Below are 56041 nucleotides of genomic sequence, written 5' to 3'. Positions count from 1 at the left end.
CATCCCAACCAATTGCGTATTGCAGGTCTATTCGAACCTGATTTACGTTTGCGTCAACGTTAATGCCGTTAGTTGTGGGAGGACATCTATGAGCGTTGGTGGCGTGAAGTTAGGGGGAGCAGCGGCTATACTCTTGGGCAGTATGGTTGCAGCGAATGCGGGCGGTTTTGAGCGCAGTTCGCAGGATTTCGATATCCTTTTTGAACAAGGGAATGCGGTTGAGGCAACGGGCACATTTGTGGCACCGCAGCGCAAGCTGAAGAATATTCGCGGATCTGCCATTGGTGCCGCAACGGGTGGTCGCAATCCCTTCAAGGGTGGACAGCCCTTTGGCACCGAAGTCGATGAAGCCGAAAGCTATTGGGTGCCGAAAGTCTCGGCAAAATTTGATCTGACGGAAGATCTGGCCTGTGCGGCACAGTATCGTCAGCCATGGGGTATCCATACCAATGTCGGGTTGGATACGGTGCGCAGTTTTGTTGCGTCCGAGCAGAAGATTTCGTCCAACGACTATGGCGTGAACTGCTCCTACCGTTTTGCAGCCGGTGAAAAAAGCTATTTCCGCATTCTCGGCGGTCTGAGCTATCAGGAATTGCGCGGCGAGCAGTCGAAAGCCATTCCGCCAACCGGTCATCCTTTCGGCGGTACCTGGCGTGTTGCTTCGCTGGATGTGGAAGATGAATCGTTCGGCTGGCGGCTGGGTGCGGCTTACGAAATTCCAGAATATGCCATCCGCGCGAGTGTTGTTTACCAGTCCAAGGTCAAATATGATCTCGAAGGCACCATTGATAATCTGGCCCTGAACCCCGCTACGGGACTTGGCATGCCGATCAACGTTAAGAGCGGTATTGAAACCCCACAATCGGTCGAATTCAAATTCCAGACCGGCATTGCACCCGATTGGCTTGCCTTTGGTTCCATCAAATGGACGGACTGGTCGACATTTACATCTGTGGATTTCAGTTCCTCCGACAGCCGGATCGTGCCGACTGGCACCAAGATCACCAGCCTCAATCTTTATTATCAGGATGGCTGGACGGTAAGCGGCGGTGTAGGCCACAAGTTCAACGAGCAATGGTCGGTTGCCGGGACATTGACCTGGGATCGCGGCACCACGACAGGCATGACGTCACAAACTGATATCTGGCTGTTTGGTCTTGGCACCAATTACAAGCCCAATGATCAGTTTGAAATTCGTCTGGCTGGTGCGGCAGGTTGGCTGACCTCAGGTGAACTCGACGATACGATTGTTGACGGTCGTCCCAATCTCACCGGCTCGAAGGGTGAATTCGGAAACGATTTTGTCGGCGGTCTTTCGCTGATGGCCAAGGTCAAGTTCTGATCAAAGCGGATTATGAATATCAATAGGCTGGCGCAACGATTTTGCGCCAGTTTGTTTTGAATTAATTGCTGGAAACAACGCCAAAAATAGCGATAAGTGATCTCATAACATAAAAATAAAGAGATCCTTCATGTCCTATTTTCCTCAATGGAAACTTTCGGAAAAAAACGCAGTCGTTCTACCGGACGAACGATTGCCAACCTCCATGGCAATCCCGATGGGCGTGCAGCATTTGCTGGCCATGTCCGGTTCCACGATTGTCGCGCCCCTGCTGATGGGCTTTGATCCCAATCTTGCGATCTTTTTCTCCGGTATCGGTACGCTTTTGTTTTTCCTGATAACCGGCGGTCGTGTGCCGAGTTATCTTGGTTCTTCCTTTGCCTTCATTGCTGTGGTCATTGCGGTTACCGGCTATGGCGGTAGCGGACCCAACCCAAATATTGGTCTGGCGCTTGGCGGCATTATCGCCTGTGGTGCGCTTTATGCTGTGATCGGCCTTATCGTGATGGGCGTCGGTTCAGGCTGGGTGGAAAGGCTGATGCCTCCGGTCGTCACGGGTGCTATTGGTGTTTCCATCGGCCTTAACCTGGCACCCGTCGCCGTTGGGCAGCTGAAAGGCAGCGGCGCACATATCACGGTTGCCCTGCTGACGGTTTTAAGCATGGCGCTGGTGTCTGCTTATGGTCCCAAAGGCACGAAGCGCTTTTCGGTTCTCATTGCGCTCGCCATTGGCTATTGCCTCGTGCTTTTGTTTGGCAATGTGTTTTCGCTTTTGCCGGGTATCGATTTTACCACTGTGAAAAATGCTGCATGGTTCGGCCTGCCGCATTTTGTGGCACCGGAATTCAACTGGTCAGCCATCACGCTGATTGCACCAGTGGCGATTGTTCTGGTTGCGGAAAACCTTGGACATATCAAGGCGCTCGGCTCCATAACCGGGCAGAATATGGACCGCTACATCGGACGCGGCTTTTTCGCGGATGGTGTTGCGACCATGATTTCGGGTTCCGGCGGCGGCACGGGCGTTACGACTTACGCTGAAAATATCGGCGTCATGGCCATGACCAAAGTCTATTCAACGCTGATTTTCGTCATTGCAGCCGTTATCGCCATCGCTCTCAGCCTGTCACCAAAATTCGGTGCGATTTTGCAGACGATTCCCGCACCCGTGCTGGCTGGTCTTGCCGTATCGGTGTTTGGCCTGATTGCTTCGGCCATGGCGCGTATCTGGGTGATCAACAATGTCGATTTTTCTGACCCGCGCAATCTGTTCACGGTCGGTGTCGCGTTGATCTTTGGTGCCGGTGATTTTACCCTCACAATCGGCAGTTTCAGCATCGGCGGTATTGGAACATCGACATTTGCCGCATTGCTGCTTTATCAGTTGCTGGGTATCGGGAGCCGCGATCCGGTAAAATAACCAATATAAAAAACCCCCCGGAGAACGGTTGGTCTTCCGGGGTTTTGTTTTGTGATATCAATCGACGTTTATGACTATTTTTCCAGTCGCGACAAAAGCGAGGACGTATCCCAGCGGCCGCCGCCGTTAAGCTGCACTTCCTTGTAAAACTGGTCGACAAGTGCTGTTACCGGCAGAACCGCGCCGTTGCGATTGGCTTCATCAAGACAAATGCCAAGATCCTTGCGCATCCAGTCGACCGCAAAGCCGAAATCATATTTGCCTTCATTCATCGTAGGCGAGCGGTTTTCCATCTGCCACGATCCGGCAGCGCCCTTGGAAATGACCGAAATCAGTTTCTCGATGTCGAGACCCGCTCGCTTGCCGAAGTGGATGCCTTCGGCCAATCCCTGCACAAGACCGGCAATGCAGATCTGGTTGACCATCTTGGCCAATTGCCCCGATCCGACCGGTCCCATCAGTCCTATGGAGCGGGCATAGGCGTCGATCACCGGTTTGGCGCGCTCAAAGACGGGCTCCGATGCACCGACCATAACACTCAAAACACCATTTTCAGCGCCAGTCTGCCCACCGGAAACAGGCGCGTCGATGAAATGAAAGCCGCGCTTTTCGGCTTCAGCGGCGAGTTCGCGCGCCACTTCTGCGGAAGCGGTCGTGTTGTCGATAAAGATTGCGTCTTTCTTCATCGTGGAAAATGCCCCGTCAGCACCAAGCGTGATGGATCGAAGATCGTCATCATTACCGACACAGGCAAAGATGAAATCGGCATCACGTGCGGTTTCCGCTGGCGTTGGCGCAAAACTGCCGCCAAATTCCGCCGCCCATTTTTCAGCCTTCTTGAGCGTGCGATTATAGACCGTGACCTCGTGCCCCCCCTTGGTTCTGAGGTGGCCTGCCATCGGGTAGCCCATCACACCAAGACCGAGAAAGGCTACTTTTGCAGTGGTCGTCATAGGTTTAATCCTCCAGTCATAAATCACGAAAGTGTGGCTCCGAACCAGGCAGTGCCATTAAGGCTTGCTCATGTGATCGGGATCATAATTGTCGAACGATAGGTAGGGCGCGCCTGAAGGCGATGATACCAGTCTTCCAGTCGGGGCAGGGAGGGCCGCTCGATGGATAGGCCAAACCAGCCATAGGCGATGACGCCGAGCGGAATATCGCCAATGCCCAAAGACTGGCCTGAGAACCATGGTGCTTCGGAAAGCGCGTTTTCCGCAATCGTCATGGAACGCGCCAATCCTTCGGCGGCACGGCGTGCGATTGCCGGATCACGCTTTTCATCTGGCAATCGCACCAGATGTTGAATGACATCGCGGAAATCATTGACCAACGTTGTCGATGCCCAATCCATCCATTTTTCAGCCTGGGCACGTTGTGCCGGGTCGTCAATCCATAGGCTACCCTTGCCATAAACGGCAGCGAGATAGCGGACGATAGTATTGGATTCCCACAGAACCGTCTCACCGTCTTCGAGTAGAGGCACGAGGCCGTTTGGATTGCATTTCAGAAAATCGGGATTATCGAGACCGCCGAAATGCCCGCCGAGATCGAAGCGCTGGTAATCGAGGTTCAGTTCCTGTGCTGCCCACAGCACTTTTTTGACATTGGACGAATTCTGACGGCCCCAGATTTTCAGCATGACCCAGCCTTTATGATGAAATAAATGCTTCGTGCATTAAACAGATCGTTCCGGGAAGTCGCAAGACCAACCGGAACGATATAGGGTTAACTCATCTGGCGAGATGGCGCGTCAGACGGCGCTCCAGATAATCCCAGATATGACGCAGCATTTCCACGATCAGCAGATAGATGACAGCGGCCCACAGGTATGTCTGGAAATCAAAGGTGCGTGAATAGGCGCGTCTTGTTTCTCCCATAAGGTCGAGCACGGTGATGATGGCGACAATGGCCGATCCCTTGATCATCAGGATGATTTCGTTGCCATAGGGGCGCAGCGCCACGATCAAGGCCTGTGGAAGAATGATCTTCCAGAAAGTGACGCGTTTGGAAAGGCCAAGCGCTGCAGCACCTTCCCATTGACCGGCAGTCACGCTCTGGATAGCACCACGCAGAATTTCCGCTTGGTAGGCGGACGTATTGAGCGAGAAGGCAATCAGTGCGCAGCTCCACGCATCGCGGAAGAACACCCAAAGACCAATGCTGTCCAGAAATGGCCGAAATGTGCCAAATCCGTAATAGATCAGGAAGGTCTGGGCCAGAAGCGGTGTACCACGAAAGAAATAGACGTAACCGAAGGCTATGGCTCGCAATAAACGGTTTTTTGACATGCGCATGGCCGTGACCGGCAATGACAGGATCGCCCCGACGAGGATTGAAATTATCACCAGTTGCAGGGTGATCAGCAAGCCGGACCAGTAACGCGGTGCATAGGTCTCGAAAAGATCAACACGCCAGACGTTATAAAGATAAAGCGCAAGCCCCGCAAAAAGCAGTAGCCAGACCGCAACGATAAGATGGCCCGCAATCCTCGCGCCGGTCCAGCGCCTGATTTCTGGTGGGGGAAGCATAGTTGTATCGGGGCTTGTGACAGCTTTGCGCATCGTCATGCACCCCGGGCATTTTGATTGCCCGCATCAGCCCATCGGGCAATGCGGTTGATGAAATAGGACGAAATGATCGCCAGCGCCAGATAGAGCAAGCAGGCAAAGCCGAAGAAAAGAAACGGCTCCTTGGTCACGCGGGCCGCAATCTGTGTTTGACGCATGATGTCGGACAGCGTGATGACCGAGACAAGCGAGGTGTCTTTCAAAAGCACCAGCCAGAGATTGGCCAGACCGGGCAGGGCAATGCGGATCAGTTGCGGAAAAATGACCTTGCGCATGGTGAGCGTGCGCGTGAGCCCAACCGCATAACCGCCTTCATACTGACCGTTGGGAATAGCGCGAAAAGCCGACAGAAACACTTCACTCGAATAAGACGAGAACACGAAACCCAGCGCCACCATACCCGCTGCAAACGCGTTGATCTCAATATTGGCATTGATATCGAACAGCGCCAGCAATTTCTGTAATCCCAGCGATGCACCGAAATAGACCAGAAACAGTGTGAGAAGTTCAGGCAGGCCACGGAAAATGGTGGTGTAGATGTTTGCGGCCAGTCGTAAGGACGGCTCTTGCGATCGCTTACCAAGGGCTACAAGAAAACCAAGCGCAAGGCCGACCGGCAGGGTCGCCAGTGCAAGACTGATGGTGACCAAAAGTCCCCAGGCGATACTGAAGCCCCAGCCCCCGGGGCCGAAACTCAACAAAGTGGCGTAATTTTCCATCGCCTTTTTCTTTATCTGGGCAAGATGGGCCAGGACAATCTTTGATAAAAATAGCCAGGCTGCTGCCGTAAACAATATGCGCCGGTCAGCAAATTGCAGACCGGCGCAGACATTTCATGAAAAATCAGTCTTCGGCACCATAAGCGTCGAAATCGAAATATTTATCGTTGATTACCTTATATTTTCCATTCGCACGGATCGCCTTGATCGCAGTATTGAACTTCTCGATCAGATCGCTACTGCCCTTCTTGAAAGCGACGCCGACGCCCGGACCGTGAATCTCTGTGACCGGAGAGAACGTGCCGACCAATTTGCAACATGCGCCATCGGGTGAATCCAGCCATTCGTTCAGTGTGACCACATCGTCATTGACTGCATCAAGACGTCCGTTTGCCAGATCAAGGCGATATTCTTCCGCCGTTGGGTAGGTTTTGATCGTGCTGTCGGTAAAAGTCTTTTCCGAATAATTGGCGTGGGTTGTCGAACCCTGAACGCCGATTGTTTTACCCGCCAGGTCTTCCTTGGTCACGCCCTTGATGTCGGTATCCTTCGGTGCTGCGATACCGGGAGGCGTATTGTAATATTTGTTCGAGAAATCAACCTGCTTCTTGCGCTCTTCCGTGATCGACATGGACGCCATGAAGGCGTCGAATTTGCCGGCCTGAAGCGCGGGGATAGTCCCGTCCCATTCCTGTGTGACGAAAGTGCATTGTGCCTTCATCTCATCACAAAGCGCATTGGCAATATCGATCTCGAACCCTGCCAGTGTTCCGTCCGGCTTGATGAAGTTGAAGGGCGGATAGGCACCTTCCGTACCAATGGTGATTTTCAGAGGCTCCTGAGCCTTAGCTGCGGTAATGGTCATGTTGCCCGCCATGACGGCGATGGTTGCCACCGAGGCTGCCGTAACGATACGCTTTAAAACGCGCATTTCAAATCCTCTCGTTTTAAATCCGGCTGGTTCCCTGATTGTTGTTCTGGTTCAGCCACCTGTGGGGTATTCCTTTCGCCGCAGATCAGCGTCTGGTAGCAGGCCCCCTTAAGCTACCAATAGATGGTTCTGGCGAACATGCGCAATATTTTTTCGCATGCTTGCCTCTTTCATCCAGTCGAGTACTGATATTCCTACAAGTTTTCACTCGAATACAAGAGGGGCGCGCAATTAATTTACGCAATCCTCAAAGTGCCATCTGCTCTTCGATAAAGTCTGCGATTTCCTCGATAGCATCGATGCTGAATGTCGGAAGTGTGCACTCGGCTTGTGGATAATCACTTGGATAATCACTGGCAATCGCCACTATTGCCGGATCATCGGCTGCCAGTGGCGGACCGTCATGACCTCCGGTTCGGCGCAGTTCTAGTTTTTTGTGTGATTCCCGCTTGTAGCCTTCAACCAGAACAAGATCGCAGGGTGAGAGCCGGGCCACGATTTCTTGCAAGGTTGGCTCAGGCTGATCCAGATTTTCGTGCATGATGGCGAAACGCCGTTGCGAGACGATGGCGACCTCGGCGGCTCCTGCCTTGCGATGCCGCCAGGAATCCGTGTTCTCATGATCGATATCGAAATCATGATGGGCATGTTTGATGGTGGCGATGCGGTAGCCGCGCTCGGTGAGGCATCGCAGCAATTTTTCGGTCATTGTGGTCTTGCCGGAATTTTTCCAGCCGGTAATGCCGAAGAGTTTTTGCGTCATGCAATCACCCCATTAAGCCGCCGCGCCGTGACGAGGTCCTCGGGACGGTTGATATTGAAAAACGGATCATAGTGTTCCGATCCATCTTGGGTTGTCTGAAACGGAAAGTCTACGGCCTCAAAACCGTTGAAACATGCAAAAGCAAGCACACTTGCCTTATCGCATGTTGAGAGCCAGTCTTTCAGCCGAGGGACCAGGCTGGTCCGCCACAGACCGAAAAGCGGATGAACGCGGTCCGCAGAACTTGCCAATACGATGTCAAAGCCTGTTTTTAGTTGATGCTGGATGAGTCTTGTCACCAGATCATGCGGCAGAAAGGGTGTGTCGGCAGCGGCTGTCACCAGCCACGGAAAACCTCTCGCCTCATTCAAGGCTGTCAATATGCCGGGCAAGGGGCCGCCATGCCTATTGTAATTATCGGCAACGATTGAAAGGTCGAGTGCTGCCAGGCGTGCGGGATTGCCATTTGCATTGATGAAAAGCCGGTTAACCTGTGGTTTCAGCCGCTTGGCGACATGTGCAATGACAGGACTGGAACCAAGCGGCTGGAGAAATTTGTCTCCCGCTATGCCGTTATTCTGCATTCGGCTTGATCGACCACCTGCGATGATCGCCCCTGCAAAATCTTTGTTTAGCAATATCATTTCGGGCCTATGCCGGTCGGAATGGAGGCGAGAGTGCTTTTGTTTCTTTCTCGTTTGTTCAGGCTGTTTTCCCGATAAACCATATAGATACCGCTACCGACAACCAGCAGCGAACCGATGACCGTATAGATATCCGGCGCCTCACCAAAGACTGCCATGCTTAGTCCTATGGCCCAAAGAAGGCTGGAATAGCGAAATGGCGACACGAAGGATATTTCTCCCTGCCGCATGGCAAGAATGATGAAATGATAGCCGATCAGCAGCAATATGGCGGCTCCAGCGATGATGAGAACCGAAACAATTCCGACAGGTTGCCATCCGCCCATGGGAATAATGAGCCCGCCGCCGACAATGGTTATGCTGGCTGCGGTCAGTGTTGACAGGTAAAGTGTAGGAACCCCCGGAGGAACACGACGTGTGGCGATGTCGCGTAGGGATGCGAAACCGACACTTGCCAGCAAAATGGCGACGGCTACGATTCCCGCTGCGCCGTCTGTACCGGGGCGAATGATAATCAATACGCCTATAAAGCCGAACAAAATACACGACCACCGGCGCCAGCCGACTTTTTCCTTCAGGAAAAGCGCCGCAGCAAGGGTAACGGCAAGAGGCGTGGCCTGAAAAACCGCTGAACAAAAAGCCTGTGACAGATTTCCAAGCGAATAAACATAGCTAAGCGTTGCGAGAACTTCACCAGCTATACGCAGAACCGTCATCCGTTCTAAAGGGATCTTGCGAAATACCCCCTGACGCCAAGCCAGCAAACTGATCAGCACCGTCGCAAATAATCCACGGATCAGAATGTACTGTCCGCTGTTCATTTCAGCGAGAAGATATTTGGTTATGCTGTCGCCGAGGGTGAAAGTTCCCATGGCCAGAAGCATATAAAGACTTGCACGAAAATTATCTGATTGCGGCACAGCACAAAATCCAGTTTTCAACTGCATATCGTGCCGAAGTTAATTTCGCGACAATTATTTACGGACCCGAAAAAATATTGCTTCAGCCGCCCGTCAGGCTCATATGGCGAGCGACCGCCGGACGGTTGCGTTCGATGACGAAGTCATGCCCTTCCGGCTTGCGACCAATTGCTTCATCGATGGCCCGGCCCAGATGATCGTCACTGTCACTTTCACGTAGCGCTTTACGCAAATCTGCATCGTCATTCTGCCCCAGACACATATAAAGCATGCCCGTGCAGGTGAGACGCACGCGATTGCAGCTTTCGCAAAAATTATGCGTCATAGGAGTTATAAAGCCAATGCGTCCGCCGGTTTCCGCAACACTCACATAGCGCGCAGGCCCGCCGGTGCGGTAAGGAATATCGGTCATCGTAAACTCGCGCGCCAGATCATTGCGCAATTGCGAAAGCGGCAGATATTGCTCGGTGCGGTCGAATTCGATTTCGCCCAGCGGCATGGTTTCGATCAGCGTCAGGTCGATGCCGCGGCCATGGGTCCAGCGAATAAGATCGGGTATCTCGAATTCATTGATCTCTTTAAGCGCAACCGCATTGAGCTTGATGCGCAGTCCAGCCTTTTGCGCAGCATCAATACCTTCCATGACGCGGTTCAGATCGCCCCATCGGGTGATTGAACGGAATTTTTCAGGATCAAGTGTATCGAGCGAGATATTGATGCGTTTGACGCCGCATTCCGCCAACTCGTGAGCATAGCGTGAAAGCTGCGATCCATTGGTGGTCAGTGTCAGTTCGTCCAGCGCGCCCGATTGCAAATGGCGTGAAAGCTGGCGGATCAGATGCATGATGTTCTTGCGCACCAGCGGCTCGCCGCCCGTCAGGCGCAATTTGCGCACCCCCTTGTTGATGAATACGGAGCAAAGCCGCTCGAGCTCTTCCAGCGTCAGCAGGTCTTTCTTCGGCAGAAAGGTCATATGCTCGGCCATGCAATAGGTGCAGCGAAAGTCGCATCTGTCCGTTACCGAGACGCGCAGATAGTTGACGGTGCGCCCGAAGGGATCGACCATGGTACGTATCGGAGAAACGAGAGGCTGAGCCTGACCGGTTTGCATCGCGTAAGCCAACTTTCCTGTGACGGGGTAAGAGGAAAACCCGCAACATAGTCTGAGATAAGGCTTCGTGGGGATATTGTCCAGTTTTGGCTCGGCCAAAGATACTCCGGCATAGCCTGTGAACTTGCGATATTTCCGCGCGGAGCTTATCACAATTCCGATGTTTCAAGGCGGAGAATAGTGATGAGCGAAGTTTGGCCGACGGAATTACGGGTTTCGCAAGACCGAAAGTTATTGACGGTGGCGTTTGACAATGGCGAGCGTTTTGAGTTGAGCTCCGAACTGCTGCGCGTTCAGTCACCTTCCGCCGAGGTGCAGGGCCATTCCCCCGAACAGCGTGTGACGGTTGGCGGCAAGCGCAATGTCGAAATCATGAAAATGGAGCCGGTCGGCAATTATGCAGTCCGCATCACCTTCGATGATATGCACGATACCGGCCTTTTTTCATGGACCTATCTGCATGAACTCGGCACCGAGAAAGAAAAGCGATGGCAGAGCTATCTTGATGAATTGGCTGAGAAGGGCCTCACCCGCGAGCCTCTGCGTTGAGACGCAAAGGGCGGTTCTAAAACCACCCTTTGCTTCTTTCATTAGTCGAGGTTGAATTCCTTGAAGAAATCATTGCCCTTGTCGTCGGTAACGATGAAGGCGGGAAACTCTTCTACTTCAATGCGCCAGATGGCTTCCATGCCAAGTTCGGCATATTCGACCACTTCAACTTTTTTGATGCAGTCCTTTGCCAGACGCGCAGCCGGTCCGCCGATAGAGCCGAGATAGAAACCACCATGCTGTGCGCAGGCCTCACGCACCTGCCGCGAGCGGTTGCCTTTGGCCAGCATCACCATGGAACCACCAAACGACTGGAACTGGTCGACATAGGAATCCATACGGCCCGCCGTGGTCGGCCCGAACGAACCCGAGGCATAGCCTGCAGGGGTCTTGGCGGGACCGGCATAATAGATCGGGTGGTTCTTGAAATAATCCGGCATGGCTTCGCCATTTTCCAGCCGTTCGCGGATTTTGGCATGTGCCAGATCGCGCGCCACGATAATCGGACCGGAAAGCGACAACCGCGTCTTGACCGGATACTTTGACAATTCCTTGAGGATGTCTGGCATCGGCTGGTTCAGGTCGATGCGCACTACATGCGATGACAGCTTTTCTTCATCGATATCCGGCATGTATTTGGCCGGGTTTGTTTCAAGCTGTTCAAGAAAAATACCGTCCTTGGTGATCTTTCCCTTTGCCTGGCGGTCAGCCGAACACGAAACACCAAGACCAATCGGAAGCGACGCGCCATGACGCGGTAAACGGATAACACGTACATCATGGCAGAAATATTTACCGCCGAATTGGGCTCCAACGCCAAGCGATTGCGTGAGCTTGTGGATTTCGTCTTCCATTTCCAGATCGCGGAAAGCGTGGCCCGTTTCCGACCCCTTGGTCGGCAGCGCATCGAGATAGCGCGCGGAGGCGAGCTTTACTGTCTTCAGATTTGCTTCGGCTGACGTGCCGCCAATGACGATGGCCAGATGATAAGGCGGGCAGGCGGCAGTTCCCAGGCTCAAGATCTTGTCCCTGAGGAAGTCGATCATGCGGTCATGGGTGAGAAGAGAGGGTGTGCCCTGATAAAGATATGTCTTGTTGGCTGAGCCGCCGCCCTTCGCCATAAAAAGGAATTTATAGGCGTCTTCGCCTTCCTCATAGATGTCGATCTGGGCGGGAAGATTGTTCTTGGTGTTTTTTTCCTCGAACATGGAAAGGGGTGCCAACTGCGAATAACGCAGGTTTTTCTTGTTATACGCATCGAGCACGCCACTACCGAGCGCCTCAGTATCGCCGCCTTCGGTCCACACGCGCCGTCCCTTCTTACCCATGATGATGGCAGTTCCCGTGTCCTGACACATCGGCAACACACCGCCTGCGGCGATATTGGCGTTTTTCAACAGATCATAGGCGACAAAGCGGTCGTTATCTGTGGCTTCGGGGTCTTGGAGAATATTGGCGAGTTGCTGCAAATGGCCGGGACGCAGCAGATGGTTGATGTCGGCAAAGGCTGCTTCCGACAAAAGACGCAAGCCTTCCTCATCTACGCTGAGGATTTCCTGACCTTTGAAAGTATCGACCGAAACGTATTCAGATGTCAGTTTGCGGTAAGGGGTGTCGTCTTCGCCCAAGGGGAAAAGATCGGCGGCGCTTGCTTCTGCCATCATGGTACCTTGCTTGCTTGCCTGCCCGAACCGGCGTGTGACCGGCATATGGGATATGTTGCCAAAAAGCCCGGATGCAAAGCATGCGGGAAATCTGAAGTGCTTTTAACGTGATGTGAGGGCGAAGCCACTGCGGCACATTGTTCAATTGGTGAGGGAGAGGAGGAAGGCCTCAAGGATTTGTGATCAAAACCGGGCAATAAGTTGCATAAGAAAGCGTTAGCGTTAAAGTTTTCTATACGCGATTCATCCATGGTGCCAATAACTGTGAAGATCGAATCGCCGTCGAGGCGGACATTAAATTTGGGCGGATGAAATGCAGTTTCCCCGGCGCATGCGGATGAACACGAAAATTTCTCGGAATGTGATGATGCTGGCGCTTGCGGCCACAGTCGTCCTCCCGATAACCGAGGTGCGTGCAGCAAACTCGCTGATGGAATTGTTTCAGCAACGCCGCCAACAGGCAGCACAGCCTCCGGCACCTGTCCCGCCAGCTTCCGTCACGCCGAGAGCAAACACCACCTCAGCGACAGCAGCTCCAAAAAGCATAATTCCACCCGCCCAACGCGTAACAGTGAAGGCACCGCAGGTTTACGATTATAAGCCCGACGCACTGGTCAAGGTCGATTTCAGCGGTCTTGATATGCAGGTAACATCCGCCACAGAACCGACTGAGATTGCCCCTCTAGCTTCAGGCATGACGCCTAGCAGTGCGCAGAAACATACGGCAACGGATGCAAGCCGTGCTTTCGATGCCGCATCAGCCTATCTCAAATCGGTGGATGTGAAAGCGGAAAAGCGGATTGCCGAGGCCATTGTGTCTTACTATTCCGTTAATCACGCTTTCATGTGGTCGGCTGACGGCAAGGTTCTGGATCGTGCCAAGACGCTTGCGGCATTTTTTGCTCGAGCCGATGAGGATGGCCTCAACCCCGATGAATATTCGGTTAGCATTCCGGCAGATCATTTTGATCCCGCGCAAATTGAAGAGCGCCAGCAGAAGCTCGCCGAGTTCGAAATGCGTATGTCGGCGCGTGCGCTTCGTTACGCACTGGATGCGGGTGAAGGTCGCGTGATCGCCAACCGCCTGAGCGGTTTCTATGATCTGCCGCGCGGACGCGTTGACCTGAAGGACACGCTGGCAAAGCTCGCCAGCGATACCGATCCGGCGAGCTATCTGCATGGCTTCCAGCCGGACAATCCGCAATATGCCGGATTGAAAAAGGCGCTGTCGGAAATCGATGTCCCTTCAGGACCTTCCATTCGTGTCACCCTTGACCGCGCTATCCGTCCGGGCGATACGAGCGATCAATTACACAGTGTTGTGGCGCTGATCAGCAGACACGCACCTGCCGATTACATGGCGCAGCATCGTGATGTGTTGCAAGCACATGCACAAACAGATCTCTATGACCCGAAACTGGTGTCCGCGATCGAGGATTACCAGAAACTTTCCGGTAGCACACCGGACGGAATTATCGGTAAGAACACCATTGCAGCACTTCAGGGTGAGCAGGATACGGTCAAACGTGATCGTATTCTTTATTCCATGGAGCGTTTGCGCTGGTTGCCGCATGAATTCGGTAATCGTTATGTGATGGTCAATCAACCATCCTATCGCGCCGAATATTTCGAGAATGGTCACGAAAAGCTTGCTATGAACGTGGTGATCGGCTCGCCGACGCATCAGACCTATTTCTTTTATAACAAGGTCCAGACGGTTGTGTTCAACCCATCCTGGGGTGTGCCGCGTTCGATCGTGCTCAATGAAATGCTACCCAAAGTCATGCGTGATACCAGCTATCTCGACCGCAACGGCTATGAAGTTTATGTCGGCGGCAAGAAAGTGTCGGCGAGTGCCGTTAACTGGAATGCGGTAGCAACCGGCAAGGCGCATGTCGGGATCCGTCAGAAGCCGAGCCTTGATAATGCATTGGGCGAACTGAAAATTCTGTTCCCCAACAGTCACGACATCTACATGCATGATACGCCCGCGAAATCCTATTTCAAGCGCGATATGCGAGCGCTCAGCCACGGCTGTATTCGTCTGGAAAATCCCCGGGCAATGGCTGCCGCGGTGATGGGAAAGCAGGTTTCTGACCTCGACAAATATTTTGGCAAAAACGAACGCGGTTTGAAGGTTGCAGATCCTGTTCCGGTCTATATTTCCTATTTCACGGCCTGGCCTGATAAGGATGGAAACATCCGCTACTTTAACGATGTTTACAACCGTGATGCCGGTATGCAGAAGGCTTTCGAGAAGACTGCCTCTTCACGTCTGGCATCGCTGTAAAAAGCATTTCAAAAAAATCAGCGCCGGGGAAAACCCGGCGCTTGACTTTGTCTGTGTGAGCCACGTATATCCGCGTCACCTCACAAGCAGAATCTTTGCTTTTCAGGGCGCGTAGCTCAGCGGGAGAGCATTCGCTTCACACGCGAAGGGTCACAGGTTCAATCCCTGTCGCGCCCACCATGAACAGCCCACAATCATTATAATGCAGGCCGCTCATTGCCGGGGCGCTTTAACGCGCGCGGTTGTCAACTGAGAAAGCACCTGCACCCGTCGTAACCAGTGCAAGGAATACGAAGCAGAACAGTATTGCTGCGTCGCCACCATTTGCAACGGGGAAAAAGCTTCTCGGGAAATGTGCGAGAAAATAGGCGAAGGCCATGTGTCCCGACAATATGAATGCAACGGGTCGGGTGAAAACACCAAGGATAATAAGCACACCACCGATCAATTCGAGACCAGCCGATGTAAAGGAAAGTGCGTTGAGGGTTTCAGGCCCTGGAATGGGATAATTAAATGCCTTCTGTGTGCCATGCTCGAGATACAGAAGTCCGGCTACAATGCGCAATAACCCAATTGCATAGGGTTGGTAGCGGTTTAGTTCGGTTGCCATGGCCGATCCTTTAACTTGCCAATTAAACTATACAAACAAACAAGCGTAGCTGGCAATTAAATGCAAGCGATAACTTAAAGGTTAAATATAGTTAATTGTACAAATCTCGCTGGATCGTATTCCAATCTGATTGGATCAGATTAGCGCTCTAACGCTTTATTATTCTAAGCGTAATCTGATCGATTCTCGTTATTTAAAAATGCGAATGGGAAGACGATAGTTACACGCCGCTCATGGCGGCGCTTTGAAGACGCGGCCTCAGGTGATCCGAGGCCGCGTTTGTTTGTATCAGGCGATATCAGCGGGCAGAACGCTTTCCGGAATGTTCTGGTAGCTCACGGGGCGCAGGAAGCGGCGGATTGACATCGTGCCAACGCTGGTCGCGCCAAAATTGGTGCTGGCGGGGTAGGGACCGCCATGAACCATCGAATCGACAACCTCGACACCGGTCGGGAAACCGTTGGCCAGTACGCGACCAGCTTTGCGCTCGAGAATAGGCAAAAGCTTGCGTGCGGCTTCAGCGTCGCCTTCGTCCATATGGAGGGTAGCCGTCAATTGGCCTTCAAACCCCTTGGCGAGATGCACCATATCATCGACCGATTTGATGCGCACGACGAGGCCGAGTGGACCGAAGACTTCCTCACCGAGCGTATGATCGCCAAGGAATGCGTCGCCGGTTGTCTCATAAATGTTTGGCGACGCTTCACGCCCCTCGCTTTCGGTGGAAAGCACGGGTTTTACCGAGTTGCGGCTGTCAAAACGCGCCTTGCCGTCCTGATAGGCTTGTGCGATGCCGTCGGTCAGCATGACCTGCGGGGCGACTTTCTCGAGCGCATCACGGGTAGTTTGCACGAAAGTGTCCGCGTCGGCGCCATCAATGACCACGGCAATGCCGGGGTTGGTGCAGAACTGGCCGGCACCCATGGTGAGCGAGCCCGCCCAACCTTCACCAAGCGAGGCCGCGCGTGATTTCAGTGCCTCAGGCAGCAGGAACATCGGGTTAACCGAACCCAGTTCACCGAAGAACGGAATTGGCTCATCACGCTGCGCGCAAAGATTGAACAAAGCGCGTCCGCCGCCAAGCGAGCCTGTAAAGCCGACGGCCTTGATGAGCGGATGTGTCACGAGCGCTTCACCGACCTTGCGATCGCCGCCCTGAATGAGACTGAAGACGCCTTTCGGCATGCCGGTCTTCTCAATAGCGGCCACAATGGCGTCGGCAACGATTTCACCGGTTCCCGGATGTGCTGAATGGCCTTTCACAACAACCGGGCAGCCTGCTGCAAGGGCCGCCGCCGTGTCGCCGCCTGCGGTGGAGAAGGCAAGCGGGAAATTGGATGCGCCAAAGACGGCGACCGGGCCAATCGGGCGCTGGACCAGTCGGATTTCAGGACGCGGTGCAGGTTTGCGATCCGGCAGAGCTTCATCGATGCGTCGGTCGAGATATTCGCCGTTGCGGATATGATTGGCGAAAAGACGAAGCTGGCCCGTAGTGCGGCCACGTTCACCTTCCAGACGCGCTGCCGGCAGGCCGGTTTCTTGTGTCCCGATTTCGGTAATGGCGGCGCCTCGCGCCTCGATCTCATCAGCAATGGCATCGAGGAAGGCGGCACGCTCTTCACGCGATATATAGCCATAGGTCCAGAATGCACCTTCCGCTGCTTCGCAGGCGCGTGCCACCAGTTCAGGTGTTCCGACCGAGAATTCGTGTGCAGGGCCGCTTGCCGGCGCAGACGTGAAAGTCTTGTCTCCCGCAACCCAGTCACCGGCAATCAGGTGGCGTCCATGGGGTGTCCAGCTCATCTTGAAACCTTTCAGCATTTTATCGTATTGCGTCTTCACAATGGGGAAGTGTGCTACACCGCAATACGTACCAACGCAGCGGTGCTTCGATAGGGGATAGTGCCATTAAATCACTCCTCACCGATCTTCCTGCTCCCCCAGGAATTTTAGTCGGACATCGACTGGAGCGACCATAATAGGTACACGCGGCGCAGGCTAGTATCCCCTCCAGCCGAATGCAATCGGTAATGCGTCACTGTATTGTTATTTCCGCCTATGGTTGACCAGAATGTTCTCTGATCACTCGGTGTTTCGCCGCCGCAACCCGTGGCCAATCAGCAGTCCATAGACAAAAATAGTAAAAACGGGAAAGGCAACATAACCGGTAAAGGCAGAGAGCAGGGCAGACGAATCATAGATTGCTGCAGGTGTGCGTTTGAACTCCAGCATTGCAAAGCCGATCATCGCAACCAGAACGAAAAGCAGCAGGGAAAGAGAAAAGATGGCGGTTCTTGCTGTCGCGTAACGCCCGATTGCCAAGGCAGTCACAAAAGGCAACGGCAGATAAAGCCAGAATGCCTTTACAACGAGCAGGAAATCGCCGTCCAAATACTTTCCTTTCACAGTCGCTTAATCTGCGGTTTTGCGTTTTTTGAGCAGCATCGGGCCATATTCGAGGACATAAAGTCCGAAGGCCATCATCCACAGGAGCGCCGATCCTGCAAGGAAGGTGTGGAAGAAGTTTGGCATTATTTCTGCAAAGGGCCTCATGAGTGCTGCCAGAATAAGGCAGAGATAGGCGATCTGCGTTGTCGGCGATGCGGTAAGCGCATGTCCGGTATGGCCGCGCGTGGCTCGCGTCATCACAGCCAGCATCATGCAGCCGATCACCCCGACGGTGAGGATATGCAGCGAGGAATACGGATTAAGATGCCCCAGTGCCGAACAGGCAATGGCGATATAGCCGACCGGCACGAAGGCATAGGCGACATGCAGCACCAGAAGAAGCTTTTCGCGGGCGACAGACCAGCCGCGCCAGCGATAAAGACGTATTGTGTGCAGGACAGCGGTAATGATCGCTGCGATGGCGGTCAGCGTTGATTCCGGGATTAGTATCCAGCCAAGAGAGGCGATGACTGCGACCACAATACATAACGCATCATAGCGGTTGAAGGGGATGGGAAAGCGCGTCGACCCGGTACGGTTCAGCCAATTACGTGTGAAGCTCGGCACGATTCGACCGCCGATCAGCATGATCAACAGCACATAGGCGCTTACGCCGATACGATTGGCCATTGCGACATCACCACCTGACAGCGCCATGTAATGAAAGCCCAGATTTGCCACCGTTACAGCGACTACTCCGGCCAGAACCTTGAGGTTTTTCCACTGTTGTCCGACGATAATTTCGCGTGCGGCGATGAACAAGAGTAGGGGCAGGAAAAGGCTTTCAACGGCCACTGCTATATAGAGATGTGTCAGGTCGGGGTTAAGAAATATGAGACGCCCGGCAAGCCATGCGCCAAAAAGCAGGGCAAGCGGCATACCGGAAACCGGCAGGCGACCCGTCCAGTTCGGAACCGCGGTCAGAAGAAAGCCTGCCAGAACAGCCGATGAAAAACCAAAGACCATTTCATGTGCGTGCCAGTTTAGCGCACCGTAAGCCCCACCGACGGGAAGACCGAAGGTGAGCGACAATATCCACAACAGCATAGCCACGATAGCCCACACGGCTCCGCCCAGAAAAAACGGGCGGAACCCATAGGTGAAAAGTGCGGGCCCGGTTTTCTTGAAGCCGCGCGCTATCGCCGCGCGACGCTCAGCGGGGGCGGCTGCGGGGGAGGCCGGCAGACCGTTTTGTATTGTCATCATATCCTCGCACCCACCCTGATTTTAAACCGCCCACCATCGTGCCGTTATTTCGCGCTGGCGAGCGCCTTATCGAGCCGGGTTTGAACAGCCTTTGGCTTCTTAGCCGAAACGATCTGGTCGAGATTGGCCGGATTATCGCCAACCACGATCAGTGCAACCATACCCATCGCGTAGTGGGGGGTGCATTTCACGAAATACGCGCCCTGCTCACTCACATTAAGCACATAGTTTTCATTGATCTTGCTTTTGAAGGCTTCGGCGCCATCGGGGATCATACCCTTGATCGATTCGACATTATGGCCCTTGTCGACGGGAATGAAAGTGATCGTGTCACCAGGATTGGCCTTGATGTAGGAAGGCTCGAAAACCATGGCGCCTTCAGCGCCCTTGTTGAGCATGTGGACTTCAATATTCTCTGCCAGAGCGGGGGCAGCCATCATCATGCAAAGGCCAGCGGCAGCGAACGGAATTGCAAACTTACGCATTTTATCTGTTCTCCATGACTGGCTTCATCGACATCACGATGGTGTCCGAATAGCCAGACTATGGATCATTTAGAACAGTTTACCCTGCATATCTTTGCGTAGGATCAAACTCATCAAAATAGTGGACGGTACCGGTCATATATATTCATGGGGTCCCTCTGCCCGCCTGAAAAGTGCGGACAGAGGGTTTGGGATAATCCTTTGTGGTGCTTACTGCTTGACTGCCTCGACCTGTATCAAGAGGCGGATATCGTCGGGGATGGCTGGCGTGCCGAAGGTCATACCCCATTTGCTGCGGGTAATGGTCGCCTCGAAATCTCCGCCGCAGACCTGCTTTTTGAACATCGGATTGTCATAACAATTGAAGTTCGAAGCTTTCAGCGTGACCGGATTGGTTTGACCGTTCAACTCCAGCGTACCGTCAACGGACGTCACCTTGTCATCCTCGAAGGTGAACTTGTCACCGACGAACCTGGCGGTCGGATTTTTGGCGATGTTGAAGAAGTCCTCACCTTTGAGGTGACCGTCCAAGTCTTCCACGCCGGTGCTCACAGAAGCGAGATCAATGGCAATCTCCGCCTTGCCACTTTTTGCAGCGCTATCATATTCCACCTTGCCTTCGGTCTTGTCGAAACGTCCGCGCAAGGTCGAAGTATTGAAGTGGCGCGCGGCCTCAAAGGTGACGAATGTGTGCGTCGGATCAATGGTATATGTGGTGGTTTCGGCATGGGCAAAGCTTGTTGTTGCAATACCGGCAGCGGCAGCGACGAGGGCTATCAGTTTCATGGCGTTTCCTGTTGGTGTTATGCGTCTTGGGAGGCGAAATGGAAATCAGCAGATTGCCACGGCAGGCTAACGAGCAAGCTTAATTGCTGTCAACGATGCAATGGCTTGCGAATTAAAAGGCTTAGTTGTGCTCATACTGAGGCGACTGACCAAAGGCCTAAGCCGGAAAATGCAATTTCACCGGCAAATCATCTGACTGTTATACCAGTGTCATCTAATTTTCTTATCTGACCCACACACGCATTACACAGTGGGGATTTCTGATATGCGCAAACTGCTTCTTGCTCTCACATCAGCAACTATGCTGACGACCGCAGCCAGCGCTGCAACTGTCTATCCGATCGACCGGGCAACCATTCTTGTCAATTCGCCATTCGACTTCAAGATCGAGTTCGACAAGGTCGTCAAACCGGAGGACGTAAAACTTACCGTCAATGGCCAGGACTACGAGGCCGTGTTCGGCAGCAAGGCCGAGTTTGTTGCTGAAGAAAAGGGTAAAGAGGACAAGATTCTGGGTTCCGCGCTGATCTTGCGCGATCTCAAAATTGCCAAGGCTGGCGATTACAAGGTTGAAGTCACGGCTGGTGACGAAAAGAAATCCGTCAACTGGGATGTCTATGCCACCGGCAATGAAGCCAAAGCAAAGAATGTCATCTTCCTGATTGCCGATGGTCTTTCTGTAGCCCATCGCACCGGTGCGCGCATTATGTCCAAGGGCATGACCGAGGGCAAAGCAAATGGTCGGCTGAACATGGATGACATTCCGCCGGTTGCTTTTATCGGGACCTCGTCCACGCATTCGATTGCAACTGACAGCGCCAACACCATGTCGGCCTATATGACAGGTCACAAGTCGCGCGTGAATGCGCTGGGTGTTTATGCCGATCGCACGCCCGACAGCCAGGACGACCCGAAGGTCGAAACCATTGCCGAGGCTCTGCGTCGTGAAACCAAGAAGTCGGTCGGTATCGTCACGACGTCTGAAGTGCAGGATGCGACGCCTGCGGCCCTCGTTGCGCACACGCGCAAGCGTTCCGACAAGGCCGATATCGTCGGCATGTTCTATGACGTGAAGCCGGACGTTCTGCTCGGTGGTGGCTCGGCCTATTTTCTCGCCAAGGATGTTCCCGGTTCCAAGCGCAAGGATGACAAGGATTACATCCAGCTGTTCAAGGATGCCGGATACGCGCTGGCCACAAGCAAGGAAGAACTTGCTGCATCGGGTGAGTCCAATCAGGACAAGCTTCTGGGTCTGTTCCACACCGGCAACATGGATGTGACGCTAGACCGTGAATTTCTCAAAAAGGGTACCGTCGAAAAATTCCCCGACCAGCCGGGTCTGGTTGAAATGACAAAAACCGCGCTCGAAAAGCTCTCCAAAAACCCGGAAGGCTTCTTCCTCATGGTTGAAGGCGCATCGGTCGACAAGATGAGCCATCCGCTCGACTGGGACCGTGCGCTGGTTGAAACTATCGAGTTCGATAAGGCCGTTGGCCTGGCGCAGGAATTTGCAAAAAATAATCCCGATACATTGGTTATCGTCACAGGTGACCACACCCATGGTGTGGCGATCATCGGCACCGTCGATGATGAAAAGCCGGGCGATGAAATGCGCGAGAAGGTTGGCACCTATGACAATGCCGGTTTCCCGAATTATGAAGACAGCAATGGCGACGGATATCCGGATCGCATCGATGTCTCCCGCCGCCTGTTCCTTTCTGCCAATAACGGCCCGGATCATTACGAAACCTTCCGTCCGAAGATGGATGGAGCATTCGTTCCTGCCATCCAGAACGAAAAGGGCGAATATGTAGCCAACGAGGCTTACAAGGACGTTCCGGGCGCGGTCTTCGTTCAGGGCAATATTCCCAAGGAAGACGATACCGGCGTTCATGCTGTCGATGACGTGGTGCTTCAGGCAACAGGTCCGGGTTCCGAAGGTCTGCGCGGCTATATGGAACAGAGCGACGTCTATCGCGTGCTCGCCGATACACTTGCGCTGGGTAAGGCAAAGTCCGAGTAATCTTGAAAGCTCTATGGACAGGCGGGTTTCCCGCCTGTCCATTGTATTTTGTGACGGAGTTTTAGATGCGTGCGCGACAGCATTTCAATCGCAGGCAGATTATGCTTGGTGCGCTGGCAACGGCACCCTTGATGTGTGTGGCGAACAAAGTGCATGCCGCAGAGCAGCTTGGCTTTGATAATCTTTATAAAAGCTTTGGCGTGCTGGGGCTGGAATTCTCCGATCAGGTCAAGGCTGCATCGGGCAAGGAAGTGGCAATCAAAGGCTTCATGGCACCGCCCCTGAAGGCCGAGGCCAATTTCTTCGTGCTTACTGAAATTCCCATGTCGATCTGCCCGTTCTGCTCGTCCGATTCCGACTGGCCGGATAATATCATGGTGGTTTATCTGGCTTCCAAGCAGACATTCGTGCAGTTCAATGCACCAATCATAACACGCGGTACACTTGAATATGGCTCGTGGACCGATCCTGATACGGGGTTTGTCAGCCAGCTTCGCTTGCGCGATGCTTCTTTCAAGACGGTTTGATGATGATCGAACCCCAATCGTCGGGTTTGTCGCTCGATATCACCGATCTGGAAGTGCGTTTTGCGGGACTGGCACTACCTGTGCTTGCCATTGAAAGCTTTCATCTGCCGGCGGGCGGACATCTCGCCGTCACCGGCGCGTCGGGGTCAGGCAAAAGCACGCTGGTGAATGCGATAACCGGGCTGGAGCCTGTGAAGAGCGGACGTGTAACGTGGGGTGAAACGGAAATCAGCAGCCTTTCAGCCTTGAGGCGTGATGCGTTTCGCGCACGCAATATCGGGCTGGTCATGCAGGATTTTCATCTGTTTCCCGGCCTGTCGGCACTGGCCAATGTGCTGTTGCCGCTCAAACTCAATCGTGGCGTCAAGGCCAGCGACCATACACGCGCGCTGGAATTGCTGGCAACCGTTGGCATTGCGCGGCCTACGCAACATATCGAAACGCTGTCACGCGGTGAAATGCAGCGTGTGGCCATTGCGCGTGCTCTGTTGTCACGACCCGGTGTGATCGTGGCGGATGAACCCACCGCCAGTCTTGACCAGAAAACCGGAGCGGATGTTGCAGAACTTCTGGTGCGGCTGGCCAGTCAAGAAAAAGCCACACTGATCGTCGTCACGCACGATCCGCAACTCATGCAAACTCTGCAACGCCGTATCCGCCTTGAAGGCGGCAAGATTGTGAGCGACAGCGCGGAGGTCTTGTCATGATTGCTTTCATTCTTGCCGATCTGCGCCGCTTCTGGAGCGGAGCTATCGCCATCGTGGTTTTGCTGGCCTTATCGGTTGCCTTGAGTTCTGTCGTGACCTTGCAGGAGCGGGCGGTGCGGCTTGGCACGGCGCGGGCCTCAGACAAGTTTGATCTGGTGATCGGTGCTGCGGGCAGCGACACGCAACTGACCCTGTCCTCGGTGTTCTTGCAGCCGTCGCCCCTACCGCTGATGTCTGGCGCGATGCTTGGTAAACTTGCCAACGACAGTCGGGTGGCTTTTGCAGCACCAATCGGTTTTGGCGACAGCGCGATGGGCTTTCCCATCGTCGGAACCACCACCGCACTTGTTTCGGCTTTGTCGCCAAAACTTGCCGAAGGCGCATTGTTCTCGCGGCTTGGAGAGGCGGTGATCGGTTCGGCGGTCGATCTGCCCGTTGGGGCCAAAGTTAATCCGATGCACGGAACGGTTGAGACCGGCGGTCACGCCCATACCGAAGTTAGCTATCAGATTTCAGGTAAGATGGCCCCGACCGGCACGGCATGGGACCGCTCGATTCTTGTGCCGATCCGCACCGTCTGGCAACTCCATGGCATGAGTGCGCATGAAGAGCACGATCATGATGACCATAGTGAGAAACCGGGTAACGGTTTTGGTATTCTGAGCAATGAAGCCCCGCATGACCATAGCCACGATCATGCTATAGATGTGGATGGGGCGCTTGACGAGACTTTTGATACCGATAGTCCCGGCGTGCCGGCGATCCTCGTCAAGCCAAAGACCATTGCTGACGCCTATCGGTTGCGTCAGGAATATCGGTCTGAGCGAACATTGGCGATCTTTCCGGCGGAAGTGCTGACACGGCTTTATTCGACCTTGGGCGACGCCCGCAGCCTGCTGCTCGGCATTGCCGTTGGTACGCAGGTGATCGTGGTCTTTGCCCTGCTGCTGGTTGCCATCATGCATATTGGTGCCCGCAAACGCCAGATCGGGGCTTTGCGGGCGCTGGGTGCGCCGGTGCGCTCGATCATGGGGATAGTCTGGGGCGAATTGTTTTTTCTGTTGCTGGTAGGAATTTTTCTGGGACTGGCAATCGGCTATGCCGTTGCGCACGCCATCACCGCATGGCTGACCGCAACCACAGCCGTAAAAATGCCGGTCGAGTTTGCGATAAGCGATGTCTGGCTTGCTGTGGGCTTTATTGCAGTCGCGGCAATTGTATCGCTGGTTCCGGCTCTTCTGACCTTGCGCATGAGCGCTGCATCAGCGCTGCGGTCTTAAAGCGCAAAGCGACCGGATTGTCATGCCGTGGACTTATTTTAAGCCCACGGCATGACAGATGAGGGATCAGGCGTTTTTCAGCTGCGGGCGCGCAATGCCCAGATGATCGCGCAACGTGGTGCCCGTGTATTCAGTGCGGAAAAGTCCGCGTTCTTGCAGGATAGGTACGACCTGCCTGTTGAAGTCTTCCAGCCCGCCGGGGAAATAAGGTGGCATGACATTAAAGCCATCCGCGGCTTTGCCCTCAAACCATTCCTGCATCCGGTCGGCAATCTGTTCGGCAGTGCCCAGCACGATATGATGGCCGCGACCGGCAGCAACGCGCAACGCCAGATCACGGATGGTGAGGTTTTCACGCCGCGCCAGATCGCGCAAAAGTTCGGCGCGGCTGCGAAGCTGATCGGAAAGCGGAAGATCGGGTAGGGGGCCGTCGAGATCGTAAGGGCTGAGATCGTGGCCGATGCGCTCTTCGAGAAGCGGCATGGCGCTCTTGATGTCCGTCCAGCGGTTGAGTTGCTTGAGCTTTTCGGCAGCATCCTCGAAACTGGTGCCGATCACCGGCATGAAGCCGGGCATCACGGCAACGCTGTCGGGATCCCGACCGGCTTTGGCCACACGCTCCTTGAGACCCGCATAGAAGGTCTGTGCTTCGGTGAGGCTTTGCTGCGCGGTGAAAACAATATCTGAAATACGCGCGGCCAGATCCTGACCGGGACCGGACGAGCCTGCCTGAATGAGCACCGGATGGCCTTGTGGCGAGCGTGGAATGTTGAGCGGGCCCTGAACCGAGTAATATTTGCCTTTGTGATGCAGCACGTGGACCTTGCTCGGGTCGGCATAGATGCCTTTTTCCTTGTCTTTGGGGAAAGCATCATCATCCCAGCTATCCCACAGACCGCGCACGACATCGACGAATTCCTCGGCGACCGCATAGCGCTCGTCATGTTCGGGATGGCTTTTGGAGAAATTATTGGCCGTGCGGGCATAGGATGTCGTGACGATGTTCCATGCAGCGCGTCCATGGCTCAGATGATCGACGGAAGCAAAGGCACGCGCCGTATGATAGGGCTCGCCATAGGTCGTTGAGGCAGTGGCTGCCAGGCCGATCTTGTCGGTGACCATGGCAAGGGCCGAGAGCAGCGTCAAAGGTTCAAAACGCGCAACCATCGATGGGTGCGCGTCGGCACCGCTGGTCAGGCCGTCGGCCAGGAACACCATGTCGAATTTTGCACGCTCTGCTTCCTTGGTAATCCGTTGCAGCAGGTCGAAATTTTCGCTGCCGGACTCTGCATCCTTGTGCCGCCATCCCGAAACATGGTGGCCGGCCCCTTGCAGGAAGAGGCCGAGATGCATTTGTTTTTTGGTCATGGTTTTTACTCCGGGGATTGATTGAGCAGCGCAATGAGTTTTTGCAAGTCGCCTGCTGTGGTCATGGATTGGACGAGAGCCGGAATATCCGCAAAGCGCGGATCATTGCCGGTGGCGTCCCTGAATTTGTCCGTCGGGTCGCTGATGCTTGGCAGGCCATCGACACGTTGCGATAATGTCGAGCCGTCGTTCAGCGTCACATCGATGATGACGAAGCGGGTTTTGGGATCGGGTGAAAGACGCGGTGCGCTCTCATCATGGTGCCGTGTTACTTTAGCTGCAAGGTCTGCCAGATCGGCATCGATAGAACGTTCATCAAAATGGGAAATGGCCAGTTTTCCATCGCGAAGCGCTGCGGCGAAAACATATTCCGGGCTGAAACGCGCGTCGATCCCGGTCTCGGGCTTTGTCGTCACCAGTGCCGCATCGCCGCCGGGCGGGAACGTGATGAAAACGGCTGTAACCTGATCGGGACGTAGAGCCTGTTCATTGCGTAACGCCAAAGCGCCAACGCCAACCGGATGCGCCGCCGTGCAGCAGGGAAACGCTTTCAGCGTCAAGCCCGGGACGATGATTTGCCATGGCTCGCCCCAGCCTTGGGTGACGCGGGCAACATCCTCGCCGCCAAAGGCAAAAGCCTTGAAAAAGCCAATCGGATTATCGATGAAATCAGGGGCTCCCTGAAATCCGGCTTCGGCCAATCGTGCTGCCGTCAATCCGGCGCGCGCGGCAAGCCCTGCATGAAGCGGCTTTGTATCAAAGCCAAATTGCAGACGCAGACCTGCCGATTGCGTGGCGGCAAGACCCAGCGCGATAGCCGTGGTTGACGCATCGAATTTGAGCAAATGCGCAATGGCCGCCGCAGCGCCGATTGTGCCAAGCGTTGCTGTGGCATGAAAGCCGGTTTCATAATGTTTGGTTCCCATGGCAAGGCCAAGGCGTGCCATGGTTTCAAGCCCGACAATATAGGCTGCGATAAATGCATCAGCGTGAATATCATTCTCTGTCGCAACCGATAGAAGGGCTGGCACGATGGCAATGGTCGGGTGTCCACGCACGCTGCCATGCACGTCGTCATAATCGAGCACATGGGCTGAATGACCATTGATCAACGCGGCGCTGAAAGGATCGGCGGACCCATTCTGGCCGATCAATGCGGCATTGCCGCTTGCGCCCAGAACTTTTGTCACAAGCCGTGTGCTGCGATCACTGGCACCACCCAGCGCGCAAGCGAGAAAATCGACGATGGCTGTTCGGGCAATGGCGATGACTCGAGCGGAAGGCTTTGATGCGACAATAGCTTGGCTGAGGAGCGTGGTTACATTCTCGGTCATGTCAGATTCCCTCGCCGCCCTCGTTGACACGGTTTCCTGTGCCGCCAAGCCCGTTGACGAAGGCGCTGATGCGCAGGTTCTTCGACTTGTAGAAAAGCTGATCCGGCGTTCCCTGCTCGATGATGCGGCCGTTTTCCGTAAAGACGATCTTGTCACTGATTTCTTCGGCAAAGCGCATTTCGTGGGTGACGAGAATGCTGGTCATGCCCTCATTGACGAGATCGCGAATGACGGAAAGAACTTCGCCGACGGTTTCCGGGTCAAGCGCCGAGGTGACTTCATCAAACAGCACCAGTTCCGGGCGCATGGCAAGTGCACGTGCAATGGCGACGCGCTGCTGCTGGCCGCCAGACAACTCGCCCGGATAAGCATCGGTCTTGTGTCCCAGACGCACCTTTTCCAGAAGTTCCTTTGCATGGCGTTCGGCATCGCGCTTTGGCGTGCGCAGGATTTTCACCGGTGCAATGGTGATGTTTTCGAGAACCGAGAGATGCGGGAACAGGTTGAACTGCTGGAAGACAATCCCGATGCGTTTGCGCAAGGTAATGCGTTCGGCTTCGGTTTTAAGCGCGTCAACGCGGGTCGATCCCACCATGATTTTTCCCGATTGCGGGATAAGCAGACCGTTGATGCAGCGCAGTATGGTCGATTTTCCCGAACCCGACGGCCCGATGATCGAGACGGCGTCGCCCTTGTTGATGGTGAGGTCTATGCCCTTCAAAACTTCATTCTGCCCAAAAGACAGATGCACGTTTTCCAGTTCGACCAGCGTGTTTTTATGGGTATCGCTCATATAATTTCCGCTCCTTGTCAGCGGGAGGAAAGCCGCTTTTCGAGCCGCTGCGTGAAGCGCGACACCGGATAGCAGAAGAGGAAGAACGCCATCAAAACGGTCAGATAGATGATGACGGTGAAATCATTGCGCTGCACGGCTGTGCTGGCGTCGGTTGCCGAATGCAGCAACTCGTGTACGCCGACGAGCGAAGCCAGTGCCGTGCCCATGGTGATGGAGGTATAAAGGTTCATCCATGGCGGCAGTGAACGCTTGATGCATTGCGGCAGGATGATCCAGCGCAGCGATTGCAGGCGTGAAAAACCAAGCCCTTGTGAGGCTTCCCATTGTGCTGTGGGGATCGACTGGATGGATCCGCGAGTGATTTCCGCGATATGTGCACTTGCCGGAATGGCAAGGCCCACGACTGCCTTGATCCAGTCGGGGAAGGCGATGTAATTGCCGAAAATCACCAGCTCGAATGGAAAGATATAGGTCGCGGCAAAGATCAGCACGAGATGCGGTGCGTTGCGGAAAATCTGCACATAGGTCACGGCGGGCGCGCGAATGATGCGGTAAGGCGCAAGCTCCATGATCCCCATCAGGATACCGACAAAAGTGCCGAGCGTGATCGCAAGAATACTGATCAGCACATTCATGGCAAAGCCCTTGCCAAGATAAGGCAGCCAGTCGAGCCATATCCGGCCAAGCGATGGATCGAGATAGAACCAGAATGCTACCGCAAGAATGATGGTCGTAAACGTGACGCTTGTCGGCGACAGCCAGATGCCGGGCCTTTGTTCGATTGCACTATTCATTGGCCATATCCCGGAATTGCAAGGCGCTTTTCAAACCAGTAGCCGATGCGCGCGACGACAAGATTGATGAGGCTGAAAAACAAAAGGATGACCAGCATCAGTTCGACCACATTGTCGCGCTGCGTCCAGATAAGGATCGAGGCATAGGTAATCTCGCCAACCGCAATGGCCGAACCGACCGTGGTCAATTTCACCAGATTAACGAGGTTGTTGATGATTGCAGGCAATGCCGTGCGGATGGCAAGCGGCAGTTCCACATAAATGAGCACCTGCAAGGAATTGAAGCCGATGGCGCGTGCCGCCTCAATCGTCGTTCCGGGAACGGCTTCGATGCCGCCGCGTAGCGCCTCGGCATGCAGGGCTGCAATATGCAGCCCCGTAATGGCAACCAGCCAGAAGAACGGTGTGAGGGGATTGTTCTGCGCACCGCCGATGGCGTTGGAAATCAGCATATTGAGCACAAGAAAGCCGCACATCAGCTGAACGAGCGTTGGCGTATTGCGGGTGAGTTCGACATAGCCGCGTACCGGCACCGACAGCCAGCGTTTGCCAGATGTCAGAGCGCCTGCGAACAGAACGCCGAAAAACAGGCTAAGCGGTATCGTAATGACGACCAGTTGAAGTGTCGTGACCATGCCATTGAGCCACATATCAACTTCATAGCCGCTATTGAGGAAATCGTAATTGAGGCCGATTGCGCTTGTGAATTCGATAAAGCGCGAAATCAGAGCTTCTTTCATGGGAATGATCCGGTTGCGTTCCTCAGAACGCTCTGAAACTGCGGACGGTATAACCGTCCGCAACTGATCTGATCTATAGGATTTGAAGCTTGCCGGGCGCTGCTATTACTCAGCTTTGAGCTTGTTATGCTCTTCTTCTAGATAGCTCAGGTTCGGCAGACGGTTTGCCTTGGCGATCTCGATCATCTTACCCGATGCATGAAGATCGCGGACGATCTTGTCGAGGGCGGCTTCGGTATCGTTCTCGTTCTTCTTGAGCCAGATCACGGAATCGGAAGGAATGAGGTCTGTCGGGATGAGAATGTCGTAATCCTTCCATTCTTCAGCACGATCCTGAAGCATCAGGCCCAATGTACCGCTCACGTGAACGGATACGTCGCAATTGCCGCCTTTGAGCGCCAGAAGCGATTCCGGCTGGCTTGGCAGTGCCTTGACGTTGGCGTTGTATTCTTCGATCAGCGGCTGTGTGTAGTTCGAGCCTTGCGAAACGCAGGTGACCTTGCCTTTCAGGTCTTTCCAGTCCTTGATGCCGCTATCTTTGCGGCCAAGCGCAGCACCCCCCATGCGGTCATAAGGTGTCTTCACATAGCCAAGCGACTTCGCGCGCTCTTCCGTGTACTGCATGTTGGCAATCAGAATATCGACCTTGCCCTGCTGGAGAAATTGCACGCGGTTTGGTGGTGTAACGGTCTGCGTTGCAAGTTCGACGCCGAGGCCTTTTGCCAGTTCTCGGGCGATATCGATATTGAGGCCCTTCTGTTCCTGCGTCTTGGGATCGATATAGCCGAAAGGGGCACCGGAGAGGATCACGCCAACCGTCAGCTTGCCCTTTGCCTTAACGCGATCCAGCGTTGCATCCGCATGGGCCGTACCCATAACGGAAGCCGCGATCAATGTGCCGACTGCAAGCGTTTTTGCAAATGAGGACAATGTAAGACGCATTGGTATTTCCTTATGATGAGGGAATGCCAAAGTACTAAAAACAACCACGGGCTGACGAGGGATCAATTTCTCCTTACGAGAGTCTTATAAGAATATTATTCTTTAAATAGAGAAATTGAGAATAGTTTTCTCTGTATGTTCAGGGGCAGTCTTCGCTTTGAAAATGCCGATTTGTCTTTTCAGACCAGAACCGGTTGTGAACCACGGCTTGTTGCTGCAATGAAACGCTAGGTATAGTTTGCAGGAAACGTAAAAGCTGGCCTCTGCTGTATGTAACGAGTGACAGACGGATAAAAACAAGATATTGATAATTATACTATATTCTGGTTTTTGAACGTCTTCCTCTGCCATGGCTCCTGGACGGACAACGTATGAATGAAAAAAAGGGCTCAGGCGTATCTCGGCCGCAAAACCCGCCACGATCTTTCGAAAATGAGAGGCCCACGCTCAAGACCATCGCCTTCATGACGGGGTTGGGCGTGACCACCGTATCGCGTGCCTTGAAAGACGCGCCGGAAATCGGCGTCGAAACACGAAAACGCGTGCAGCTTATTGCGCGCCAAATTGGCTATCGTCCCAATCGCGCTGGCATTCGTCTGAGGACCGGAAAAACCAATGTCATCGCTTTGGTTCTCAATACTCAAGACGAAATCATGGGTTTTACCAGCCAGCTTATCCATGGCATCGCAGACGTGTTGGGCCAAACGCAATATCATCTTATTGTGGCACCCTATTCCAGTTCACGGGCACCGATAGACCCCATCCGTTATATCGTTGAAACAGGCTCCGCCGATGGGATCATCTTCTCGCGCACCGAGCCAGATGATCCGCGTGTGCATTATCTCGACGAGCATAATTTCCCGTTCGCCACCCATGGTCGCACGAATACGGGTGTCGAACATGCCTATCATGACTTCGACAACTACACCTTTACGTTGGAGATGGCTGAAAAGCTGGCGTCTCGCGGGCGTACAAAGCTTGCTCTCCTGCCGCCGCCGGCACATCTTACCTATTACCAGCATATGCTGGAGGGGTTTTATGAAGGGCTGCGCTTGACCGGTTGCAACGGATCGCAGCTGGCAAAGGTCGATCTCGACACTCCGCTTGAAGATTTGCGCTCCTACACGGCTGAACTGATGCAATCGCCGGACAGGCCTGACGGTATTGTGTGTTCGGGAAGTGCAGCCGCGCTTGCCGTGGTAGCGGGTATCGAAGATGCCGGATTGAGCATTGGAAAAGAAGTCGATATTGCTGCGAAACAATCGACCGAGTTTTTGCAGTGGTTCCGTCCAGGCCTGATCGTTACGGAAGAGAGCTTTAAGCTTGCCGGGCAGAAGCTCGGCAAGGCCATTCTTGGGCGAATCAACGGAGCCGATATTAAGTCGCTCCAGACTTTGGGATAATTATTCTCAATGGCCTGAAGCAGCTCAGCCCGCGGCTTGTCGAGGGATTGACGCAGTTTCGCGAAGCAGAGCTGTTGCTGCCTCTATACCAAATGCCTGTGGGCGGGTGCAGGGCGTTTCTATATCGATAAAGCGCTTTTCTTCACCGGATTTTAAAATCGACAGCATGACGTCGACCCCATGCAGCGCGCGTTCCAATGAACAGAGCATATCGCGGCCTTCGCGGATTGCTGCTGCCATGTCGGCAAGCCCGGCGGTGCGGTAATTAGCCATCATACCGGCCGCGTGCTGTTCATTGGGGGTTGCAAACGGATGCGCCCAGTCCTGAACCTGCTTTGCCTCCTGACGCTCTTCTGCGATCAGGACTTTTCCGCCAAAGAAGTTCGGGTCGGGTACATAAAGAGAGCCTTTGGTACCATATAGTTCCATCGGTGCATGGCGATGCGCCCAGACATCCCAGCTTGCAGAAAGCGTGACGGTTGCGCCCTGTTCAAACTCCAGCAGAGCTTGAATTGTGGTTGGCGTCTCAACCGGGATGACCTCACCCTGGCGTGGTTCGGAACTGATCATCCGGGTCGGCGTCGCCATGGACGTAAGGGCGGCCACGCGCTTGACCGGCCCGATCAGATTGATCAGATTTGCGATATAATAAGGTCCCAGGTCGAGGATCGGCCCGCCACCTGCACGAAAGAAGAAGTCGGGATTGGGGTGCCAGTGCTCCATGCCGTGGCTCATGACGTGGCAGGTGCCGGATGTAATGCGCCCCACGTTGCCGCTATCGATTACGCGCCGCGCCAGCTGGTGCGCGCTGCCTAAAAATGTATCCGGCGCACAGCCTACTTTCAGTCCACGCGCATCGGCAAGTGCCTTCAATTCGAGACCTTCCGCCAGTGAAAGTACCAGTGGCTTTTCCGAATAGGCGTGTTTGCCAGCTGATAATATCTGTTTTGTTACGGCAAAATGGGCTGCCGGAACCGTCAAGTTGACGACGATATCGATGGTGTCATTGCGCAGAAGGTCATCGATCGTTTGCGCCTGGATGCTGAATTCCTTGGCGCGTGCTTCTGCGGCCAGTGGGTTTAGGTCGGCACAGGCGCGCATTTCGATGCCGCGAAACATTGGTGAAAGTCGCAGATAGGCCGCAGAAATATTACCGCAGCCAATAATGCCGACGCCAAGGGTTCTCGTCATTTCCATTCTCCAGTTCAGAAATTTCTTAACGCTGCAATAGAACGGCTGGCAAAACGCTTGTCGTCGGACGGGTTGTCGTGTTCCATGACGAAATAGCGGGCAGGCGTTTTTCTGAGCGCCGAAAAGAGAGTAGGCCAGTTGACGGTGCCATGCCCGACATCCTCCCACCCGTCTTCGCCCAGTTTTTCGCCAGTTATAGCGATGTCCTTTACGTGGACGGCGAGAATCCGGTCGCTATAGCGCTCGATCCATTCATGCGGATCGCCACCACCCCTGATAACCCAGGCAATGTCGGCTTCCCATTTGAGATCGTTCGAGGCATCAAGGATATGCGTGAGCGGTACGGAGCCGTCGTCAAGCGGCACAAACTCAAAATCATGATTGTGCCAGCCGAATTCATAACCGGCATCACGCAAGGGCTTGCCTGCGTTCACGAGCCTTTGGCCGAATTCTTTCCAGCCAGCCACATTGTCAGGGCGATTTTCTGCGACAAGATACGGGCAGAAGATCGCCGTCATCTGCAAGGTTGCGGCAATCTCCAAAGCACGGTCAGTTTCGTTTTCCAGCATGTCGAGGCCGAAATGGCCGGTCGGCATGGAAAGCCCGCGTGAATCGAGTTCGCGTTTCAAACCGGCGGGGTCGCCATAGATGCCGCCAAACCCCTCGACGCTTGCATAACCAAGCTCCCGCAGCATGGTCAGGGTGCCTTCGAGGGGCGGAAAATTGCGCGAGCTGTAAAGCTGATAGGAATATCCGGTCATATCGTTTTCCTTGAATGAGATCACAGATTAGAGCGCGCTATTGAAAGCGGGTTTCAGAGCCTCTCCTCCGTCTCGGAATCGAACAGGGAGAGGGCGTCGGATTTGAAAGCGATCCTGACTTTGTCGCCTGCCTGGTAGCGTTTTCCTGCTTCCACGCGTGCACAGAGCGGATGCCCATCAAGGCGAAGCCAGACGAGGCTGTCGGCCCCCATAGGCTCATCAAGATCGACGGTCGCCTCGAAACCGTCCTGCGCATCGAGCCGGACATGTTCGGGTCTAATCCCAAGAGTTGCCTTGCGGCCTTCTGCAATTACACCGTCATAGCCTTGCAGGCTGACAAACGTTTCGCCGATAGGAAATACGGGGTTTCCCTCCCGCAGGGCTATTGCGCCAGAAAAGAAATTCATTGAGGGCGAGCCGAGGAAACCTGCGACGAAGCGATTGCGCGGACGATTATAGATCGTGTGCGGATCGGCAAGTTGCTGTACGACACCACCCTTCATCACGGCAATGCGGTCGGCAAGTGTCAGGGCTTCGATCTGATCATGGGTGACATAGATCATCGTATTGCCGAGCTTCTGGTGCAGCCGCTTGATTTCCACACGCAATTCGGAGCGCAATTTGGCGTCGAGGTTGGAAAGCGGCTCGTCGAAAAGATAGACATCGACGTCGCGCACCAGAGCGCGCCCGATGGCGACTCGCTGGCGCTGGCCGCCCGAAAGTGCGGAAGGCTTGCGCTGCAACAATGGCTCGATTTGCAGGATTTCCGCCGCGCGTTTGATCCGTTCCTTGATTTCGGCTTTCGGCATGCCTGCCACCCGCAGGCCGAAGGAAAGGTTTTTCTCAACCGTCATCTGCGGATAAAGCGCGTAGGACTGGAAGACCATCCCAATGCCGCGATCTTTCGGCTCTTCCCATGTCACGTTACGGCCCTTGATGAAGATGCTGCCCTCGGAAACGTCCAGCAGCCCCGCCACGCAATTGAGGAGCGTGGATTTACCGCATCCTGATGGGCCGAGAAGAACGAGAAACTCGCCTTCGCCGATTTCGAGATTGAGATTTTGCAGCACATTGACCGAGCCAAAATCGAGCGTCAGATCCTGAATGGAAACACTGGAATTCATGGGTTTCATCCCTTCACTGCGCCGGCGGCGATGCCACGGACAAAGTAGCGGCCGGAGAGAAAATAAACGAGCAGCGGCAGAGCGCCGGTAAGAATGGTTGCGGCCATGTTGACGTTATATTCCTTCACCCCCTGCATGGAGTTGACAATATTGTTGAGTTGCACGGTCATCGGGAAGTTCTGCGTTCCGGCGAACACCACCCCGAACAAGAAGTCGTTCCAGATTCCCGTCACTTGAAGGATGATCGCGACGACAAAAATCGGCAGCGACATGGGCAGCATGATCTGAAAGAAAATCCGCCAGAACCCCGCACCATCGACACGCGCCGCCTTGAAAAGCTCGGGCGGAAGCCCCGCGAAATAATTGCGGAACAAAAGCGTGAGGATCGGCATGCCGAAAATCGTATGGATGAAAACGATGCCCGTCAGTGTGCCGAAAATCCCAAGCTCGCGTGTCAGGATGACCAGCGGATAAAGCATGACCTGATAGGGAATGAACGCACCGAAAAGCAAGATTGCGAAAAACACCTCGGAGCCGCGGAATTTCCAGTTCGCGAGTGCGTAACCGTTGACGGAGGCGATGGCGATCGAAACGATGACGCTTGGAATGGTTATCTTGATCGAGTTCCAGAAGCCGGCGCTGATGCCTTCGCAATAAAGACCGGTGCAGGCCTGGCTCCACGCCTTGACCCATGGTTCGAACGTGATTTCGACCGGCGGGGCGAAGATATTACCAATCCGGATTTCCGGCATACCTTTAAGCGATGTCACAACCATTACGTAAAGCGGCAGCAAATAATAGACAGCCGCAACGAAAAGGACAGCGTAGAGCATGATGGTTGTCGGGGCGAAGTGGCGCCGGGGCTTGCGTCCCCAAGGCTCGCGCCCCAAAGTTTTTCCGGCGACGTGCGTGGATGCTGGTCTGGACGCGGTGGCGTCCGTAGGGGTTAAAGGCAGTTCCGTCATCACGTCTTCCTCCGTCCATATTCGAGCATAGCCCATGGAACAAGGATGATGAGGACGGTGGTCAGCATGACGGTTGACGCTGCCAATCCCTGTCCGAGATTGCCCCAGCCAAACATAAAGTCGTAGACATATTTTGCAGGCACCTCCGAGGCGATGCCGGGGCCGCCCTTGGTCATTGCGACGACCAGATCGTAGAGTTTCACGATACCGGTTGCGATCATCACCACGGTTGTGACGAGGACAGGACGCATCATGGGCAGAATGATGAAAGAATATATCTTCCATTTGGGAATACCGTCGACGCGCGCAGCTTTCCAGATTTCCTCATCGATATTGCGTAGTCCCGCCAGCATCAAGACCATAACCAGTCCCGTCATCTGCCACAGCCCGGCAATGACGATAGCGTAAATCACATAGGTGCGGCTTGAGAGGATAGCCATCTGGAAACTGTCGAAGCCCAGATTGCGCACGACCTGTTCGATGCCAAGCTGTGGATTGAAAATCCACTGCCAGACAAGGCCAGTCACGATGAAGGAAAGTGCATAAGGATACAGAAAAATCGTGCGGAATGTATTTTCAAACCGGATTTTCTGATCCATCAGTGCAGCGAGGATGAAGCCGGAGATCAATGAAAATCCCATGCACAGAACGCCATATATGGCGATGTTACGCACCGAAACGTGCCAGCGCGAAGCACCGAAAAGCCGGACATATTGGTCAAAACCGACAAAGTTCCAGACGGGCAGGGCCTTGGAGGATGTGAAGGAATAAGCAACCGTCCATAGCGTGCAGCCGATGAAGACGACAAGCACGGTGGCGATCATTGGGAGAGCCGCGATCTTGGCATTCAAATTTTTAGCAAGTCTCGAAGGCCGTTTCGGGTGCCGGGCAGGCGGGGCATGGTGAAATGCCGTCATTGCCGTCTTCCTCCCTTTATCTGCCGCTTGCACCATCCTCCCCCAAGATGACGCAAGCGTTTATTGTATCGCGAGGACGCCGACGAGCGTGACATCTTACTGCGCTTGTTCGATAATTTCGGCGAAACGTTCCTGAATTGCATCGACGCTCATATCAGGGTCAGCGAAGAATTCCGCGGCGAGGCTTTCAATCTGCCCTTGCGTATCGGGTGCGCGCAATTGCTCAATGGACGGAATTATATTGTCCGGATTGCCGAGAATTTCGAGGCCGGCGCGCATGCAGCTCGATGCCGCATCAAGATCGACATCGCCGCGAATAGGCATCGCCCCCTTGGCGAGATTGAAGGCAACCTGGGTATCCTTGGCAACCAGCATGCTTGCCAGTTTCAACTGTGCCTTGGTGACTTCGGGGTCCTTGTTCTTGGGAAAATAAATCGCATCACCGCCAGTCTCGAAATAGGTCTGCTCGCCCAATCCAGGCAGGCAATCATAATCCTTGCCCGCAACCTTGCCTGCTGTGCCAAATTCGCCCTGTGCCCAGTCGCCCATGATTTGTGCACCCGCCTGTGCAGTCAGCACCATGTTGGTCGCTTCGTTCCAGGAACGACCAACATAGCCCGGGTCCGCCATGTCGCGTGCCTGCGCCAGAGCCTCAAAGACTTTCTTCATTTCAGGCCCGCGTGCGGCCTCGACATCCTTGTCCCGGTTGACCTTGAGATAAATATCCTTGCCGCCGATGGAAGCGGTGAGAACCGTCAACATGCCGTTAACCTGCCAGCCGTCGCCGGTTGCAAGCGGCACGATATTCTTTTCCTTCAGCTTTGGTGCTGCGGCGACAAGCTCGGTCCAGTTTTTTGGTGCTTCGACGCCTGCATCACGAAAGGCCTGCGGGTTGGTCCACATCCATTCCCACGCATGTATATTAATCGGTACACAATAAAGTCTGCCCTCGAATGTGCAGGAATCGAGCAAGCTCTTGGGGCGGATGATATTGGCCCAGTCTTCCTTTTCGGCAAGTTCGGTCAGATCGGCCATCAGGCCCGCCTCAACCAGTTCTTCTGCTTGCCTGCCGTGATTGAGCTGTGTTGCACCCATTGGATTGCCGCCCAGAATGCGGCTGATGATGATCGGGCGCGCAGTTGAGCCGCTGCCGGCAACGGCCCCGTCGACCCATTTATCGTCGCCCAAAGCATCGTATTTTTCTGCCAGAACTTTAACTGCGGCAGCTTCGCCGCCGGATGTCCACCAGTGGGTTACTTCGAGATTGGCGGCATTAGCGCTCATTGGCAGCGCTGTTATGCTGAGGCATGAAGCGGCGAGTGCCGCAATTTTATGACGAAACATCCCATATCCTCCCAAATCTGAAACGTTACAGGTATCGTATTCAAATTCATCCAGCTTGCAAGTCTTTAATTACATTTCGTGCAAAATCCCGTGAAGAGAGGTGGCTAAAACGAAATTCATCCAAAGCGCTTTTATTAGCGTTTGATTATTATCTGTAACGATACAGAATGTCTTGCTAGGGCAGTTTGCGGAGCGTTATGATATTATAATTCGCTTCCCGGATTCGGGAAGTCAGGCAGCGGGTAGGCGTCAGATTTCGCTGTCTGCAATATGTTTGAGCCGTCGCATATCGCGCACGATTAGCGATTTGCGACCGCCTTCCACCCAGCCTTTGCCTTGCCACTGGCTGATGATGCGGGAAACCGTGTGAAGCGTCGTTCCGGTCAATTCGGCGATATCCTGCCGCGAAACGGGAAAACCGATGCGGATACCGTTATCTTCCCTGATGCCCGACTCTGTTGCCAGGCGGATGATGGCATGGGCCACCCGCTGCTCGACTTCCTGCGTCGAAATTTCGCGAATGCGCGAATGGGCGGCTTCAAGGCGGCTGCCGATCATCTGCATGGTCTTGACGGCAAGAGTCGGATGACGGGCCATAAAGCCGGTCATCATCTCCATGGGCCACGCAAGAACGCTGCTGTCGACCAAAGCGAGTGGCGTTCCCGGATAATCTTTGCGACCGAGCGCCACGGCAAAGCCAAACAGATCGCCGGGATTGACGACCCTTACGATGATCTGCTGGCCGTCGGCTGTAACCTGCGTTACCTTCAAACGACCCTGTAACAGAATATAGAAAAGTCTCGCTTCTTCACCCTGCTGAAATACCGAGCATCCCTGTGGAATGGGTCTGTATGTGGACCGTTCAAGAAGACTGTCAAAGGCTGCTTCATCCATGCCGGCAAAAACAGGTAGGTCTCGCACCAAGGGTCTTAGTGTCGGATCGCTGGCCATCTCTTACTCCAGACATTCCCCGCTCGTTTGATGACGATCTTTTGGGGGACGGGGGAATGCAAGAGACTGCTATCAGACAAGAGGTGTGAGGGAAACAGGATTATCGGCTTTTTTGCATAGGGTGACGTAGCGTAAAGTGCTTGTATTCAACGCGAAGCGCTTGGCCGGATCATTATCCAAAAACTTCGCGCTGTTCGGATTTTGCTGCCAGCAATGCCTCGATCATCAGCTTTTCCGACAGGATATGACGGCGAAGACTTTCGAGAAAGCCGCGGATCATGTAGGTCACGGTGGCCGGTGCCAGATCGCAACGGTTTTCCGCCATCTCCGTCAGGGTTTTGACCAGTTCTTCGCACGCCAGCCGGTCGCACCGATGCTCACCCTTCAGGCGCTCGATGATAACGCCCGCAAAATGCGAACCCGCCTGCCGGTCGAAATCGGGAAACAGCACGTCTTCCTCAAGCGTGTGGGTCTCGCTAATAAGCTGCGGGATCATTTTTGCAAGGCGCAAATACTCCTGAGAGGAGCCGGTCGATTCCGTCTGATCAGCAATCTCTTCGAGTTGCAGGCAAAGGGCGAGCAACGCGCCATGATGGTCTTCCATATGGCTGATATCGACGGCATGAAGGCGTGAATTTTCCATGCTAGGCACTTTCACTGGCCAAGAAACAGAATGACGGCAATCACGATGGACGCGGCCACCGCCGAAAGCGTGCCTGCCCCCTGCAAGGCACCCATCCGATAGAGAACAATCGAAAAGCCGATGATGATCGGTGTGGCAACCATGAGCCCGAATTGCGCTTCAGTCATTGAAAGCTTCCTTTATATTGAAAAGCACCATGCAGCGACGGGGATGGATTTTCTTTGCCAAAACGCAAAGAAGCGGCGATGCGTGACGGCTACGCATGGGCATGCTTGGAATCGACGACACAGCCTTTGCGGCAACAATTTCAGATGAAGAGCCGGAAGATAATCTTCTTTTGTGGATTCTCGTCTGGAGCGAACTCGTCACTTTTGCGATTCTGCTGACCGCTTTCATGGTCATGTCGGTGATCGATGCGCAGGGCTTGGCAACCCTACGGGCGCATCTCAGCCCGGGACTGGCCGCAGCCAATACCGTTGTGCTGTTGTTGAGCGGATGGCAGGCGGCCATTGCCGTGCGCCGACGCCATGATCTTCGTGCCACGCGCCGTCCGCTTTTGTGTGCGGCCTTGTTCGGGCTGCTCTTCGTTGCTGTCAAACTGGTTGAATATAGCCACGAACTGCCCTTCGCAGGCGATGCGGCGGCCGGATCGTTTTTCGAGCTTTATTTTCTCCTGACGGGCTTTCACCTTCTGCATGTCGTGTTTGGGTCCATCATTCTCATTCTGGTTGCATTGTATCCGGCACGTTCCAATGTCGTTTTGATCACCACGCTCTGGCACGCCATCGATCTGGTTTGGCTAGTCATGTTCCCCGTTCTCTATCTGGCGTAAGGATATAAAGTGACGGCGCGCAAACACCCTTCGCTGAACCGGATTATCGTCATTGTTTTGCTGCTTGCCATCAGCGGTGCGCTGGTTACAGCTTTCAGCAATGGCAGGCTTGCCGCCATCACCGTGGTTCTCGTGCTGGCCTTTGCCAAGGGCTGGTTCGTGGTGCTTGATTTTCTGGAAATGCGCGGCACAAGCGGCGCACTCAAGCCCGCATTGCTGGCATGGCCCGCGCTTCTCTTGACGCTGGCCTTTGCGCGTTCTGTCGCAGTTGGTCTCTTCTTCTGACGAACAGTTCCAATCTTTGCCTAAACGCAAAGAAGGCTTTCTGCCGGCCGATAGAAAGGGATGTCCCGTGAATGCTGGCGAGGGGAAGACCAGCCGCATCTTCGACGGGGGATCGAATGCCGGAGCTTTGCCTTCGGCCAATGAAAGGACGAAGGGATGGCAGAACGCCTTACCAAGACCGGCGCCCGAAACGTCTTTTACGGCGGTTCCATATTCTTTTTCGCGATTTTCGTGGGACTGACGGCGCACAGCCACTATTACATGAAAACCACATCCACGGACGAATCCACGCTGACCGACGCTGTAGCGAGGGGCAAGCATGTCTGGGAGAGAAACTCCTGCATCAACTGCCACACGCTTCTGGGCGAGGGTGCCTATTTCGCGCCCGAACTCGGCAATGTCTGGAAACGCTGGGGCGGGGAAGACGATCCCGAAGGCGCACGCGAAACCATGAAGGCGTGGATGAAAGCCATGCCGACGGGGATCGAAGGCCGCCGCCAGATGCCGCAGTTCAACTTAAGCGAACAGGAACTCAACGATCTGGCCGACTTCCTCGAATGGACAAGCCGCATCAACACGCAAAACTGGCCGCCAAACGAGGCAGGCTGAGTGCGGGATGAACGGAGTTTAAAATATGAAATATGAAAGCCAAAAGGTAGCCATGCTCTATTTTTATGGAGCACTTGTCCTGTTCATCGCGCAGGTCGCATTCGGCATTCTTGCCGGAACGATCTATGTCCTGCCCAATGTGCTCTCCGAGCTGCTGCCGTTTAACATCGTGCGCATGATCCACACCAATGCGCTCGTCGTGTGGCTGCTGATGGGGTTCATGGGGTCAACCTATTATCTCCTGCCGGAAGAAACCGAAACTGAGCTTTACAGCACCAAACTTGCGGTCATTCAGTTCTGGTTGTTCTTTATCGCCGCAGGTATTGCGGTGGTGGGATATATGTTCAAAATCCATGAAGGACGCGAGTTTCTCGAACAGCCCTTCATCATCAAGGTCGGCATTGTTGTCGTCTGCCTGATCTTTTTGTTCAACATCACGCTGACGGCCCTTAAAGGCCGCAAGACGACCGTCACCAACATCCTGCTGTTTGGTCTGTGGGCCTTGGCGCTTTTCTTCCTGTTTGCCTTCTATAACCCTGTCAATCTCGCACTCGACAAGCTTTACTGGTGGTATGTCATCCATCTGTGGGTGGAAGGCGTGTGGGAGCTGATCATGGCATCGATCCTCGCCTTTTTGATGATTAAGCTCAACGGCATCGACCGCGAAGTGGTCGAAAAATGGCTCTATGTCATCGTCGGTCTGGCGCTGTTCTCGGGCATTCTCGGTACGGGCCACCACTATTACTGGATCGGCGCGCCCGGTTACTGGCAATGGATCGGCTCGCTGTTCTCGACGCTTGAGGTCGCTCCCTTCTTCACCATGGTCATTTTCACTTTCGTGATGACATGGCGGGCAGGCCGCAAACATCCCAACCGCGCAGCCCTTCTTTGGTCGATCGGTTGCTCGGTGATGGCTTTCTTCGGTGCTGGCGTCTGGGGCTTTCTGCATACGCTCTCATCAGTCAACTATTATACCCATGGCACGCAATTGACGGCAGCGCACGGTCACCTCGCTTTCTTCGGCGCCTATGTCATGCTCAATCTTGCGGTCATGGCCTATGCGATCCCCGAACTGCGTGGGAGAGCACCTTATAACCAGATGCTTTCGATGGTGAGTTTCTGGGCCATGTGTACGGCCATGTCGGTGATGACCTTTGCACTGACCTTTGCCGGTGTGGTGCAGACCCATCTCCAGCGGGTTCTGGGCGAAAGCTACATGGATGTGCAGGATCAACTGGCACTCTTCTACTGGATCCGGCTTGGTTCGGGCGTTGTGGTGGGGATTTCGGCCATCATGTTCATCTGGGCCGTGTTCGTGCCCGGAAAAGAACGGCGTGAACCGAAGAACGCCTTTGTGCAGCCTGCTGAATAAACAATGCAAGGCCCCGCATTGCTGCGGGGCCTGTTTCTCGTTCAAAGGAAGACGGCCATGAATATTGCACCTGTAAATCCCGCCGCAAACAATCTGTCGGTTCCCGCTTACAGCCCGTCAGGCAATGAATGCGCGCTGTTTGAAATGGCGTGGGCGCGCAAACTCCCGCTGCTTCTCAAAGGCCCGACCGGCTGTGGCAAGACGCGCTTTGTCAGCCATATGGCGGCAACACTGGAACTGCCGCTATCAACCGTTTCCTGCCATGACGATCTGGCCGCAGCTGATCTGACCGGGCGTTATCTGCTGAAAGGTGGCGACACGATCTGGGTGGATGGCCCGCTGACCCGTGCGGTGCGCGAAGGTGGTATCTGCTATCTCGATGAAATCGTGGAGGCGCGCAAGGATGTCGCGGTTGTGCTGCATCCCTTGACCGATGATCGCCGTATCCTGCCGCTGGAACGCACCGGCGAAGTGCTGGAAGCACCGGACGGCTTCATGCTGGTGGTGTCCTATAATCCCGGCTACCAGAACCTTCTCAAGTCGCTCAAACCCAGCACCCGCCAGCGTTTTGTCGCCATTGAATTTGATTTTCTGCCCAAAGAGCAGGAAATCGCGGTTGTTGCGGAGGAAAGCGGCCTTGCAGCGCATCAGGTTGCACCACTGGTGGCGCTGGCCCATCGCCTGCGTGCCTTGAAGGGTCATGATCTCGAAGAAGGCGTCTCAACACGGCTTCTGGTCTATTGCGCCTCATTGATCGATGCCGGCATGTCGCAACGCGAAGCCGCGCGTGCGGCGATGATCGAACCCTTGACCGACGAGCCGGATGTGAAAGCAGCACTCCTTGAAATTGCCGATGCGATGCTGAAATAAGGCGGTGTGACATGCTGGATTTTCTGGAGCTTGAAGAGACGGTCGGTCGCGCCTGGCACCGGATGATCGGCAGGACTGGCTCATGGCCGCAATATCCCGAGGCGGCGATAAAACTTGTCGATATCCGCCAGAGGCTTGCGATCTGCTTTCGCGGGTTTGGCGGCGATATTGCGGTGCAGATTGCACCGGCCCGTTCACGCACTTCTGGCCATCGGCTGGGTCTTCGCCAGCGCATGGCGCTGGGCGAGGAAAAGCTTTCCCAGCCGCTGCGCGATGAATCGACCCTGATGCTGCCTGCCGAGATTGCGCTCTTTCCCGACCGCCAGTTGAATTACGATCTCTATGTCTGGCTTGCGGGTTATATGGCCGTCATGCCACGCGATGTGGCTGCCATGCCCGACGATCCTCTGCGGCGCGATCTGGCCGCCCTTGAGATTGCCAAAGATACGGTTCAAGAAACTTGCCGCCAGTTTCCCGGACTGACCAAACGCTATGCGCGGCTTTGCGAGGCAACGCTTGCCGCACGGCCAGAACGCCCGCTCAATCGTCTGGAACAGCTTGTCGAGCAGCGCATTCTGTCGCTTCTCAATCAGGGTGCGGGGTTGCCCGACCTAACCCTTGCAGCAATTTTCCCGCATCGCACACCCGCCAGCTATCTGCCTATGCTGCCGGTACCGCTCTGGCCGCAATTCATCGCCCGTGCGGAAACAGCCCCACGGGACAGCGAAGACGAGCCAGCGGGAAACAGCAGCGCCGAGAATGTGGAAACGGGTCGGCAGATCGCGCAACGCGAAAAGCAAGACCCGCGACTGACCGACCGCAGTCCCTTCATTCTCAATCGCTTTGAGAAAATCCTTGCCATGGCCGAGATGGTCAGTGTCGACCGGCCATCGGACGACAGCGATGAGCAGAATGCGAAATCTGCGGATGAACTCGACGATCTCACACTGGGCGAAAGAAAGGGCAAACCTGCCGCACGCTTTCGCTTCGATCTTGATCTTCCGCCGGAGGCCGTGGACGAGAGCGGACTTACGGCCAAGCTCACCTATCCCGAATGGGACTATCGCAAGGCCAGCTATCTGCATGATCATTGCTCGGTGCTTGCCGCACCCGCGAAGGATCGCGACGAGCCGCTGCAACTTGATGATGAAGCGCAAAGTCTCATTCGTCGCGTGCGGCGCCAGTTTGAAATCCTGCGTCCCGGACGCGAGATGATGCGTGCGCAACTTGACGGCAATGATCTTGATCTTGATGCCGTGGTGCGCTCGCGCTGTGATTTTGCAGCCGGTGGTCAGGGCAGCGAGCGCGTGCATCTGATGAGCCGCCCGCACGCCAATGATCTCGCGGTGACGATACTGGTCGATGTGTCGCTTTCAACCGATGCCTGGATTGATAATCGCCGCGTGCTGGATGTGGAAAAGGAAGCGCTGCTGGTGCTCGCCAACGGCATTGCCACTTGTGGCGACCGCTGTTCGATCCTCACCTTCACGTCGCGCCGCCGCTCATGGGTGCGGGTGGAAACGGTCAAGGATTTCGATGAAAATTTCAACGCATCCGTCGAGCATCGCATCGCCGCTTTAAAACCCGGTTTTTATACCCGTATGGGCGCCGCGATGCGGCATGCCACAGAAAAACTCAATGAACAGCATAACCGCAAAAAACTGCTTCTGGTCCTGACCGATGGCAAGCCGAACGATGTCGATCATTATGAAGGGCGGTTTGCGCTGGAAGATACGCGCCGCGCGGTCAGTGAAGCACGCGCAAAAGGCGTCAATGTCTTTGCCGTCACCGTGGATCGCGAGGCCAATGCCTATCTGCCCGCGCTTTTTGGCCATGGCGGCTATGCGTTGATTGGCAGATTGGCGAAACTTCCCGCAGCACTGCCTGCCATTTACCGTATGCTGGCGGGGTAAACAGCAGCGTTTCTCTTCGCTCCGATTTATTTTCTGTTGTTTGAGATGAAACAAATCAGGCCCGCATCATCCCCGTTAGATTGGGATCATGATGATGCGGGCTGTCATCGTCATCTGTCGAAAGCCAACGGCCATGGATGAACCCGATGACAAGCGCACCCGTTTCCACATTGAATATCATTGATGTCCGCGCCATTCCGCCCATCGCCCGCCACGCGACGATTTTCTCAATGATCGATGCTCTGGAGCCGGGTGAAACATTGCAGATCGTCAATGATCACGATCCCGTGCCGCTTCATTATCAGCTTGAAAGCCGTAATCCCGGAGTTTTCTCGTGGGAATACAAGGAAAATGGTCCGATCTGGCGGGTGGAGATCGGGCGCCCTGAAACGCCTGTCGAAGCACATGCCGAAACGCATGAATGCACTTGTGGCAATCACTGATTGCACTTTTTGATATAGGCCTCAAATGTTCGGTGCCGCTCTTTCCCGTTGGACTTTGTCCTATTTTGCCGCTTCGCTGTTCTTTCTCATCGCGGGAACAGCGCTGATGGCTGCGGGATTGGGTTATCCATTTGACGATATGCGGGCGCCTGAAACACTGATCATTGTGCATATCGTCGCCATCGGTTGGCTGTCGCTGCTGATGTGCGGCGCGCTTTTACAATTCGTGCCGGTTCTGGTCGCCAAGCCGTTGCAACTGGCTCAAGCGGGCCTGCCAGCTCTTCTTTGTCTGTTGACGGGTCTTGCAGGCTTGCTCGGCGGGTTTGCGGGTATGGCCGGGTTTTGGGATATACCCAGCTGGCTATTACCTGCATCAGCACTTCTTCTGACGACAGGCTTTGCCATCATCGTGGTGATGCTCGGCGTGACGATCTGGAACGCGCGTCCATTGGCGCTGCCAGCACGCTTTGTCGCGATTGGCCTTATATGCGTAATCGTGGTTGCAATGCTGGGCAGCCTGTTCACGCTGGTGCTTTCAGGCGCGGTGGAGCAGATATTCTTTCTCAATCTCGCAGCATCCAGCCTTTCCATTCATGCCATTCTCGGCCTCGGTGGCTGGATGACGTTTACCGCGATGGGCGTCAGCTACCGGCTTTTGACGATGTTCATGCTGGCACCCGAAACCGCAAAGCGGACGACCCATCTGGTGTGGGCAGTGGGCGCTGCGGCTCTGGCCCTGCTTTCGTTTTCGATTATTTTCGTGGCCCTGGGCTATGACGGTGTGGATCTCGTGCTGCTGCTCGCGCTTTTGCTGGGCGTTGCGAGTTTTGGTCTTTATATGCACGACGTGCGCAGCATTTATGCACAGCGCAAACGCAAGGTCATCGAACTCAACAGCGCGGCCTCCATCCCGGCTTTTTCGGCAATGCTTCTATCGCTGATTATCGCCATTGCCTTGCCATGGACTGGTTCGCCGGACGCGGTCATTGCCGCTCTGGTTTATCTTTTTGCCTTCGGCTGGTTGACGGGGTTAAGTCTGGCCCAGCTTTACAAGATCGTGCCTTTTCTAACATGGCTTGAATGCTATGGTCCTGTCATGGGCAAGGTCATGACGCCGCGTGTGCAGGATATCGTGGTGGAAAGTCGCAGCAGGCGCTGGTTTTTCGTTTATTATACCGGCGTGGCCATTGCCGTCTTTGCACTGATTATAGCCGATACCATGGCTTTCAGGGTGGGGTGCGGGCTTAATCTGATTGCAATCGTGGCCCTGATAACCCAGTTCATTCGTGCGCGCAGACTGATGGATGTGCCGGAGGCCATGAAGCTGCCGAATGTCATAACTATTCCACATCTGATATATGCTGGCAAAACAATACCTGGGAGAACGAGATGACAGTTTCTGTTGAGGCATTGATACCGCGTGAGCTTGATGTGCGTCCTTTGTTGAAAGACGGAGTCGAGCCGTTTCAGGCGATTATGGGCGCGATTGATACGCTGGCTCCCGGACAAAGTCTGTTGCTGATTGCTCCGTTCAAACCGGTTCCGCTTTTCGCCGTGATGGAGCGCAAGGGCTTTTCGGCAAAGCCTGAGCCAATCGGTGAGGGTGACTGGCAAGTCCTGTTCTCGCCCATCGGCGAACAGGTTCCGGTGGTGGATGTTTCGGATAATGCCGGTTCGCCCGATGACTGGCCGGAGCCGTCACAATATCTCGACTGTTCCGATATGGAGCCGCCGCAACCGATGGTCAGTATTCTGGCGGAAGTGGAAAATATGGGCATGGGCGAAGTGCTGTTCGCTCTGTTGCACCGCGAGCCATTGTTTCTGTTTCCTGAACTTGAAAAGCGCGGACATCAATGGGTTGGCAATTTCGATGAAAAGGGCGAGGCCTATCGCATTATGATCCGCGTTGGAACAGCGTAAGGAACGATCATGCAATACGTCGATAGTGTGCAGCTGGAGACCGAAATCAGAGATGCCCTGCGCATCGTGATGGATCCTGAACTGGGGATCAATCTGGTCGATCTGGGAATGATTTATCGTATCGATGTTGACACCAATGGCGATGTGTCGGTTCAGATGACAACGACGACGCGCGGTTGTCCGGCAGCCGGATTTCTCACGCAGGCAGTACAAGCGTGCATAGAGGATGTATCCGGCGTCAGGACTGTAAAAGTCGAACTGACTTATGAACCGGCGTGGTCGCCCGAAATGGCTATAGCCGAGGCGCAGGCCCGGTTTGCTGTGCCGGCTTTCAGATAGCAAACTTTTTTACGTTAAGACGAAAGCGGTTTTATCAATTGCGATGAAGCCGTTTTTTGTTTTGAAGATATCCTTTGACACAGGGATTTTTTGAAGAATAATCGGCAATTCTACGAGATTTACTCAATAAAGAATAATTCTAAACTACATTCATTACAGCGCCGGAAATACAATTTTTCTCCAGGCGGATTTCGATATTGGTTGTTCCAGAACAAACAAACGCATAATGTGATGAAAGTTTCATATAAGCAATTGAATTATAATAATAAATTATATCACGTTTTAGACGTGTCATTGATCCTGAACAATGAGAAATCACGGAGTATCGCCTATAAATATAGTGACAGAGCGAAAAGAGCTCAGTCCTATCGTAAGGAGAGACTCGATGGGCAATCCACTCAATATCAACCGTCGTACGATTTTGGCAGGAGCGGCCCTTGCTGGCGCATTGGCTCCTGTGCTGTCGGCCGGCACGGCCTTTGGACAGGCGACGCTGAAGAAGGCGAGCGCTGCCGATATAGCAGCGCTTCCGCGAGAGAAGGTAGAGCTTGTCGATCCGCCTTTCGTCCACGCGCATAGTCAAGTTGCCAAGGGCGGCCCCAAGGTGGTCGAATTCACCATGGTGATCGAGGAAAAGAAAATCATCCTCGACGCCGATGGCACCGAATATCACGCCATGGCTTTCAACGGCACCGTCCCGGGACCGCTGATGGTTGTGCATCAGGATGACTATGTTGAATTGACCCTGATCAATCACGAAAACAACACCCTGATGCATAATATCGATTTCCACGCATCAACCGGTGCACTGGGTGGCGGCGGTCTCACGCAGATCAACCCCGGCGAAAAGACGATCCTGCGCTTCAAGGCGACCAAGCCCGGCGTGTTCGTTTATCACTGCGCACCTCCCGGAATGGTTCCATGGCATGTGGTATCCGGCATGAATGGCGCGATCATGGTTCTGCCGCGCGAAGGCTTGAGCGACGGCAAGGGCAATGCGCTCACCTACGACAAGGTCTATTATGTCGGCGAACAGGACTTCTATGTGCCGCGTGATGAGAAGGGTGCCTACAAGAAGTATGAAAGCCCCGGCGACTCATATGAAGATGTCACCAAGGTGATGCGGACACTGACCCCGACCCATATCGTTTTCAACGGTGCTGTTGGTGCGCTGACGGGTGACAATGCGATGACGGCGGCGGTTGGCGAAAAGGTGCTGATTGTTCACTCCCAGGCTAACCGCGATACGCGGCCGCATCTGATTGGCGGTCATGGTGATTATGTCTGGGCGACCGGCAAGTTCAATACGCCGCCGGATGTCGATCAGGAAACCTGGTTCATTCCGGGTGGTACGGCGGGTGCTGCATTCTACACGTTCCAGCAGCCGGGCATCTATGCCTATGTCAACCACAACCTTATCGAAGCCTTCGAACTGGGCGCTGCCGCACATTTCAAGGTAACGGGCGAGTGGAACGACGACCTGATGACTTCGGTTCTGGCACCGTCAGGCATGTAAGGCAACGCTTTGAGCGGCTCCATGAAACTGAACGATTGAAGCCGCTTTTCAAAACATACGTTCGGGGGTATGCCCCCGAACGGCCGACCCTGTAACTGTGGGTGTAGACATCATGAAACACGGTACAAAGCAACGATTGCGCGATCTGGCGATTGCGGTACCTACGGTGCTGCTGGCCGTTGCAGCAGGGCTTTTTGTCGTCGATGCGGCCAGCGAGATTGGTGCAAAGCGGCAGGGCCTGGAAGTACAGCGCCCTCAAACGGTCAGCGTTGCATCGCGACGCATGACGTATCGCGCTGATGGCGATTTTCAGAAGAACAATTACCCCACCGACGCACCTTTGACGACGCGCTGGCTCACGCGGCCCTTCGAGATCATGAAATATCAGGTCACAGTGGCAGAGTACGAACTTTGCGTCAGGGAAGGCGCTTGTGTAATCGCAGATGGTGCCGGATCACGTACATCGCCATCAGATCATCCGGTGGTAGGCATAAGCTATGATGATGCGCAGGCTTATGCCGAATGGTTTTCGCGCAAGACCGGTGAGGTCTGGTACCTGCCGAGTGATGAGCAATGGGCGTTTGCCGCCGGTTCACGCTTTACCGATGATGCCTTGGGCGTAGAGGAGGGAAGTGCAACGAACCCTGCATTGCGGTGGCTGCGCGATTATGAAATCCAGAGTGCGCGTAACCAGAATCGCAACCCGACTGTGCGTCCCGCAGGCGCATTCGGTGAAAATGAATTTGGTGTGGCCGATATAGGCGGCAATGTCTGGGAATGGACCAATACCTGTCACCGCAGGGTCAATATCGATGCCTATGGCAAGGTTGCCAATGAAAGTGTCGTTTGCGGGGTGTATGTGGTCAATGGCAAGCATAGGGCTGCCATGAGCTCCTTCATCCGCAACCCGAAGTCGGGCGGGTGCAGCGTTGGCCTGCCGCCCGACAATCTCGGATTTCGCCTCGTCCGCGATGGGCGTTGGTATGCACCCATGCTCAAACGGCTCAGGGGCTTTTCTGTATGATGGTTTTTATTTAAATGCCAAAACTTTATGCCCCTCAATATGTGCCAATCCTGCTTTGTTGTGATAAGCAGGATCAGGAAATTTAAGTAGGGGTAATCGGAATGGCCACGATCGATCGCGGTCTTGTCAGGAAGCTGTCGTTATTCGCCAGAATGGGTGATAACGAGCTGGACAAGCTTGTTTCCTATGCCACCTCACGCCGTGTCTTGCAGGGGGAATCGATCTTCGAGCAGGGCGATGACGCGGTCTCGTTCTACCTTCTCCTTTATGGCCGTCTGAAGGTCAATCAGGTTACATCCGATGGCCAGCAGATCATTGTGCGCATGGTGCATCCGGGTGATCTTTTCGGTTTTGCCAAGGCTTTGCAGCGTCATGATTATCCGGGAACGGCAGTGGCCGTAACCGAAAGCATCGTGCTGGGCTGGCCCACCGATTTATGGGATTATTTCGTCGAACAAAATCCCGGTCTTGCCATGAATGCCATCCAGACCATTGGCACGCGCCTTGAAGAAGCGCATACGCGCATTCGTGAGATGTCGACGGAGGAAGTCGAACGCCGCGTCGCGCATGTCGTGCTGCGTCTTGCGCAAAAGGCGGGCAAGAAGGAAGAGAACGGTATCCGTATCGATTTCCCCATCACTCGGCAGGATATCGCCGAAATGACCGGAACGACGCTGCACACTGTCTCACGTATTCTCAGTGGATGGGAGGCGAAAGGGTTTGTGCGCGGCGGTCGACAGAAATTGACCGTTATCGATACAACCGGCATTCGACGCCTTGCCGAAGGCGAAGCTTAATGCATCTTTATAATTGGCCGTGCGCCTGAAACGCTATAAGCAACAAAAATACCGATATCATCCGTGCATGACGGTCGCGTTTTTCTGGCGGGTCACCCAAGATGCACCGACACCGCCATGCAGAAAGCCGTTTGAAAGCGGAACTGCGGGATAAACCGCCTGCAAGCGAACCAGCCCCTCTGTCGGCTCGATATGGCCCTGCAGCACGTCATCATGGATGCGTGCGACGGCAACCATGTCGCAATCCTGTGGCGATAATCTGAAACGGCTTATACCCGCTGCTGTGAGCTCTCGCACGTCTTCGATCAGCGACTGACAGGTATGGGACATTGTCTGCACGCCGTTGAGTGACAGAAATTGCTGGCTGTCGAGCGTCTTGACCGGCAGGCCGTCCGGCTCTTCGCCACAGACGAACTGGCAATTATCCTTGATGTGGCCCTTGAAGCGAGCATGGGCGCAACGTGCGGAAATTGCCAGCGGGATTCGGCCAAAGGCAAAGACCTCGAATGCGATATCCGGCGCGCCTTTGATAATTTCGCGAATGGAATTGAAGGGCAGTTCCGGTGGCAGGCAGATGGATTGCGCGCCACGCGCTGCCAGAACTCTGGCTGTGGCCGCATTATAGACATTGACCAGCGGACCGACCAGATGCGGCTTGCCTGCAAGCAGCCCCAGCGCCGAAAGGTCGTTGGCCTCCACGGGCAGCAGCGATTGTTCGGCGGTTTGCCGGACATGCTTTGCTTCGCGTTCCAGCATGACAAGCGCCAGCGAGCCGAGGGCTATTTTTTTGCCGCCGCGTTGAAGCCGTTCGATAACGTCTGCGATATAAGGATCGGTGAAATGAAAGCGCTTGGAGCAAACGATTTCACCGATTGTAACGTGTTCGACCGGCGCTTCATCGGCAATGCGAAAATAGAAATCCCGCCATTTCGGGCCGTCCCACAGATAGAGAACGGGGCCAAGGCTCAGGCTTGGGCGATGGGCAATATCAGACATGGATTATCTCCAGCGTTTTTCGTAAGCGCCCGATGTGGTTTGCTGGCCTTCGCTCAGCGTGCGCAACCGTGACAGAAGTGCTGCGCGCTTGTCCGGCCCCGCCGATAGCGTTTGTCGCAATGTCGAGACGACTTCGGCGACATAGGCCTTGCCGCGCTGTCGCCCTTCGATTTTGAGCGCCGAGACACCTGCTGCCCGTAATTCGCCGATATGGTTCATCACATCTAGAGAAACAGGGTCTTCAAAGGCATAGCCTTCCTCGTCGCCAATATTGAAGCGGCCTTTGCACAGCGTTGGATAGCCTGCCGCTTCGCCTTGAGGAAAGCGATTGATGGTGTAATCGCCAAGCTCCGAGACAAGTTCGGAACCGTCATTGCGATAACGCACATGACTGGCCGGAGAACAGACGCCATTCATATTGGGCGATTTACCCGTGGCATAAGAAGACAGCGAGCAGCGGCCTTCAGCCATTACGCAGAGGCCACCAAAGACAAAAACCTCCATCTCGCAGGCAATCTTTTTGCCAAGTTTTGCAATATCGGGAATGGTCAGAACGCGCGGCAGCACCACGCGTTTGGCCTTGAAGGCGTCGATCAGAAAATTGACCGCATCGGCATTGGACGCGGAAGCCTGCACGGATGCATGCAGGCGCTGGTTGGGATGGCGCTCCGCTGTGTAGGCCATCAGGCCGAAGTCGGCCAGAATCACGGCATCAGCGCCCAATGCTGCGGCGTCATCCACGGCAGAGTACCAGATATGCTCGTCGCCCGCGCGCATGAAGGTGTTGATGGCGACAAAGACCTCAGTGCGCCGCGAATGCGCAAAACTGATCGCGTCGCGCAGTTCGGTGCGGCTGAAATTGAGGCCGGGAAAATTACGCGCATTGGTCTCGTCACGAAACCCGCAATAGACGGCATCGGCACCCGCCTGCACGGCTTCGCGCAGCGCCGAGGGGGTGCCTGCGGGGCAGATCAGTTCCATGAACGCTCTCCCTGATCGCTTATGTCCGGCTCGAGCGCTTTGCTGCGGACGTAGTTTGCAATCGTGCGTACCACAGGTGCAAAAGGACCGGCACTTTTGCCAAGATCGGAAGGCAGATCGACATCGCAGTCATCCAGCGCGTTGCGCAGGGCAAGCATGGCTTCCATGTCGCCGGTGACCGTGATATCGCGCGAGAAAAACAGGGCGTCGCCGTCGAGTTTGCCTTCGAGAAGGGCCAGCAACATTACCAGCGGGCCTTCGATCGCGGCATCGGTTTCAGGTAATTCACTTTTTCGCACGACCGTAATGCGCGGTATTGACGGCTCGACAAGAAAGCTGAACGGCAAATCCGAAGGGCTGAAACCGAAACGCCTGTTGACATAATCGCCCAGCCTTTCAAACAGTCCCGGATGTTGCCTGAGAACCTGCAGGAACACGCGCGAAACAACAGGCGTTAGCAGAAATGGCGGTACGAGCCGGGCTGGATGCGCCACGGTTGACGGAACTTTCATCATTACCCAGCTTTCAATGCGCTGTTACAAGGTGAACAAGAATTAAGCGATTCATCGCGTGAGAAGTTTGATTAAAATCAAAGAAGGTTGAAGAATTTGGCTTTCAAACAGAGCCATGAAAAATGCTTCTCCCGTTCCGCCGCATTATGATTGCCTGCAAAGTTTCATGCGAGAGCTTGAAAAGCGTGGCGATCTTGTGCGCATTGCGCGTCCTGTTTCGCTTGTTCATGAAGTAACCGAAATCCACAAACGCGTGCTTGAGGCGGATGGACCAGCACTTTTGTTTGAAAAGCCGGTCGATGCCGATGGCAATCCGGTCGCTGTTCCTTTGCTGGCTAATCTGTTTGGTTCTGAACGGCGTATAGCCTGGGGTCTGGGACGGCAGGTGGAGGAACTGCCCGAATTGGCGGATATGCTGGCGGAATTGCGCGCACCAAAGCCACCGCGCTCGGCACGGGAAATCTGGAACAAGCTTCCCTTGGCAAAGACAGCACTTGCAATGCGACCGCGCCGGATAAACCGGGCACCTGTGCAGGACGTCATTCATACAGGCGCCGCAATCGATTTGGGAAAACTGCCGATCCAATGGTGTTGGCCGGGTGAGCCAGCACCGCTTGTGACATGGCCGCTGGTCATAACGACTTCGCCTGATGATCCGTCGGATATCAATGTTGGCATTTATCGTATGCAGAAGCTGGGCCCCGACCGTCTGATCATGCGCTGGCTCGCCCATCGCGGCGGCGCGCGCCACCATCGGATGTGGCAAAAGCTTGGGCGGGATATGCCCGTCGCCATTGCCATCGGCGTTGACCCGGCGACTATCTTATCCGCCGTCATGCCATTGCCCGAGGGTATGAGCGAACTGGCATTTTCCGGGCTTCTGTCAGGCCAGCGGCCGCTGGTTACCAAAGCCCGAACCGTTCCCTTAAGCGTGCCCGCCAATGCGGAAATCGTGCTGGAGGGCAGCGTTTTCGTATCGCAGACCGCACCGGAAGGCCCCTATGGCGATCATACCGGCTATTATAACAGTGTCGAAGAATTTCCCGTCATGCAGGTGACGGCGATTACGACACGCAAAAAGCCGGTCTATCTTTCGACCTATACGGGACGCCCACCGGATGAGCCCTCAAAACTCGGCGAAGTGATGAACCAGCTTTTCGTGCCGGTGGTGCGTAAGCAGTTTCCCGAAATAATCGATCTGTGGCTGCCGCCAGCGGCGTGCTCCTATCGGGCGATGGTGGTTTCGATCGACAAGCGCTATCCGGGACAGGCACGGCGGGTGATGATGGGGCTGTGGTCGATTCTGCCGCAATTCAGCTATACAAAACTCATTATCGCAGTCGACCCTGACATCGATGTGCGTA

The 56041-nt window shown here is 54.6% G+C and carries 57 protein-coding genes and 1 tRNA gene (1 of these 58 only partly in view); 24 read left to right on the top strand and 34 right to left on the bottom strand.

What is annotated here, in order from left to right; translation table 11 throughout:
- The first annotated feature begins 88 nt into the window (after window positions 1-88).
- Both AAIB41_RS17610 and AAIB41_RS17605 read left to right on the top strand, forming a co-directional pair.
- Window positions 89-1342, top strand: a complete 1254-nt coding sequence (locus AAIB41_RS17610; protein WP_343315284.1) for an OmpP1/FadL family transporter — start codon at window positions 89-91, stop codon at window positions 1340-1342.
- 130 nt (window positions 1343-1472) lie between these two features.
- Window positions 1473-2762: a solute carrier family 23 protein gene (locus tag AAIB41_RS17605; protein WP_343315283.1), complete on the top strand. Its 1290-nt coding sequence runs from the start codon at window positions 1473-1475 to the stop codon at window positions 2760-2762.
- Between the two features lie 74 nt (window positions 2763-2836).
- On the opposite strand, the gene AAIB41_RS17600 is transcribed toward AAIB41_RS17605, so the two are convergent.
- The 9 genes from AAIB41_RS17600 to moaA form a co-directional block, all read right to left on the bottom strand.
- The gene (locus AAIB41_RS17600) at window positions 2837-3715 is read right to left on the bottom strand and encodes an NAD(P)-dependent oxidoreductase (RefSeq protein WP_343315282.1); all 879 of its coding nucleotides are present in this window, start codon (window positions 3713-3715) and stop codon (window positions 2837-2839) included.
- A 68-nt stretch (window positions 3716-3783) separates the two neighbouring features.
- A complete protein-coding gene (locus AAIB41_RS17595; protein ID WP_343315281.1) occupies window positions 3784-4404 on the bottom strand; it encodes a glutathione S-transferase in 621 nt (206 codons plus the stop codon).
- Window positions 4405-4495: 91 nt separating this feature from the next.
- Window positions 4496-5326 (bottom strand): ABC transporter permease, encoded by an 831-nt coding sequence (locus AAIB41_RS17590; protein WP_343315280.1) that lies wholly within the window; start codon window positions 5324-5326, stop codon window positions 4496-4498.
- Between the two features lie 2 nt (window positions 5327-5328).
- Window positions 5329-6051 carry an ABC transporter permease gene (locus AAIB41_RS17585; RefSeq protein ID WP_343315279.1) on the bottom strand — a complete coding sequence of 241 codons (723 nt, stop codon included), beginning with the start codon at window positions 6049-6051 and terminating at the stop codon, window positions 5329-5331.
- A gap of 124 nt (window positions 6052-6175) precedes the next feature.
- Window positions 6176-6982, bottom strand: a complete 807-nt coding sequence (locus AAIB41_RS17580; RefSeq protein ID WP_343315278.1) for an ABC transporter substrate-binding protein — start codon at window positions 6980-6982, stop codon at window positions 6176-6178.
- 247 nt (window positions 6983-7229) lie between these two features.
- The gene (gene mobB, locus AAIB41_RS17575; protein WP_343315277.1) at window positions 7230-7745 is read right to left on the bottom strand and encodes a molybdopterin-guanine dinucleotide biosynthesis protein B; all 516 of its coding nucleotides are present in this window, start codon (window positions 7743-7745) and stop codon (window positions 7230-7232) included.
- A complete protein-coding gene (mobA, locus tag AAIB41_RS17570; RefSeq protein WP_343315276.1) occupies window positions 7742-8383 on the bottom strand; it encodes a molybdenum cofactor guanylyltransferase MobA in 642 nt (213 codons plus the stop codon). The genes mobB and mobA overlap by 4 nt, the downstream gene beginning before the upstream one ends.
- A 2-nt stretch (window positions 8384-8385) precedes the next feature.
- Window positions 8386-9273, bottom strand: coding sequence for a DMT family transporter (locus tag AAIB41_RS17565; RefSeq protein WP_343316115.1), 888 nt, complete (start codon window positions 9271-9273; stop codon window positions 8386-8388).
- A gap of 118 nt (window positions 9274-9391) precedes the next feature.
- Window positions 9392-10420, bottom strand: coding sequence for a GTP 3',8-cyclase MoaA (gene moaA, locus AAIB41_RS17560; protein ID WP_343315275.1), 1029 nt, complete (start codon window positions 10418-10420; stop codon window positions 9392-9394).
- Window positions 10421-10603: 183 nt separating this feature from the next.
- Between moaA and AAIB41_RS17555 the strand changes: the two genes are divergently transcribed.
- Window positions 10604-10969 (top strand): DUF971 domain-containing protein, encoded by a 366-nt coding sequence (locus tag AAIB41_RS17555; protein WP_343315274.1) that lies wholly within the window; start codon window positions 10604-10606, stop codon window positions 10967-10969.
- A gap of 41 nt (window positions 10970-11010) precedes the next feature.
- Here AAIB41_RS17555 and AAIB41_RS17550 read toward each other — a convergent pair whose 3' ends face one another.
- Entirely contained in the window at window positions 11011-12630 is a 1620-nt protein-coding gene (locus AAIB41_RS17550; RefSeq protein WP_343316114.1) for a fumarate hydratase, read from the bottom strand.
- Window positions 12631-12946: 316 nt separating this feature from the next.
- Between AAIB41_RS17550 and AAIB41_RS17545 the strand changes: the two genes are divergently transcribed.
- Complete coding sequence (locus AAIB41_RS17545) at window positions 12947-14923, top strand: L,D-transpeptidase family protein (RefSeq protein WP_343315273.1); 1977 nt, start codon at window positions 12947-12949, stop codon at window positions 14921-14923.
- Window positions 14924-15028: 105 nt separating this feature from the next.
- Window positions 15029-15103 (top strand) — tRNA-Val (locus AAIB41_RS17540).
- 49 nt (window positions 15104-15152) lie between these two features.
- On the opposite strand, the gene AAIB41_RS17535 is transcribed toward AAIB41_RS17540, so the two are convergent.
- From AAIB41_RS17535 to AAIB41_RS17510, 6 genes are all read right to left on the bottom strand, one after another.
- Window positions 15153-15533: a DoxX family protein gene (locus tag AAIB41_RS17535; protein WP_343315272.1), complete on the bottom strand. Its 381-nt coding sequence runs from the start codon at window positions 15531-15533 to the stop codon at window positions 15153-15155.
- Window positions 15534-15821: 288 nt separating this feature from the next.
- The gene (locus AAIB41_RS17530) at window positions 15822-17336 is read right to left on the bottom strand and encodes an aldehyde dehydrogenase (NADP(+)) (RefSeq protein ID WP_343315271.1); all 1515 of its coding nucleotides are present in this window, start codon (window positions 17334-17336) and stop codon (window positions 15822-15824) included.
- A gap of 279 nt (window positions 17337-17615) precedes the next feature.
- Window positions 17616-17924, bottom strand: coding sequence for a hypothetical protein (locus tag AAIB41_RS17525; protein WP_343315270.1), 309 nt, complete (start codon window positions 17922-17924; stop codon window positions 17616-17618).
- A gap of 21 nt (window positions 17925-17945) precedes the next feature.
- Entirely contained in the window at window positions 17946-19184 is a 1239-nt protein-coding gene (locus AAIB41_RS17520; RefSeq protein WP_343316113.1) for an NnrS family protein, read from the bottom strand.
- A gap of 47 nt (window positions 19185-19231) precedes the next feature.
- The gene (locus AAIB41_RS17515) at window positions 19232-19672 is read right to left on the bottom strand and encodes a pseudoazurin (RefSeq protein ID WP_343315269.1); all 441 of its coding nucleotides are present in this window, start codon (window positions 19670-19672) and stop codon (window positions 19232-19234) included.
- Window positions 19673-19882: 210 nt separating this feature from the next.
- Window positions 19883-20458, bottom strand: coding sequence for a YceI family protein (locus AAIB41_RS17510; protein ID WP_343315267.1), 576 nt, complete (start codon window positions 20456-20458; stop codon window positions 19883-19885).
- 265 nt (window positions 20459-20723) lie between these two features.
- Here AAIB41_RS17510 and AAIB41_RS17505 point away from each other — a divergent pair, with 265 nt between their 5' ends.
- The 4 genes from AAIB41_RS17505 to AAIB41_RS17490 all read left to right on the top strand — a co-directional run bounded on the left by AAIB41_RS17505 (window position 20724) and on the right by AAIB41_RS17490 (window position 24995).
- Complete coding sequence (locus AAIB41_RS17505; RefSeq protein WP_343315266.1) at window positions 20724-22481, top strand: alkaline phosphatase; 1758 nt, start codon at window positions 20724-20726, stop codon at window positions 22479-22481.
- A gap of 65 nt (window positions 22482-22546) precedes the next feature.
- Complete coding sequence (locus tag AAIB41_RS17500; protein WP_343315265.1) at window positions 22547-23008, top strand: hypothetical protein; 462 nt, start codon at window positions 22547-22549, stop codon at window positions 23006-23008.
- Window positions 23008-23715 (top strand): ATP-binding cassette domain-containing protein, encoded by a 708-nt coding sequence (locus AAIB41_RS17495; RefSeq protein ID WP_343315264.1) that lies wholly within the window; start codon window positions 23008-23010, stop codon window positions 23713-23715. The genes AAIB41_RS17500 and AAIB41_RS17495 overlap by 1 nt, the downstream gene beginning before the upstream one ends.
- Complete coding sequence (locus AAIB41_RS17490; RefSeq protein WP_343315263.1) at window positions 23712-24995, top strand: ABC transporter permease; 1284 nt, start codon at window positions 23712-23714, stop codon at window positions 24993-24995. The genes AAIB41_RS17495 and AAIB41_RS17490 overlap by 4 nt, the downstream gene beginning before the upstream one ends.
- A 66-nt stretch (window positions 24996-25061) precedes the next feature.
- Here AAIB41_RS17490 and AAIB41_RS17485 read toward each other — a convergent pair whose 3' ends face one another.
- The 6 genes from AAIB41_RS17485 to AAIB41_RS17460 form a co-directional block, all read right to left on the bottom strand.
- Entirely contained in the window at window positions 25062-26363 is a 1302-nt protein-coding gene (locus AAIB41_RS17485; protein WP_343315262.1) for an LLM class flavin-dependent oxidoreductase, read from the bottom strand.
- Between the two features lie 5 nt (window positions 26364-26368).
- Window positions 26369-27697 (bottom strand): MmgE/PrpD family protein, encoded by a 1329-nt coding sequence (locus AAIB41_RS17480; RefSeq protein ID WP_343315261.1) that lies wholly within the window; start codon window positions 27695-27697, stop codon window positions 26369-26371.
- A gap of 1 nt (window position 27698) precedes the next feature.
- Window positions 27699-28490 carry an amino acid ABC transporter ATP-binding protein gene (locus tag AAIB41_RS17475; protein ID WP_343315260.1) on the bottom strand — a complete coding sequence of 264 codons (792 nt, stop codon included), beginning with the start codon at window positions 28488-28490 and terminating at the stop codon, window positions 27699-27701.
- Window positions 28491-28507: 17 nt separating this feature from the next.
- Window positions 28508-29287 carry an amino acid ABC transporter permease gene (locus AAIB41_RS17470; protein ID WP_343315259.1) on the bottom strand — a complete coding sequence of 260 codons (780 nt, stop codon included), beginning with the start codon at window positions 29285-29287 and terminating at the stop codon, window positions 28508-28510.
- Complete coding sequence (locus AAIB41_RS17465) at window positions 29284-30027, bottom strand: amino acid ABC transporter permease (RefSeq protein WP_343315258.1); 744 nt, start codon at window positions 30025-30027, stop codon at window positions 29284-29286. The genes AAIB41_RS17470 and AAIB41_RS17465 overlap by 4 nt, the downstream gene beginning before the upstream one ends.
- 105 nt (window positions 30028-30132) lie before the next feature.
- Entirely contained in the window at window positions 30133-30969 is an 837-nt protein-coding gene (locus AAIB41_RS17460) for a transporter substrate-binding domain-containing protein (protein WP_343315257.1), read from the bottom strand.
- Window positions 30970-31340: 371 nt separating this feature from the next.
- On the opposite strand from AAIB41_RS17460, the gene AAIB41_RS17455 reads away from it, so the two are divergent.
- Complete coding sequence (locus AAIB41_RS17455; RefSeq protein WP_343315256.1) at window positions 31341-32372, top strand: LacI family transcriptional regulator; 1032 nt, start codon at window positions 31341-31343, stop codon at window positions 32370-32372.
- A gap of 24 nt (window positions 32373-32396) precedes the next feature.
- On the opposite strand, the gene AAIB41_RS17450 is transcribed toward AAIB41_RS17455, so the two are convergent.
- The 9 genes from AAIB41_RS17450 to AAIB41_RS17410 form a co-directional block, all read right to left on the bottom strand.
- Entirely contained in the window at window positions 32397-33563 is a 1167-nt protein-coding gene (locus AAIB41_RS17450) for a Gfo/Idh/MocA family oxidoreductase (RefSeq protein WP_343315255.1), read from the bottom strand.
- 14 nt (window positions 33564-33577) lie between these two features.
- Window positions 33578-34324 (bottom strand): sugar phosphate isomerase/epimerase, encoded by a 747-nt coding sequence (locus tag AAIB41_RS17445; protein ID WP_343315254.1) that lies wholly within the window; start codon window positions 34322-34324, stop codon window positions 33578-33580.
- Between the two features lie 53 nt (window positions 34325-34377).
- Window positions 34378-35448 (bottom strand): ABC transporter ATP-binding protein, encoded by a 1071-nt coding sequence (locus AAIB41_RS17440; RefSeq protein WP_343315253.1) that lies wholly within the window; start codon window positions 35446-35448, stop codon window positions 34378-34380.
- 5 nt (window positions 35449-35453) lie between these two features.
- Window positions 35454-36413, bottom strand: a complete 960-nt coding sequence (locus AAIB41_RS17435) for a carbohydrate ABC transporter permease (protein ID WP_343315252.1) — start codon at window positions 36411-36413, stop codon at window positions 35454-35456.
- Window positions 36413-37330 carry a sugar ABC transporter permease gene (locus AAIB41_RS17430; protein WP_343315251.1) on the bottom strand — a complete coding sequence of 306 codons (918 nt, stop codon included), beginning with the start codon at window positions 37328-37330 and terminating at the stop codon, window positions 36413-36415. The genes AAIB41_RS17435 and AAIB41_RS17430 overlap by 1 nt, the downstream gene beginning before the upstream one ends.
- A gap of 96 nt (window positions 37331-37426) precedes the next feature.
- On the bottom strand, window positions 37427-38674 hold the full coding sequence (locus AAIB41_RS17425; protein ID WP_343315250.1) for an ABC transporter substrate-binding protein: 1248 nt from the start codon (window positions 38672-38674) through the stop codon (window positions 37427-37429).
- Between the two features lie 249 nt (window positions 38675-38923).
- A complete protein-coding gene (locus AAIB41_RS17420; protein ID WP_343315249.1) occupies window positions 38924-39625 on the bottom strand; it encodes a Crp/Fnr family transcriptional regulator in 702 nt (233 codons plus the stop codon).
- A gap of 172 nt (window positions 39626-39797) precedes the next feature.
- Window positions 39798-40268, bottom strand: coding sequence for a hemerythrin domain-containing protein (locus AAIB41_RS17415; RefSeq protein WP_343315248.1), 471 nt, complete (start codon window positions 40266-40268; stop codon window positions 39798-39800).
- 11 nt (window positions 40269-40279) lie between these two features.
- Window positions 40280-40435, bottom strand: a complete 156-nt coding sequence (locus AAIB41_RS17410) for a hypothetical protein (protein ID WP_343315247.1) — start codon at window positions 40433-40435, stop codon at window positions 40280-40282.
- A 101-nt stretch (window positions 40436-40536) separates the two neighbouring features.
- On the opposite strand from AAIB41_RS17410, the gene AAIB41_RS17405 reads away from it, so the two are divergent.
- The 13 genes from AAIB41_RS17405 to AAIB41_RS17345 all read left to right on the top strand — a co-directional run bounded on the left by AAIB41_RS17405 (window position 40537) and on the right by AAIB41_RS17345 (window position 52188).
- Window positions 40537-41100, top strand: coding sequence for a cytochrome c oxidase subunit 3 (locus AAIB41_RS17405; protein ID WP_343316112.1), 564 nt, complete (start codon window positions 40537-40539; stop codon window positions 41098-41100).
- Between the two features lie 9 nt (window positions 41101-41109).
- The gene (locus tag AAIB41_RS17400; protein ID WP_343315246.1) at window positions 41110-41385 is read left to right on the top strand and encodes a cytochrome C oxidase subunit IV family protein; all 276 of its coding nucleotides are present in this window, start codon (window positions 41110-41112) and stop codon (window positions 41383-41385) included.
- A 156-nt stretch (window positions 41386-41541) separates the two neighbouring features.
- Window positions 41542-41994, top strand: coding sequence for a cytochrome c (locus AAIB41_RS17395; RefSeq protein ID WP_343315245.1), 453 nt, complete (start codon window positions 41542-41544; stop codon window positions 41992-41994).
- Window positions 41995-42019: 25 nt separating this feature from the next.
- A complete protein-coding gene (locus AAIB41_RS17390; protein WP_343315244.1) occupies window positions 42020-43366 on the top strand; it encodes a cbb3-type cytochrome c oxidase subunit I in 1347 nt (448 codons plus the stop codon).
- Window positions 43367-43423: 57 nt separating this feature from the next.
- Window positions 43424-44236 (top strand): CbbQ/NirQ/NorQ/GpvN family protein, encoded by an 813-nt coding sequence (locus AAIB41_RS17385; protein WP_343315243.1) that lies wholly within the window; start codon window positions 43424-43426, stop codon window positions 44234-44236.
- Window positions 44237-44247: 11 nt separating this feature from the next.
- On the top strand, window positions 44248-46149 hold the full coding sequence (locus AAIB41_RS17380) for a nitric oxide reductase activation protein NorD (RefSeq protein ID WP_343315242.1): 1902 nt from the start codon (window positions 44248-44250) through the stop codon (window positions 46147-46149).
- A 146-nt stretch (window positions 46150-46295) separates the two neighbouring features.
- The gene (locus tag AAIB41_RS17375) at window positions 46296-46592 is read left to right on the top strand and encodes a DUF2249 domain-containing protein (protein ID WP_343315241.1); all 297 of its coding nucleotides are present in this window, start codon (window positions 46296-46298) and stop codon (window positions 46590-46592) included.
- A gap of 25 nt (window positions 46593-46617) precedes the next feature.
- Complete coding sequence (locus AAIB41_RS17370; protein ID WP_343315240.1) at window positions 46618-47985, top strand: hypothetical protein; 1368 nt, start codon at window positions 46618-46620, stop codon at window positions 47983-47985.
- Window positions 47982-48512 carry a DUF2249 domain-containing protein gene (locus AAIB41_RS17365; RefSeq protein WP_343315239.1) on the top strand — a complete coding sequence of 177 codons (531 nt, stop codon included), beginning with the start codon at window positions 47982-47984 and terminating at the stop codon, window positions 48510-48512. Before AAIB41_RS17370 ends, AAIB41_RS17365 begins: the two co-directional genes overlap by 4 nt.
- Window positions 48513-48521: 9 nt before the next feature.
- A complete protein-coding gene (locus tag AAIB41_RS17360; protein ID WP_343315238.1) occupies window positions 48522-48851 on the top strand; it encodes a metal-sulfur cluster assembly factor in 330 nt (109 codons plus the stop codon).
- Window positions 48852-49236: 385 nt separating this feature from the next.
- Entirely contained in the window at window positions 49237-50367 is a 1131-nt protein-coding gene (gene nirK / locus AAIB41_RS17355; RefSeq protein ID WP_343315237.1) for a copper-containing nitrite reductase, read from the top strand.
- A 112-nt stretch (window positions 50368-50479) separates the two neighbouring features.
- The gene (locus tag AAIB41_RS17350; protein WP_343315236.1) at window positions 50480-51391 is read left to right on the top strand and encodes a formylglycine-generating enzyme family protein; all 912 of its coding nucleotides are present in this window, start codon (window positions 50480-50482) and stop codon (window positions 51389-51391) included.
- A gap of 101 nt (window positions 51392-51492) precedes the next feature.
- Window positions 51493-52188: a Crp/Fnr family transcriptional regulator gene (locus AAIB41_RS17345; RefSeq protein WP_343315235.1), complete on the top strand. Its 696-nt coding sequence runs from the start codon at window positions 51493-51495 to the stop codon at window positions 52186-52188.
- 57 nt (window positions 52189-52245) lie between these two features.
- Here AAIB41_RS17345 and AAIB41_RS17340 read toward each other — a convergent pair whose 3' ends face one another.
- Genes AAIB41_RS17340 through AAIB41_RS17330 form a run of 3 tightly spaced genes read right to left on the bottom strand, consistent with a single transcriptional unit; the run spans window position 52246 to window position 54680 of the window.
- The gene (locus AAIB41_RS17340; RefSeq protein ID WP_343315234.1) at window positions 52246-53184 is read right to left on the bottom strand and encodes a U32 family peptidase; all 939 of its coding nucleotides are present in this window, start codon (window positions 53182-53184) and stop codon (window positions 52246-52248) included.
- Between the two features lie 3 nt (window positions 53185-53187).
- Window positions 53188-54165 carry a peptidase U32 family protein gene (locus AAIB41_RS17335; RefSeq protein WP_343315233.1) on the bottom strand — a complete coding sequence of 326 codons (978 nt, stop codon included), beginning with the start codon at window positions 54163-54165 and terminating at the stop codon, window positions 53188-53190.
- The gene (locus tag AAIB41_RS17330) at window positions 54156-54680 is read right to left on the bottom strand and encodes an SCP2 domain-containing protein (protein ID WP_343315232.1); all 525 of its coding nucleotides are present in this window, start codon (window positions 54678-54680) and stop codon (window positions 54156-54158) included. The genes AAIB41_RS17335 and AAIB41_RS17330 overlap by 10 nt, the downstream gene beginning before the upstream one ends.
- Window positions 54681-54792: 112 nt before the next feature.
- Here AAIB41_RS17330 and AAIB41_RS17325 point away from each other — a divergent pair, with 112 nt between their 5' ends.
- Window positions 54793-56041 carry the 5' portion of a UbiD family decarboxylase gene (locus AAIB41_RS17325; protein WP_343315231.1) on the top strand. The gene runs 266 nt beyond the window's last position, so 1249 of the gene's 1515 nt are visible here — the first part of the coding sequence; the start codon lies at window positions 54793-54795; its stop codon lies off the right edge, out of view.

Source organism: Brucella sp. BE17 (genome assembly GCF_039545455.1).
GTDB lineage: Bacteria > Pseudomonadota > Alphaproteobacteria > Rhizobiales > Rhizobiaceae > Brucella.
The sequence above is the reverse complement of the archived record's forward strand: the minus strand, read 5'-3'. Positions and strand labels throughout refer to the sequence as shown.

What these genes read in the sequence shown, in the direction of transcription:
- AAIB41_RS17550 (WP_343316114.1), bottom strand. Translation starts at nt 12,630, where the DNA reads ATGGCAGAAGCAAGCGCCGCCGATCTTTTCCCCTTGGGCGAAGACGAC.
- AAIB41_RS17335 (WP_343315233.1), bottom strand. Translation starts at nt 54,165, where the DNA reads ATGGAACTGATCTGCCCCGCAGGCACCCCCTCGGCGCTGCGCGAAGCC.
- AAIB41_RS17490 (WP_343315263.1), top strand. Translation starts at nt 23,712, where the DNA reads ATGATTGCTTTCATTCTTGCCGATCTGCGCCGCTTCTGGAGCGGAGCT.
- AAIB41_RS17430 (WP_343315251.1), bottom strand. Translation starts at nt 37,330, where the DNA reads ATGACGGCATTTCACCATGCCCCGCCTGCCCGGCACCCGAAACGGCCT.
- AAIB41_RS17425 (WP_343315250.1), bottom strand. Translation starts at nt 38,674, where the DNA reads ATGTTTCGTCATAAAATTGCGGCACTCGCCGCTTCATGCCTCAGCATA.
- AAIB41_RS17595 (WP_343315281.1), bottom strand. Translation starts at nt 4,404, where the DNA reads ATGCTGAAAATCTGGGGCCGTCAGAATTCGTCCAATGTCAAAAAAGTG.
- moaA (WP_343315275.1), bottom strand. Translation starts at nt 10,420, where the DNA reads ATGCAAACCGGTCAGGCTCAGCCTCTCGTTTCTCCGATACGTACCATG.
- AAIB41_RS17340 (WP_343315234.1), bottom strand. Translation starts at nt 53,184, where the DNA reads ATGTCTGATATTGCCCATCGCCCAAGCCTGAGCCTTGGCCCCGTTCTC.
- AAIB41_RS17505 (WP_343315266.1), top strand. Translation starts at nt 20,724, where the DNA reads ATGCGCAAACTGCTTCTTGCTCTCACATCAGCAACTATGCTGACGACC.
- AAIB41_RS17530 (WP_343315271.1), bottom strand. Translation starts at nt 17,336, where the DNA reads ATGAGCTGGACACCCCATGGACGCCACCTGATTGCCGGTGACTGGGTT.
- AAIB41_RS17385 (WP_343315243.1), top strand. Translation starts at nt 43,424, where the DNA reads ATGAATATTGCACCTGTAAATCCCGCCGCAAACAATCTGTCGGTTCCC.
- AAIB41_RS17380 (WP_343315242.1), top strand. Translation starts at nt 44,248, where the DNA reads ATGCTGGATTTTCTGGAGCTTGAAGAGACGGTCGGTCGCGCCTGGCAC.
- AAIB41_RS17365 (WP_343315239.1), top strand. Translation starts at nt 47,982, where the DNA reads ATGACAGTTTCTGTTGAGGCATTGATACCGCGTGAGCTTGATGTGCGT.
- AAIB41_RS17520 (WP_343316113.1), bottom strand. Translation starts at nt 19,184, where the DNA reads ATGACAATACAAAACGGTCTGCCGGCCTCCCCCGCAGCCGCCCCCGCT.
- AAIB41_RS17350 (WP_343315236.1), top strand. Translation starts at nt 50,480, where the DNA reads ATGAAACACGGTACAAAGCAACGATTGCGCGATCTGGCGATTGCGGTA.
- AAIB41_RS17440 (WP_343315253.1), bottom strand. Translation starts at nt 35,448, where the DNA reads ATGAATTCCAGTGTTTCCATTCAGGATCTGACGCTCGATTTTGGCTCG.
- AAIB41_RS17470 (WP_343315259.1), bottom strand. Translation starts at nt 29,287, where the DNA reads ATGAATAGTGCAATCGAACAAAGGCCCGGCATCTGGCTGTCGCCGACA.
- AAIB41_RS17370 (WP_343315240.1), top strand. Translation starts at nt 46,618, where the DNA reads ATGTTCGGTGCCGCTCTTTCCCGTTGGACTTTGTCCTATTTTGCCGCT.
- AAIB41_RS17565 (WP_343316115.1), bottom strand. Translation starts at nt 9,273, where the DNA reads ATGCTTCTGGCCATGGGAACTTTCACCCTCGGCGACAGCATAACCAAA.
- AAIB41_RS17420 (WP_343315249.1), bottom strand. Translation starts at nt 39,625, where the DNA reads ATGGCCAGCGATCCGACACTAAGACCCTTGGTGCGAGACCTACCTGTT.
- AAIB41_RS17345 (WP_343315235.1), top strand. Translation starts at nt 51,493, where the DNA reads ATGGCCACGATCGATCGCGGTCTTGTCAGGAAGCTGTCGTTATTCGCC.
- AAIB41_RS17500 (WP_343315265.1), top strand. Translation starts at nt 22,547, where the DNA reads ATGCGTGCGCGACAGCATTTCAATCGCAGGCAGATTATGCTTGGTGCG.
- AAIB41_RS17450 (WP_343315255.1), bottom strand. Translation starts at nt 33,563, where the DNA reads ATGACGAGAACCCTTGGCGTCGGCATTATTGGCTGCGGTAATATTTCT.
- AAIB41_RS17390 (WP_343315244.1), top strand. Translation starts at nt 42,020, where the DNA reads ATGAAATATGAAAGCCAAAAGGTAGCCATGCTCTATTTTTATGGAGCA.
- AAIB41_RS17455 (WP_343315256.1), top strand. Translation starts at nt 31,341, where the DNA reads ATGAATGAAAAAAAGGGCTCAGGCGTATCTCGGCCGCAAAACCCGCCA.
- AAIB41_RS17580 (WP_343315278.1), bottom strand. Translation starts at nt 6,982, where the DNA reads ATGCGCGTTTTAAAGCGTATCGTTACGGCAGCCTCGGTGGCAACCATC.
- AAIB41_RS17555 (WP_343315274.1), top strand. Translation starts at nt 10,604, where the DNA reads ATGAGCGAAGTTTGGCCGACGGAATTACGGGTTTCGCAAGACCGAAAG.
- AAIB41_RS17360 (WP_343315238.1), top strand. Translation starts at nt 48,522, where the DNA reads ATGCAATACGTCGATAGTGTGCAGCTGGAGACCGAAATCAGAGATGCC.
- AAIB41_RS17410 (WP_343315247.1), bottom strand. Translation starts at nt 40,435, where the DNA reads ATGACTGAAGCGCAATTCGGGCTCATGGTTGCCACACCGATCATCATC.
- AAIB41_RS17405 (WP_343316112.1), top strand. Translation starts at nt 40,537, where the DNA reads ATGCTTGGAATCGACGACACAGCCTTTGCGGCAACAATTTCAGATGAA.
- AAIB41_RS17485 (WP_343315262.1), bottom strand. Translation starts at nt 26,363, where the DNA reads ATGACCAAAAAACAAATGCATCTCGGCCTCTTCCTGCAAGGGGCCGGC.
- AAIB41_RS17535 (WP_343315272.1), bottom strand. Translation starts at nt 15,533, where the DNA reads ATGGCAACCGAACTAAACCGCTACCAACCCTATGCAATTGGGTTATTG.
- AAIB41_RS17495 (WP_343315264.1), top strand. Translation starts at nt 23,008, where the DNA reads ATGATGATCGAACCCCAATCGTCGGGTTTGTCGCTCGATATCACCGAT.
- AAIB41_RS17600 (WP_343315282.1), bottom strand. Translation starts at nt 3,715, where the DNA reads ATGACGACCACTGCAAAAGTAGCCTTTCTCGGTCTTGGTGTGATGGGC.
- AAIB41_RS17375 (WP_343315241.1), top strand. Translation starts at nt 46,296, where the DNA reads ATGACAAGCGCACCCGTTTCCACATTGAATATCATTGATGTCCGCGCC.
- AAIB41_RS17545 (WP_343315273.1), top strand. Translation starts at nt 12,947, where the DNA reads ATGCAGTTTCCCCGGCGCATGCGGATGAACACGAAAATTTCTCGGAAT.
- AAIB41_RS17460 (WP_343315257.1), bottom strand. Translation starts at nt 30,969, where the DNA reads ATGCGTCTTACATTGTCCTCATTTGCAAAAACGCTTGCAGTCGGCACA.
- AAIB41_RS17610 (WP_343315284.1), top strand. Translation starts at nt 89, where the DNA reads ATGAGCGTTGGTGGCGTGAAGTTAGGGGGAGCAGCGGCTATACTCTTG.
- AAIB41_RS17585 (WP_343315279.1), bottom strand. Translation starts at nt 6,051, where the DNA reads ATGGAAAATTACGCCACTTTGTTGAGTTTCGGCCCCGGGGGCTGGGGC.
- AAIB41_RS17515 (WP_343315269.1), bottom strand. Translation starts at nt 19,672, where the DNA reads ATGCGTAAGTTTGCAATTCCGTTCGCTGCCGCTGGCCTTTGCATGATG.
- AAIB41_RS17475 (WP_343315260.1), bottom strand. Translation starts at nt 28,490, where the DNA reads ATGAGCGATACCCATAAAAACACGCTGGTCGAACTGGAAAACGTGCAT.
- AAIB41_RS17465 (WP_343315258.1), bottom strand. Translation starts at nt 30,027, where the DNA reads ATGAAAGAAGCTCTGATTTCGCGCTTTATCGAATTCACAAGCGCAATC.
- nirK (WP_343315237.1), top strand. Translation starts at nt 49,237, where the DNA reads ATGGGCAATCCACTCAATATCAACCGTCGTACGATTTTGGCAGGAGCG.
- AAIB41_RS17445 (WP_343315254.1), bottom strand. Translation starts at nt 34,324, where the DNA reads ATGACCGGATATTCCTATCAGCTTTACAGCTCGCGCAATTTTCCGCCC.
- AAIB41_RS17510 (WP_343315267.1), bottom strand. Translation starts at nt 20,458, where the DNA reads ATGAAACTGATAGCCCTCGTCGCTGCCGCTGCCGGTATTGCAACAACA.
- AAIB41_RS17415 (WP_343315248.1), bottom strand. Translation starts at nt 40,268, where the DNA reads ATGGAAAATTCACGCCTTCATGCCGTCGATATCAGCCATATGGAAGAC.
- AAIB41_RS17395 (WP_343315245.1), top strand. Translation starts at nt 41,542, where the DNA reads ATGGCAGAACGCCTTACCAAGACCGGCGCCCGAAACGTCTTTTACGGC.
- AAIB41_RS17330 (WP_343315232.1), bottom strand. Translation starts at nt 54,680, where the DNA reads ATGATGAAAGTTCCGTCAACCGTGGCGCATCCAGCCCGGCTCGTACCG.
- AAIB41_RS17605 (WP_343315283.1), top strand. Translation starts at nt 1,473, where the DNA reads ATGTCCTATTTTCCTCAATGGAAACTTTCGGAAAAAAACGCAGTCGTT.
- AAIB41_RS17590 (WP_343315280.1), bottom strand. Translation starts at nt 5,326, where the DNA reads ATGCGCAAAGCTGTCACAAGCCCCGATACAACTATGCTTCCCCCACCA.
- AAIB41_RS17480 (WP_343315261.1), bottom strand. Translation starts at nt 27,697, where the DNA reads ATGACCGAGAATGTAACCACGCTCCTCAGCCAAGCTATTGTCGCATCA.
- mobB (WP_343315277.1), bottom strand. Translation starts at nt 7,745, where the DNA reads ATGACGCAAAAACTCTTCGGCATTACCGGCTGGAAAAATTCCGGCAAG.
- AAIB41_RS17435 (WP_343315252.1), bottom strand. Translation starts at nt 36,413, where the DNA reads ATGACGGAACTGCCTTTAACCCCTACGGACGCCACCGCGTCCAGACCA.